The sequence below is a fragment of the Thiomonas delicata genome, assembly GCF_900088825.1.
Taxonomy (GTDB): domain Bacteria; phylum Pseudomonadota; class Gammaproteobacteria; order Burkholderiales; family Burkholderiaceae_C; genus Thiomonas_A; species Thiomonas_A delicata.
Genome location: NZ_LT592171.1, coordinates 1,702,497 through 1,759,883, shown reverse-complemented (window position 1 = coordinate 1,759,883; position 57,387 = coordinate 1,702,497). Strand labels below are relative to the sequence as shown.

Annotated in this window: 47 protein-coding genes, 1 tRNA gene, 1 pseudogene and 2 other annotated features (2 of these 51 running past the window's edge); of the genes and pseudogenes, 32 read left to right on the top strand and 17 right to left on the bottom strand. The window is 65.5% G+C overall.

The annotated features are described in order from the left end of the window. From tkt to THIARS_RS17765, 6 genes are all read left to right on the top strand, one after another. A protein-coding gene (tkt, locus tag THIARS_RS17790; protein ID WP_094162041.1) for a transketolase crosses the window boundary here: on the top strand, positions 1-1,686 show its 3' portion. The gene continues 483 nt to the left of window position 1, outside the view; 1,686 of the gene's 2,169 nt are visible here — the last part of the coding sequence; its start codon lies beyond the left edge, outside the window; its stop codon occupies positions 1,684-1,686. After that, a complete protein-coding gene (gene pgm, locus THIARS_RS17785; RefSeq protein WP_094162040.1) occupies positions 1,683-3,374 on the top strand; it encodes a phosphoglucomutase (alpha-D-glucose-1,6-bisphosphate-dependent) in 1,692 nt (563 codons plus the stop codon). Before tkt ends, pgm begins: the two co-directional genes overlap by 4 nt. Then, positions 3,371-4,756 (top strand): glucoamylase family protein, encoded by a 1,386-nt coding sequence (locus THIARS_RS17780; protein WP_245845976.1) that lies wholly within the window; start codon positions 3,371-3,373, stop codon positions 4,754-4,756. Before pgm ends, THIARS_RS17780 begins: the two co-directional genes overlap by 4 nt. Before the next feature lie 19 nt (positions 4,757-4,775). After that, positions 4,776-6,311 carry a mercuric reductase gene (locus THIARS_RS17775; protein ID WP_094162039.1) on the top strand — a complete coding sequence of 512 codons (1,536 nt, stop codon included), beginning with the start codon at positions 4,776-4,778 and terminating at the stop codon, positions 6,309-6,311. 659 nt (positions 6,312-6,970) lie between these two features. After that, a complete protein-coding gene (locus THIARS_RS17770) occupies positions 6,971-8,266 on the top strand; it encodes an NRAMP family divalent metal transporter (RefSeq protein ID WP_094162038.1) in 1,296 nt (431 codons plus the stop codon). Between the two features lie 186 nt (positions 8,267-8,452). Further along, entirely contained in the window at positions 8,453-9,148 is a 696-nt protein-coding gene (locus THIARS_RS17765; RefSeq protein ID WP_094162037.1) for a VIT1/CCC1 transporter family protein, read from the top strand. A gap of 152 nt (positions 9,149-9,300) precedes the next feature. Here the strand turns inward: THIARS_RS17765 and THIARS_RS17760 are convergent, their stop codons facing one another. Next, on the bottom strand, positions 9,301-10,260 hold the full coding sequence (locus THIARS_RS17760; protein ID WP_094162036.1) for a cation diffusion facilitator family transporter: 960 nt from the start codon (positions 10,258-10,260) through the stop codon (positions 9,301-9,303). A gap of 293 nt (positions 10,261-10,553) precedes the next feature. On the opposite strand from THIARS_RS17760, the gene THIARS_RS17755 reads away from it, so the two are divergent. Continuing rightward, a protein-coding gene (locus THIARS_RS17755; protein WP_094159366.1) for an IS3 family transposase occupies positions 10,554-11,779 on the top strand; the annotation gives its coding sequence in 2 pieces (ribosomal slippage) (positions 10,554-10,833 and positions 10,833-11,779; 1,227 coding nt in all). Then, positions 10,832-10,948 (top strand) — a sequence feature (AL1L pseudoknot). It overlaps the preceding gene by 117 nt. Positions 11,780-11,903: 124 nt before the next feature. Here THIARS_RS17755 and THIARS_RS18465 read toward each other — a convergent pair. Further along, on the bottom strand, positions 11,904-12,143 hold the full coding sequence (locus THIARS_RS18465; protein ID WP_141202462.1) for a hypothetical protein: 240 nt from the start codon (positions 12,141-12,143) through the stop codon (positions 11,904-11,906). Positions 12,144-12,350: 207 nt separating this feature from the next. Here THIARS_RS18465 and THIARS_RS17750 point away from each other — a divergent pair, with 207 nt between their 5' ends. From THIARS_RS17750 to THIARS_RS17740, 3 genes and pseudogenes are all read left to right on the top strand, one after another. Continuing rightward, the gene (locus THIARS_RS17750; RefSeq protein ID WP_094162035.1) at positions 12,351-13,712 is read left to right on the top strand and encodes a dihydrolipoyl dehydrogenase family protein; all 1,362 of its coding nucleotides are present in this window, start codon (positions 12,351-12,353) and stop codon (positions 13,710-13,712) included. Positions 13,713-13,739: 27 nt separating this feature from the next. After that, positions 13,740-13,901, top strand: a pseudogene (locus tag THIARS_RS19045) (IS3 family transposase); the annotation flags it as partial. Between the two features lie 806 nt (positions 13,902-14,707). Next, positions 14,708-15,121 carry a BON domain-containing protein gene (locus THIARS_RS17740; protein WP_186436739.1) on the top strand — a complete coding sequence of 138 codons (414 nt, stop codon included), beginning with the start codon at positions 14,708-14,710 and terminating at the stop codon, positions 15,119-15,121. Positions 15,122-15,298: 177 nt separating this feature from the next. On the opposite strand, the gene THIARS_RS17735 is transcribed toward THIARS_RS17740, so the two are convergent. Then, positions 15,299-16,390: an IS5 family transposase gene (locus THIARS_RS17735; protein WP_094162032.1), complete on the bottom strand. Its 1,092-nt coding sequence runs from the start codon at positions 16,388-16,390 to the stop codon at positions 15,299-15,301. 319 nt (positions 16,391-16,709) lie between these two features. Here THIARS_RS17735 and THIARS_RS17730 point away from each other — a divergent pair. From THIARS_RS17730 to THIARS_RS17710, 5 genes are all read left to right on the top strand, one after another. Next, a protein-coding gene (locus THIARS_RS17730) for an IS3 family transposase (protein WP_094159366.1) occupies positions 16,710-17,935 on the top strand; the annotation gives its coding sequence in 2 pieces (ribosomal slippage) (positions 16,710-16,989 and positions 16,989-17,935; 1,227 coding nt in all). Beyond that, positions 16,988-17,104, top strand: a sequence feature (AL1L pseudoknot). It overlaps the preceding gene by 117 nt. A 115-nt stretch (positions 17,936-18,050) precedes the next feature. Continuing rightward, positions 18,051-18,416 (top strand): DUF302 domain-containing protein, encoded by a 366-nt coding sequence (locus THIARS_RS17725; RefSeq protein WP_094162031.1) that lies wholly within the window; start codon positions 18,051-18,053, stop codon positions 18,414-18,416. Between the two features lie 370 nt (positions 18,417-18,786). After that, the gene (locus tag THIARS_RS17720; protein WP_094162030.1) at positions 18,787-19,197 is read left to right on the top strand and encodes a heavy metal-responsive transcriptional regulator; all 411 of its coding nucleotides are present in this window, start codon (positions 18,787-18,789) and stop codon (positions 19,195-19,197) included. 20 nt (positions 19,198-19,217) lie between these two features. Beyond that, positions 19,218-22,040: a CopZ family metallochaperone gene (locus THIARS_RS17715; RefSeq protein ID WP_141202461.1), complete on the top strand. Its 2,823-nt coding sequence runs from the start codon at positions 19,218-19,220 to the stop codon at positions 22,038-22,040. Positions 22,041-22,125: 85 nt separating this feature from the next. Then, positions 22,126-22,202: transfer RNA gene (locus tag THIARS_RS17710), tRNA-Arg, on the top strand. A gap of 86 nt (positions 22,203-22,288) precedes the next feature. Here the strand turns inward: THIARS_RS17710 and THIARS_RS17705 are convergent. Further along, positions 22,289-22,858 carry a hypothetical protein gene (locus tag THIARS_RS17705; RefSeq protein WP_342747772.1) on the bottom strand — a complete coding sequence of 190 codons (570 nt, stop codon included), beginning with the start codon at positions 22,856-22,858 and terminating at the stop codon, positions 22,289-22,291. 180 nt (positions 22,859-23,038) lie between these two features. Between THIARS_RS17705 and THIARS_RS17700 the strand changes: the two genes are divergently transcribed. The 3 genes from THIARS_RS17700 to THIARS_RS17690 all read left to right on the top strand — a co-directional run bounded on the left by THIARS_RS17700 (position 23,039) and on the right by THIARS_RS17690 (position 25,587). After that, positions 23,039-24,073 carry a patatin-like phospholipase family protein gene (locus THIARS_RS17700; protein ID WP_094162028.1) on the top strand — a complete coding sequence of 345 codons (1,035 nt, stop codon included), beginning with the start codon at positions 23,039-23,041 and terminating at the stop codon, positions 24,071-24,073. Between the two features lie 215 nt (positions 24,074-24,288). Further along, the gene (locus THIARS_RS17695; RefSeq protein ID WP_094162027.1) at positions 24,289-25,260 is read left to right on the top strand and encodes a DnaJ C-terminal domain-containing protein; all 972 of its coding nucleotides are present in this window, start codon (positions 24,289-24,291) and stop codon (positions 25,258-25,260) included. Positions 25,261-25,263: 3 nt separating this feature from the next. Beyond that, on the top strand, positions 25,264-25,587 hold the full coding sequence (locus tag THIARS_RS17690) for a chaperone modulator CbpM (protein WP_094162026.1): 324 nt from the start codon (positions 25,264-25,266) through the stop codon (positions 25,585-25,587). A gap of 101 nt (positions 25,588-25,688) precedes the next feature. Here the strand turns inward: THIARS_RS17690 and THIARS_RS17685 are convergent, their stop codons facing one another. After that, on the bottom strand, positions 25,689-28,286 hold the full coding sequence (locus THIARS_RS17685; RefSeq protein WP_094162238.1) for a [protein-PII] uridylyltransferase: 2,598 nt from the start codon (positions 28,284-28,286) through the stop codon (positions 25,689-25,691). Positions 28,287-28,350: 64 nt separating this feature from the next. Then, positions 28,351-29,169, bottom strand: a complete 819-nt coding sequence (gene map / locus THIARS_RS17680; RefSeq protein WP_094162025.1) for a type I methionyl aminopeptidase — start codon at positions 29,167-29,169, stop codon at positions 28,351-28,353. Positions 29,170-29,379: 210 nt separating this feature from the next. On the opposite strand from map, the gene purL reads away from it, so the two are divergent. Both purL and THIARS_RS17670 read left to right on the top strand, forming a co-directional pair. Next, positions 29,380-33,363, top strand: coding sequence for a phosphoribosylformylglycinamidine synthase (gene purL / locus THIARS_RS17675; protein WP_094162024.1), 3,984 nt, complete (start codon positions 29,380-29,382; stop codon positions 33,361-33,363). 2 nt (positions 33,364-33,365) lie between these two features. Beyond that, entirely contained in the window at positions 33,366-34,100 is a 735-nt protein-coding gene (locus tag THIARS_RS17670) for an acetyltransferase domain-containing protein (protein WP_094162023.1), read from the top strand. Positions 34,101-34,160: 60 nt separating this feature from the next. Here the strand turns inward: THIARS_RS17670 and THIARS_RS17665 are convergent, their stop codons facing one another. The 3 genes from THIARS_RS17665 to THIARS_RS17655 all read right to left on the bottom strand — a co-directional run bounded on the left by THIARS_RS17665 (position 34,161) and on the right by THIARS_RS17655 (position 37,339). Then, positions 34,161-34,658: a hypothetical protein gene (locus THIARS_RS17665; RefSeq protein WP_141202460.1), complete on the bottom strand. Its 498-nt coding sequence runs from the start codon at positions 34,656-34,658 to the stop codon at positions 34,161-34,163. 156 nt (positions 34,659-34,814) lie between these two features. Further along, positions 34,815-36,206: an L-serine ammonia-lyase gene (locus THIARS_RS17660; protein ID WP_094162021.1), complete on the bottom strand. Its 1,392-nt coding sequence runs from the start codon at positions 36,204-36,206 to the stop codon at positions 34,815-34,817. 59 nt (positions 36,207-36,265) lie between these two features. Continuing rightward, positions 36,266-37,339: a threonine aldolase family protein gene (locus THIARS_RS17655; RefSeq protein WP_094162020.1), complete on the bottom strand. Its 1,074-nt coding sequence runs from the start codon at positions 37,337-37,339 to the stop codon at positions 36,266-36,268. 111 nt (positions 37,340-37,450) lie between these two features. Here THIARS_RS17655 and THIARS_RS17650 point away from each other — a divergent pair, with 111 nt between their 5' ends. From THIARS_RS17650 to ftsH, 11 genes are all read left to right on the top strand, one after another. Next, the gene (locus THIARS_RS17650; RefSeq protein WP_094162019.1) at positions 37,451-37,930 is read left to right on the top strand and encodes an RrF2 family transcriptional regulator; all 480 of its coding nucleotides are present in this window, start codon (positions 37,451-37,453) and stop codon (positions 37,928-37,930) included. Between the two features lie 113 nt (positions 37,931-38,043). Then, positions 38,044-38,463, top strand: a complete 420-nt coding sequence (locus THIARS_RS17645; protein ID WP_094162018.1) for a group III truncated hemoglobin — start codon at positions 38,044-38,046, stop codon at positions 38,461-38,463. Further along, positions 38,453-39,691: an NnrS family protein gene (locus THIARS_RS17640; protein WP_094162017.1), complete on the top strand. Its 1,239-nt coding sequence runs from the start codon at positions 38,453-38,455 to the stop codon at positions 39,689-39,691. Before THIARS_RS17645 ends, THIARS_RS17640 begins: the two co-directional genes overlap by 11 nt. Before the next feature lies 1 nt (position 39,692). Further along, a complete protein-coding gene (gene fdxA / locus THIARS_RS17635; RefSeq protein WP_094162016.1) occupies positions 39,693-40,028 on the top strand; it encodes a ferredoxin FdxA in 336 nt (111 codons plus the stop codon). An 89-nt stretch (positions 40,029-40,117) separates the two neighbouring features. After that, entirely contained in the window at positions 40,118-40,570 is a 453-nt protein-coding gene (locus THIARS_RS17630) for a DUF2214 family protein (protein ID WP_094162015.1), read from the top strand. Positions 40,571-40,727: 157 nt separating this feature from the next. Continuing rightward, positions 40,728-40,922 (top strand): hypothetical protein, encoded by a 195-nt coding sequence (locus THIARS_RS17625; RefSeq protein ID WP_094162014.1) that lies wholly within the window; start codon positions 40,728-40,730, stop codon positions 40,920-40,922. A gap of 9 nt (positions 40,923-40,931) precedes the next feature. Next, positions 40,932-41,468: a cytochrome c oxidase subunit II gene (locus tag THIARS_RS17620; protein ID WP_094162013.1), complete on the top strand. Its 537-nt coding sequence runs from the start codon at positions 40,932-40,934 to the stop codon at positions 41,466-41,468. After that, complete coding sequence (locus tag THIARS_RS17615; RefSeq protein WP_094162012.1) at positions 41,465-43,159, top strand: cbb3-type cytochrome c oxidase subunit I; 1,695 nt, start codon at positions 41,465-41,467, stop codon at positions 43,157-43,159. Before THIARS_RS17620 ends, THIARS_RS17615 begins: the two co-directional genes overlap by 4 nt. Then, positions 43,156-43,821, top strand: a complete 666-nt coding sequence (locus THIARS_RS17610) for an SCO family protein (protein WP_245845975.1) — start codon at positions 43,156-43,158, stop codon at positions 43,819-43,821. The genes THIARS_RS17615 and THIARS_RS17610 overlap by 4 nt, the downstream gene beginning before the upstream one ends. Then, a complete protein-coding gene (locus tag THIARS_RS17605) occupies positions 43,818-44,558 on the top strand; it encodes a cytochrome c oxidase assembly protein (RefSeq protein ID WP_094162011.1) in 741 nt (246 codons plus the stop codon). Before THIARS_RS17610 ends, THIARS_RS17605 begins: the two co-directional genes overlap by 4 nt. A gap of 96 nt (positions 44,559-44,654) precedes the next feature. Beyond that, a complete protein-coding gene (gene ftsH, locus THIARS_RS17600; protein WP_094162010.1) occupies positions 44,655-46,562 on the top strand; it encodes an ATP-dependent zinc metalloprotease FtsH in 1,908 nt (635 codons plus the stop codon). A 17-nt stretch (positions 46,563-46,579) separates the two neighbouring features. Here the strand turns inward: ftsH and THIARS_RS17595 are convergent, their stop codons facing one another. From THIARS_RS17595 to THIARS_RS17580, 4 genes are all read right to left on the bottom strand, one after another. Then, positions 46,580-48,802 (bottom strand): sensor domain-containing diguanylate cyclase, encoded by a 2,223-nt coding sequence (locus THIARS_RS17595; RefSeq protein ID WP_094162009.1) that lies wholly within the window; start codon positions 48,800-48,802, stop codon positions 46,580-46,582. A 239-nt stretch (positions 48,803-49,041) separates the two neighbouring features. Beyond that, positions 49,042-49,899, bottom strand: coding sequence for a glutamate racemase (gene murI, locus THIARS_RS17590; RefSeq protein WP_245845974.1), 858 nt, complete (start codon positions 49,897-49,899; stop codon positions 49,042-49,044). Further along, on the bottom strand, positions 49,899-51,422 hold the full coding sequence (locus THIARS_RS17585; protein ID WP_094162235.1) for a fumarate hydratase: 1,524 nt from the start codon (positions 51,420-51,422) through the stop codon (positions 49,899-49,901). Before THIARS_RS17585 ends, murI begins: the two co-directional genes overlap by 1 nt. Positions 51,423-51,503: 81 nt before the next feature. Next, the gene (locus tag THIARS_RS17580; RefSeq protein WP_094162008.1) at positions 51,504-52,172 is read right to left on the bottom strand and encodes a YqhA family protein; all 669 of its coding nucleotides are present in this window, start codon (positions 52,170-52,172) and stop codon (positions 51,504-51,506) included. Between the two features lie 208 nt (positions 52,173-52,380). Between THIARS_RS17580 and acs the strand changes: the two genes are divergently transcribed. Continuing rightward, on the top strand, positions 52,381-54,363 hold the full coding sequence (acs, locus tag THIARS_RS17575; RefSeq protein WP_094162007.1) for an acetate--CoA ligase: 1,983 nt from the start codon (positions 52,381-52,383) through the stop codon (positions 54,361-54,363). 35 nt (positions 54,364-54,398) lie between these two features. Here the strand turns inward: acs and THIARS_RS17570 are convergent, their stop codons facing one another. The 4 genes from THIARS_RS17570 to THIARS_RS17555 all read right to left on the bottom strand — a co-directional run. Further along, positions 54,399-54,917, bottom strand: a complete 519-nt coding sequence (locus THIARS_RS17570) for a CBS domain-containing protein (protein ID WP_245845973.1) — start codon at positions 54,915-54,917, stop codon at positions 54,399-54,401. Between the two features lie 88 nt (positions 54,918-55,005). After that, positions 55,006-55,686, bottom strand: a complete 681-nt coding sequence (locus tag THIARS_RS17565; protein ID WP_094162234.1) for a dienelactone hydrolase family protein — start codon at positions 55,684-55,686, stop codon at positions 55,006-55,008. 17 nt (positions 55,687-55,703) lie between these two features. Next, a complete protein-coding gene (locus THIARS_RS17560) occupies positions 55,704-57,023 on the bottom strand; it encodes an erythromycin esterase family protein (protein WP_094162006.1) in 1,320 nt (439 codons plus the stop codon). Then, positions 57,020-57,387, bottom strand: partial view of a phosphoribosyltransferase gene (locus THIARS_RS17555; RefSeq protein ID WP_094162005.1) — the 3' portion only. 286 nt of this gene lie beyond the right edge of the window; only the last 368 of its 654 coding nucleotides appear in the window; its start codon lies off the right edge, out of view; it ends in the stop codon at positions 57,020-57,022. Before THIARS_RS17555 ends, THIARS_RS17560 begins: the two co-directional genes overlap by 4 nt.

The window sequence follows — 57,387 nt, the reverse complement described above, 5'->3', positions numbered from 1 at the left end:
ATGGCAATTGCCTCGGCTTGGCTCGCAGCGACCTACAACCGCCCCGGCTTTGCGCTGTTCGACCACAACGTGTACGCCTTGTGCGGCGACGGCGACATGATGGAAGGCGTCAGCAGCGAAGCGGCATCACTCGCCGGTCATTTGAAGCTCGCCAATTTGTGCTGGATCTACGACGACAACCACATCAGCATCGAGGGCTCGACCGCCATCACCTTCACAGAGGACGTTGGCGCGCGATTCGAGGCCTACGGCTGGCAGGTCATACACGTGGCCGACGCCAACGACCTTGAGGCCTTGACGCATAGTTTGCAGCGTTTCATCGACACCGAAGACCGGCCGACGATGATCATCGTGCAAAGCCATATTGGTTATGGATCGCCACACAAGCAAGACACCAAGGAAGCCCACGGCGAGGCGCTTGGCGCCGCAGAGGTGCGGCTTGTCAAAGAGTTTTTCGGCTTCGACCCAGACGTGCAATTTGCGGTTCCCAATGGCGTGACCGAGCACTTCAGCGCAAAATTCGGCGCGCGCGGCGCCAGTATCCATGCCGATTGGGCGACGTTATTCAACGCGTATCGAAGTCAGTATCCAGATCTTGCGTTGCAAATCGAGCGCATGCAGCAGCGTGCCTTACCCGACGGGTTGGACAGCTCGCTGCCGAGTTTCGCGGCTGATCCCAAGGGCATCGCCACGCGAGACGCTTCAGCCAAAGTGCTCAATGCCCTTGCCGCGCACATCCCCTGGCTGCTTGGTGGCGCAGCTGATTTGTCACCATCGACCAAAACCCATCTGAGCTTTGACTTTGCCGGCGACTTTGAGCCACCCGCCGAACCTGAAGACAGGGCGCATTCCTATGCCGGGCGCAACCTCCATTTCGGCGTTCGCGAACATGCCATGTGCGCTGTGGCCAACGGTCTGTCCTTGTCGAAACTGCGCGCCTTCGCCGCCAGCTTCTTTGTCTTTACCGACTACTGCCGGGGCGCCATTCGGCTGAGCGCGATGATGGGGCTTCCGGTGATCTACATCTGGACGCACGACTCCATCAGCATGGGCGAAGATGGGCCGACGCACCAGCCCGTCGAGCAGTTGGCCTCGTTTCGGGCGATGCCCGGCATGGTGCTGCTACGCCCGGCCGACGCGAATGAAGTGGCGGAGGCGTGGAAGGTGATCATGCGGATGACGGACCGACCGGTCAGCCTTGTGCTGACACGCCAGGTGCTCCCCACCCTCGATCGCCGCCACTACGCCAGCGCCGCTGGCCTCGCGCGAGGTGCCTATGTGCTGGCCGACGCGGCGGATGGCGAACCGGACGTCCTGCTTCTGGCGACGGGCAGCGAAGTCGCGTTGTGCGTTGCCGCGCGTGAACAACTGATGCGTGACGGCATCCAGACACGCGTCGTCAGCATGCCATCGTGGGAGCTGTTCGAGGCTGAATCCGAGGCCTACCGCGACAGCGTGCTGCCGCCAGCGGTGACGGCGCGCGTCTCGGTCGAGGCCGCGTCGCCGCTGGGCTGGGAGCGCTATGTCGGGCAACGTGGCGCCGTTCTCGGTATGCGCACGTTTGGCTTGTCAGCGCCGGGCAAGGTCACCGAAGGGCATTTTGGTTTTGACGTCACGCACGTCGTGGAAGCTGCCAGGCGGCAACTGGTGCGCCAACCATCAACCTCGTCTGGAGCACGGGCATGAGTGCCAAGATCAGCCCGCTTGCGGGCAAGCCAGTGCCTGTCGAATCGCTGGTCGATGTGGCCAAGCTCGTGACGGCCTATTACGTCGACATCCCCGACCCGACCGTCGCAGCACAGCGCGTTGCCTTCGGCACTTCGGGGCACCGTGGTTCGGCTTTCGACGCTTCGTTCAACGAAGCGCATGTGCTCTCCATTACGCAGGCCATCTGCCAATACCGCAAGGCGCAGGGTATCAACGGACTTCTGTTCATGGGCATCGATACGCATGCGTTGTCCGAACCAGCGTGCGCAAGCGCGCTGGAGGTTCTGGCGGCCAATGGCGTCGAGGTGATGCTGGCCTTGAACGATGAATACACGCCGACACCGGCCATTTCGTATGCCATCCTGACCCACAACCGTGGCCGCAGCACAGGTCTGGCCGACGGCATTGTGGTGACGCCGTCGCACAATCCGCCGCGCGATGGCGGCTTCAAATACAACCCGCCCAATGGCGGCCCTGCCGACCAGGACATCACCGACTGGATAGGCGCCACGGCCAACAGCTTTCTCGAAAATAATCTCGATGGCGTGAAGCGCATGGCGCACGCCAGGGCCCTCCGTGCAGCGACCACACACCGGCATGATTTTCTCTCCGCCTATATCGGTGATCTTGGCAGCGTGGTGGATATGGACGTGATTCGCAGCGCCAAGGTCGGCATGGGCGTCGACCCGCTGGGCGGCGCAGGTGTGCACTACTGGGCCCGCATTGCGGAGCACTACAAGGTCGATTTGCAAGTGGTCAGCGAAATCGTCGACCCGACCTTTCGCTTCATGACGCTGGACTGGGACGGGCAGATTCGCATGGACCCGTCGTCGAAATACGCGATGCAGCGCTTACTTGCGATGAAGGACCGTTTCGACATCGCCTTTGCCTGCGACACCGACCACGACCGCCACGGCATCGTCACGCCCGCTGCGGGCTTGCTCATGCCGAATCACTATCTTTCGGTCGCGATCGATTACCTGTTTCGCCATCGGCCGCAATGGAGCGCGCGTGCTGCCGTTGGCAAGACCGTTGTCAGCACGCGCCTGATCGACCAGATCACGGCCCGACTGGGTCGAACTCTGGACGAAGTGCCGGTCGGGTTCAAATGGTTCTCCAAAGGCTTGCTGGACGGTACGCTGGGTTTCGGTGGCGAAGAAAGTGCGGGCGCTGCATTTTTGCGTCGCGACGGCACGGTCTGGACCACGGACAAAGACGGCCTGACGGCGGCGCTGCTTTCAGCCGAAATCACCGCGCGTACTGGCCATGATCCTGGCGCCCTCTACGAGGAATTGGCCAAGATTTTCGGCGCTCCTCCGCTGGCTGACCGCGTGGAAGCGCCAGCCACAGCGCTGCAGAAAAAGCAGTTGGGCGCATTGACCCCGCAACAGATTGCCTCAACCGAACTGGCCGGAGAAAAAATCGAGGGGGTCCTCAACATGGCGCCTGGCAACGGCGCACCCATTGGCGGCATCAAGGTTGTGGCCAGCAGCGGCTGGTTTGCAGCGCGACCATCCGGCACGGAAGACATTTACAAAATCTATGCCGAGAGCACCCAGGGCCCAGAGCACTTGCAGCGCATTCTGGCGGAGGCGCAAAAAATTGTGGATGCCGCCATTGCGCCAGCTGCATCTGGGGCCACAGCAGTAACCAGCCAAACCGGATGATTGACGCCAATATCCGGTCAGATGTCGACTCCAACAAATCTGCTGGCAAGGCGATGAAGCAAACGTCAATCCAACTTGATGCGACGATCACGCCTGAGGCTATGAAACTCGCCGATGCGGCCATGCTCAATAGCCTGCAGCAGGCCGCCTTCAACTATTTTCCGAAGGCAAGCAACCCGCGAAACGGTTTGGTCGCCGACACTACGCGGCAGGGTTCGCCCGCCAGCATCGCGGTGGTTGGCTTTGCGCTTTCGTCGTATCCGGTCGCTGTCGAACATGGCTGGATCGAACGCGACGCTGCCGTGCAAGCCTGCCTGAGAAGCATGCGTTTTTTCTGGCATAGCGACCAGTCGGGAAGCCCAGAAGCCACCGGCTATCAAGGCTTTTACTTTCATTTTCTCGACATGGAAACCGGCGCCCGTGTCTGGCAGTCCGAACTGTCGCTGATTGACACCGCCTTGTTGATCGCCGGAATGCTCACCGCCGCCACTTACTTTGACGCCAGCACCCCCGCCGAGGTGGAACTGCGCGAACTGGCCGAGCGTTTGTACCTCAGGGTGGATTGGCGCTGGGCGCAATACCAGGGCGCAACCGTGGCCCAAGGCTGGAAGCCTGAATGCGGTTTCTTGCACTATGGTTGGGAGGGCTATAGCGAAGCCATCCTGCTGTATGTCTTGGGCCTGGGTTCGCCGACGCATCCGTTCACAGCGGCAAGCTTTGAGACGTGGACCGTGACCTATCAATGGGAGAATCTTTATGGCTACGATTTTCTCTATGCGGGGCCGCTGTTCATTCACCAGTTCTCCCATGCGTGGATTGACTTTCGCGGCATTCGCGACCGCTTCATGCGCGAGAAGCGATGCGACTATTTCGAGAACAGCCGTCGCGCCACCTATGTGCAGCGTGAATATGCCATTCGCAATCCGCACACTTTCATGGGCTATGCAGACAACTGCTGGGGCCTTTCTGCGGGTGAAGGGCCCAGCGCGGGGCCGCGACTCATAGGCGGTCAGCAACAACGGTTTTTCGGCTATGCCGCGCGCGGTGTCCCGTACGGACCTGACGATGGCACCATCGCTGGCACATCAATCACGGCATCGCTGGTTTTTGCGCCAGAAATTGCGCTGCCCGCCATGCGCAATCTCCATGACGCAGGCACGCCTCAGCAGGTCGATGCCTTGCGTTTCAGCGGCATCAACGCCAGTTTCAACGCCCCAGGTGATGCATGCTGGATCTCCGAAGGCGAGTTTGGCCTGGACCAGGGCATGACCGTGTTGATGATTGAAAACTACCGCAGCGGTCTTTTATGGCAATTGGGCCGTCAATCCAGCATCCTCCAGACTGGCTTGCGGCGTGCCGGATTTAAGAGCGGGTGGCTGTGATCGCCGTGCCGATGCAGCCATGCAAGTGACCTCGTCACCCCCTGCGAGCGCGGGCACAGACCTGGTTGCAGATCCTCACGAGCAAGAGCTTCTGGCTAACGTCAGCCCAGCCGACTGGGTCAACCCGACGCCGCCCAGCGTTTATCACCTGCTCATCATCGGCGCCGGCCCGGGCGGCATGGCCGCCGCACGCACCGCAGCAGCGCTTGGCGTGAAAGTCGCGTTGGTCGAACGCCACCGGCTTGGCGGCGGCTCGCTGAGTTACGGTTGCGCACCTTCAAAGGCGATGATTCGCACCGCGCGCGCCTATGCCGACATGCGCGACGCCCCAAACTATGGCGCTGTCCCGCCACGGACAGTCGAGGTTGATTTCCAGATGGCCATGGAGCGGTTGCGACGCATCCGCGCCCGCATCAGCCGCGTGGACTCGGCCGCCAGGCTGATCGCCGAAGGCATCGATCTGTATTTCGGCGCTGCACACTTCGTCGGCGCTGATGCGGTCGAAGTCGACGGCGTGCGTCTGCGCTTCAAGAAGGCGCTGATCGCCACGGGATCGCGGTCCATCGTGCCCGAAATCCAGGGTCTGACCGAGGTGGGTTACCTGACCAACGAATCGGTGTTCAACCTGACGGCGCCGCCGCGCAGTCTGCTGGTCATCGGTGGCGGCCCCCTTGGCTGCGAATTGGCGCAGGCGTTCAGTCGCTTGGGTGTGAGAACCATCATCGCCCACGACGCCCCCTTGTTTTTACCGAAGGAAGAGCGTGACGCGGCGCAGATGATGTCTGACGCGCTGGCACGCGATGGCGTCGAGATCCACCTGAATAGCGACGCCGTCAGCGCCCGCATGGAACAAGGCTGCAAGCGCGTTGAACTGGTCAATGACGGTCAGGTCACCACCGTCGATGTCGATGAAATTCTGACGGGAATCGGTCACATGCCGGCAGTGCGGGCACTCAGGCTGGAAGCGGCCGGCGTGGCTTACGACCCGGAAACAGGGGTCCATGTCGATGACTTTCTGCGCACCAGCAATCCACGCATTTACGCCGCTGGGGATGTTTGCCTGGAGCACAAATACAGCAATATGGCCGAGGCATCGGCACGCCTCGCGGTTCAAAACGCCTTGTTCTTTGGACGCAAGCGCATGAGCAGCTTGACGATTCCATGGTGCACCTATACCGACCCTGAAATCGCCCAAGTTGGCATGTCTGTGCGGCAGGCGCGCGAACGCAATATTCCAGTGAAAACCTTCACGGTCCCGATGCATGATGACGACCGCGCCATCACCGATGGTGAAGAAAACGGCTTTGTGAAAATCCACGTCCGAGAAGGGACAGACACCATTCTTGGAGCCGCCATCGTCGCCCGGCATGCCGGCGAAATGATCAACGGCATTTCGCTGGCGATGGTGGCTGGAATCGGCTTGGGCACACTGGCCACGGTGGTTCATGCGCACCCCACGCAAGGCGAGGCGATCAAGATGGCGGGGGAGGCCTATCTGCGCACACGGCCCCCACATTGGGGCGCACGGTTGCTGCGCGCATGGGTGAACCGATGAGCTGATGCACCGATTCATTATTGATTGGGCCCTTAAACAGTCTCAGGCGGCGTATTTGACGTTTGGGTCGCGGAAGTAGGCTGTGTACGGTATCGCACTGTTCTAACAATTTTTCTACCGTATTCTTTTTTCATCTTCCCTGCAGAATCCCTGCAACCCGTATGAATGCCCGCTTTGCGGGTCATGATCGGGACGGCGCGATTGGCTTGCTCATGCGTACGAACCGTGCAAAACCGCGAGAAATGGCGGTACAGCGGGCCTGGACATGGCCCGAGACTGCTTTGGCTTGCTCCTGCCCATCACCCGGGGGACAAGCCGGCTTGCGAATGAGTACGGCGCAGTTCTTCAAGTGAGAGGCTTTGTCCCAACACCTTGCGAATTCAATCGAAGCTGTTGAGCTCATTGACCACAATCTCCTGGCGTCTCGTGAAGTGAAATCTCCAGGGCAGGTGTAAAGGGTACCCGCCCGAACGGCCTCTGCAGCTCCGGCTGTTCGGCCTCCGTCGAGTTCGCGGGCGGCTGGAAATTGCGGCGCAGATTATGGGCTCAAGCAGGTGACGATCGACATCCGCTTGGTGGAGTTCGCCGTCACGTGAGAGCCGCCTGGCAGCGCGTTGTCGCTGGATATTCACTCTGGGCACGCACAGTCGCGCAGGACAATGAAAGCCCCATTGAAAGGCATTCCTAAGCTGGCCAAAACGAATCCTCCAATCGTGCGGCGACTGAGTGCTGGACTGATTACTGGAGCCGCCGACGACGATCCCAGTGGCATTGCGACATACTCCCAGGTCGGCGCAGCCTACGGCTATGCAACCTTATGGACGGTCGTGCTGGCGCTGCCCCTGATGATTGCGATCCAGACGATCAGCGCGCGGATTGGTCGCGTGACCGGGGTAGGGATCGGTGCCAATCTTCGCAAGCACTATCCGCACGGGTTGGCGTATAGCCTGGTATTCGCGCTGTTGATTGCGAACGTGATCAATCTCGCGGCTGACATCGGCGCCATGGGGAGTGCCCTCAAACTGCTGATCGGGGGTCCGGCGCTGTTGTATACCGCCGGGTTCGCGCTACTTTCGCTGGCGCTGCAGGTGTTCGTCCCTTTTTCGTACTACTCGCCCATCCTCAAGGTGCTGACGCTCAGCCTCCTGGCCTACGTGGCAACCGTTTTCGCGATCCAGGTCCCGTGGGGCGTCGTGGCGAAGGGGGTTTTCTTTCCGCAGATCGCGTTCGATGCCAAATATGCGGTCGCCATTGTGGCTGTGTTGGGTACCACGATCAGTCCCTATCTCTTCTTTTGGCAAGCCGCGCAGGAAGTGGAGGAACTACGCGACACGAGCAACGAGCGCAAGCCGCTCAAGAACAAACCACGGCAAGGTCCGGACGCGCTACAGCGCATCGGTATCGATACGGCCGTGGGGATGGTTTTCTCGCAAATTGTGGCGTTTTTCATCATCGTCACGACCGCCGTGGTCCTCCACACGCACGGCATCACCGACATTAATTCTTCCGCCCAGGCAGCAGCCGCGCTGCGCCCGCTGGCCGGTCCGTTTGCTTCCGCGGTGTTCGCCGCAGGAATCATCGGCACCGGACTTCTCGCTGTGCCCGTATTGGCTGGGGCCGCGGCGTATGGCGTCGCTGACGCACTCGGAAGTCCCAGCGGATTGGAATGCAAGCCGCATCAGGCCAAGGTGTTCTACACGGTCTTGATCGTCGCCAGCGTGGTCGGAATGGCCCTCAACTTCGCCGCCATCGACCCGATCAAGGCGCTCTACTGGAGTGCGGTGATCAACGGGGTTGCAGCGGTACCAATCATGGTCGTGATCATGCTGCTCGGCACGAACCCGCGCATCATGGGCAAGTTCGTGCTTCCGCTTTGGCTGAAAATTCTGGGCTGGATCGCGACGTTGGCGATGGCTGTGGCTGCCATCATCATGTTCGCGACATGGGGGAAGTAGCGACTCGCTGCTGCAAGCGCATTCATTCGATTCCAGACATGGCCGTCGGCTCGTCAGTTCGGATCAGAGCAAAGTGGCCTGCGTGGTATCGGGCTGGCAACGCTGGGAACGAGAGATGCGCGATCGCGTACAGAAAACAGGCTTTGTCAGCTCGTTTCGTCTTTCCACATCAATGAGGCATCAAGCATGGCCATACGCCACAGAGAAAAACACCGTACCGAAAACAGCGGATGGCTGCGCGCAGCGGTATTGGGCGCGAACGACGGTATCGTGTCCACGGCGAGTCTGATGCTCGGCGTGGCCGCTGCTCACGGGACTCATGGCAACGTCTTGGTCGCGGGGGTCTCCGGCCTGGTCGCGGGCGCCATGTCGATGGCAGCGGGCGAATATGTTTCCGTGCACTCGCAGGCTGACACCGAACAGGCCGATCTCAAGCAGGAACGGGCAGAACTCCAAGCGGACGATAAGGGCGAGCACAAGGAACTGTCGGCGATCTACGTGGGCCGCGGCCTCGATCACGCGCTCGCGAAGCAGGTCGCCGACCAACTCATGGCCCACGATGCCCTGGGCGCGCATGCCCGCGACGAACTCGGTATCTCCGAAACGCTCAGAGCCCGTCCGATCCAGGCCGCGTTCGCGTCGGCCGGCAGCTTCACCGTGGGAGCCGCCCTGCCGCTCAGCGTGGCCGCCGTGGCTCCGATGGCGAGCCTCATCGTCCTCGTCTCCGGGGCTTCACTGCTCTCTCTCGCGCTCTTGGGTGCACTGGCGGCCCGCGTAGGCGGCGCAGGGGTGATGCGGGGCGCCATGCGCGTGACCTTCTGGGGCGCGCTGGCCATGGCCGTGACTGCGGGCGTCGGGGCCATGGTCGGGGCATTCCTGTGAGCGGCGCTGAATGAGGCAGGCGAGACGGCGTAACCTGCGCGATCGACCTGTCGTAGAGCCGGCCCTCAATCGGAATTTGCAGCGGCGACACTCGCTGGTTTCCGGCTGACCGACAAGCCCGTTTCAGCTGTGGCGCATGTGCCTCACAGCGTTCAGAGCCTGTCGATATCGCGCTCCCTGATCTTGCGCCGCTCTCGCCAAGCCTCGGCAGTTTGCGGCTTGACGAACAGCGCGATGATTTCGGCGTGCGCGTCCCGTACGGCGTTCTCGATGCGATTGATGCAGGCCTCGACCTGGGGAATGGTCAGCGCATCCTCGAATTCCGCACTCAATGCGGCGACCACCTGGTTAGGTCCCATCTGCATGGTGAGCACACCGTTGGCCTTGCGTACGCCTGCATCCCCTTGCGCGATCGCAAGAATGGACTCGTGAACTCTTGGGTGTGCCAGTTCGCCGATCAGCAGCCCCTTGCTTTCCCGCGCCAGCAGCATGGCCGAGACGGCGAGAACCGCAGCAATACCGATCGAAGCGGCGCCGTCCAGCCACGGTGCGTCAAATACTTGCGCACCCAAAATACCGGCGAAGGCAATCAGCAGGCCGATGAGCGCGGCGCTGTCTTCGAGCAGCACGCTAAACATGCTTGGATCCTTGCTCTGCCGGAACGCCTCGAAATAGCCCAGGCGCCCCTTGCGAGCGCGGAATTCGCGTAGCGCAATCGACCACGAGACGCCTTCGAAAACGACCGATATCCCCAACACGGCATAGCTGATCCAGTAGTGCTCGATCGGTGTCGCGGTGCGCAGATGCATCACCCCTTCGAACAAAGACACGCCCGCACCGACCGCCAACACCAGCAAGGCGACAACGAAACTCCAGAAATACAGCTCGCGCCCGTATCCGAATGGGTGGGTCTGATCCGGGGGCGCCTTCGCGCGATGCATGCCGTACAGCAGGAGCAGTTCGTTGACGCTGTCGACCAGCGAATGCACGCCCTCGCTCCACATCGCCGAACTGCCGGAAACCACGGCTGCGGCGAACTTGCTCATCACAATCAGCAGGTTCCCTGCAAGGGCCGTATACACCACGGCGCGGGAACCAGTCCATTCAGGCATCGGCGGTAACCCTATTCTGTGCCCGTCAAGCTTTCACAGGCTTTCAGTGAGGCTCCCCCACCAGGTTGTCCAGAATCAGCAAGATTGTCTTGCCCGTGTCTTTGACGGGGGACGCGAAACACTCAATCAGTCTCTCGTGGGTGAAGGCGAAGCTTCACCCTCACCCTGAGTGGCGTTCGGGATACCCCGTGGCGCCTAGCGGGCGTCCTTACAGGACATGAGCCGTGTCGGCGCCGAGCATTTTGAACCGCCCCGGGTTTTGAGGAGGCTCCAACCTTTGAGAAGATGGAGCCATGAACAAGACGAACAAGTTTTCCCCCGAAGTGCGCGAGCGCGCGGTACGCATGGTGCAGGAGCACCGAGGCGAGTACCCCTCGCTGTGGGCCGCAGTCGAATCCATGGCCCCCAAGATTGGCTGCGTGCCACAGACGCTGCTGGAGTGGGTCAAGCGCGAGGAAGTCGATACAGGCCAGCGCGACGGCCTGACGAGCAGCGAGCGTGAACGCCTCAAACAACTCGAGCGCGAGAACAAGGAATTGCGCCGGGCCAATGACATCCTCAAAGCGGCGAGTGCTTTTTTCGCCCAGGCGGAGCTCGACCGCCGTTTGAAGAGTTGAAGCGATTCATCGACCAGCACCGCCCCATGCACGGGGTCGAGCCCATCTGCAAAGTGCTGCAGATGGCCCCGTCGTGTTACTGGCGCCATGCCGCGCGTCATCGCAACCCCGAGTTGCGCAGCGCCCGTGCTCAGCGCGACGATGCGCTGGCTGCCGACATCCAGCGTGTGTGGCACGCCAACTGGCAGGTGTATGGAGCTGACAAGGTTTGGTTGCAGATGAACCGCGAGGGCAACCGGGTGGCGCGCTGCACGGTCGAGCGGCTGATGAAACGCCTGGGGCTGCAGGGTGCGCGGCGGAGCAAGAAGGTGCGAACCACGGTCCCCGACACTTGCACGCCGTGTCCGCAGGACCACGTCAACCGGGTGTTCAAAGCCGAGCGACCCAACCAGCTCTGGGTGTCGGACTTCACCTATGTGAGCACCTGGCAGGGCTGGCTGTACGTGGCGTTCGTCATCGACGTGTTTGCCCGACGCATCGTGGGCTGGCGCGTGAGCACATCCATGCAGACCGATTTCGTGATGGACGCGCTGGAGCAGGCTTTGTACGCGCGTCGGCCCGCTGCCCATGCCTTGGTCCACCATTCGGACAGAGGCGTGCAATACGTCAGCGTCAAGTACACCGAACGCTTGGCGCAGGCAGGCATCCAGCCCTCCGTGGGCAGCAAAGGAGACTCCTATGACAACGCCCTGGCCGAGACCATCAACGGGCTGTATAAGGCCGAATTGATTCACCGCCGCGGACCCTGGAAAACCAGGGAAGCCGTCGAACTGGCCACCCTGCAATGGGTGCACTGGTTCAACCACACCCGACTGCTCAAACCGATTGGGGGTATCCCTCCGGCAGAAGCTGAGGCAAACTACTGGCGCCAACAAGCCAGTCAACACGCCATTCCGGCATGACTTAAACCAACTAGCCTCCACGAAACCCGGGGCGGTTCATTTTGAAATCAAAAATCTAAAGATGATTGATTGGAGACACGAGATCACGCACGCATCTTGTCTCGCCGTGTGTTGGGGAGCTCGCTCACCGAGCCCTAGGTTTGTTGGCGGCCGTGTTCATGCCTGACTTTGCATGAAGTTGTGAGGACTGGTCCTTGGCGTCCCCTTTGGTCGTTGCTTGATGGGCAGTTTTTTCTTCTGGCTTGGCCTGTGCCATGGGTGTAAATTTGGCGGAACCCGCGCTTGTCGATATTGACTTCTCAGGCTGCACGGTCGTGGGTTTTGCGGAACCGCCATTGGCGGTTGTTTCGAGGGGCTTGTTCATGATGACCTTTGATCAACCCGTGCCCGCGATATTGCGAGGTGCCGGGGGACGAACCATCACAGGAAACCACCTCAGCGTCTGTATGGTGGCATACACAGAGCAACGGCATATTCCTGGCCGAGGCCATCACCAGCTTTCATTGCAAAACCGCATGGCGGAATTCGATTCCGTTTCTGAACTGTTTTTGCCGTGCAACAAGGAATCGCCATGAACCAAGCACAACACACCCATGATCTCATCGTGATCGGCACCGGCACAGCGGCAAACATCGTTGCGCGTGGTTGCCGCAGGGCTGGCTGGTCGGTCGTGGTGATGGACCACAGGCCTTTTGGTGGGACTTGCGTCTTGCGCGGTTGCGACCCCAAAAAAATGCTGATCGCCGCTGCCGAGGCGATGGACGGTGTACAGCGCATGGCGGCCATTGACGTGATTGGCGGTGAGGTTCATGTCAATTGGGCCGCGCTGCAGCACTTCAAGCGCGGTTTCACTGACCCGGTGCCCGCGCAGCGCGAAAAGGCGTTCGCCGAGTTGGGCATTGAGGCCTTGCATGGCCGGGCGCGCTTTATCGGCCGCAACAACGTCGACGTGGAAGGGCGTTTTCTCAGCGCTCGTCATATCGTTATTGCCAGCGGAGCAGAGCCCGTGCGCCTGCCGATTGAGGGTTTCGACAATCTGCTGCTCAGCGATGATTTTCTCAGTCTGGCCGCACTGCCCAGGCGGCTGATTCTGGTGGGCGGTGGCTACATCGCGTTCGAGTTCGCTCACCTAGCCAGCCGCGCTGGAGCGCAGGTCACCATCGTCGAACGTGATTCGCGTCTGTTGCCGGGCTTCGACCCCGATCTGGTCGACATGCTGATCGAGCGCACGCGTGCGCTGGGCGTACAGATCCATCTCGGGCATACCGTCAAGGCGGTACGCAAGCAGGGACATGATGTGGTGGTGGAGGCCGAAACGGCGCAGGGCTCTGTCAGTTTCACGGCGGACGCCGCAGTCCACAGCGGTGGGCGCGCCCCAGCTCTTGATGACCTGGGGCTGAACGCCGCCGGGGTCACGCACGCGCGAGGGCGGCTCATGCTGGACGCGCAATTCCGCAGCGTTTCCAACCCGGCAGTGTTTGCCGCTGGCGATGCGGCTGGGGGGCCTTTGCCGTTAACCCCAGTAGCCGCGCTGGAAGCACATGTGGTGCTCGACACCTTGCTTGGCAAGGCGGGCGCCACGGCGGACTACACCGGGATTCCCAGCGTGGTGTTCACCCTGCCGCCTCTGGCGCGCGTCGGCCTGCTCGAAGCGCAGGCGCGCGCGCAAGGGCTGGCGTTTCGCGTCAAGCACGAGCAAGTACCGAGCTGGTATACCGCGCAGCGCGTGAACGAGCGCTGCTATGGCTATAAGGTTCTGGTGGAGGAAGGCAGCGGGCGCTTGCTGGGCGCGCACATCATCGGTCCGCAGGCGGACGAGGTGATCAACCTGTTCGGCTTTGGAATGCGCAGCGGCCTGCCTGCCGATGCCATTCGTCATGCCATCTTTGCCTATCCAACGGCGGCGTCGGATATTGGATACATGCTGCCTTAGCGCTAGCGCAATGTTCTGTTCTTGCGTTACCGACCTTGCCCAGTCGGCGAATGTGACTTGGCACTGATGCGCAGCATCGACGAACTGCATCTGGAACAACCCATTGCCGTGGCGCGCATGCTGCGGCGCGAAGGCCATGGGATCGGCCGCCCGCATATCGGCACGCTGATGGCGCGCATAGGGGCCGAAATCACCTGGAACGACGCACTTGCGAGTGTTACCCAGTGGTCAAGAAGGAGTGCGATCGATCGTTGCTGATAACGATGGCATATGAGCGCTCCACATCGCAGGGGCTGGAAATATGCCTTGCTCTATGTGCTGTAGCGCACAGATTCGCATGGAGATGGCCGACATCATTCCAACATAGATGCTGACAAGTCTCCTCCCCGTTCTTTAATGGAGTCAGCATCTCTTCGGGCTCAATGCGTCCCCCACGCGGCGAGCCTTTCTTTTGCGCATAAGCGTGGAATAGCCGAGGAATGCGTAGAGTGAATTCACAACGCGCACAACCCCCAAGGTCGCTCGCTTCTTCAAGGCTGGTCGGCCTCGTGGCGCTGCTGTTGATGCTGATACTGCTGCTGTCGGGGTGTTCTGCTGGCGCGACACCGTGCACACCCAGGGTTCAACGATGAGCCCAATCCTTGGACCTTTGGACTCTAGATCCAATTGCTACGACAACATGGGGCGGCGCAGCACTGCCACGAATCACTGTCGGCAATAGCGATCTCTTGCATTTTTAATATGTAAATAATTGCATCTTATGTTCGGTAGTGCACGGAAAATAAAATTTTCGGATTTTATTCTGCATTCAGTGATGCGCTGATTGATTCGGGAAGCACGTCACATGATCAGGATTGGGTCATTGCAAATCAATGGCTTGTGGCATGTGAGATATCCTGGCATTGAATGCGTCAGCGCCTCGCAATTGAATACTTGGCAATAAAAATTCCGATCAGAAATATGGATTTCTCAATCTCATAACCTAGGATTATATGATGAATACCAATACCGCAAATAATAAATGGCTGCTAGCCGCGTGTTGCATGTCATTGATGGCCGTGGCGTCTAATGCCAATGCCCAGATGTCCGATCATGGCACCTCGATGGGACAGTCATCCTCCATGGGAAATAATTCCGCCACGGGACAGACCCATGCTAGGCAGGCACCAAACGAGAGTTCTGGTGGCTATATGGACAACTCGGCAATCACCATGAAAGTTAAAGCCATGCTGATGAAGGACGAATCGCTGAAGAGCTTGGATATTCATGTCACTACCAAGAATGAGGTTGTCACGTTGGCGGGTACGGTCAAGAATATGCATGAATCCGAGCGTGCCGTGCGTATTGCAAAATCTGTTGACGGTGTCAAGGCGGTTAAAAACAACATGAAACAAGAAGTCAAAAAATGAGCAATGTGTGATCGCTAGCAGGCCGTTGAAATACTTGTCTGACGCACGAGTTCCAGCCTCTGCAATCGCGTCATGGCGATCATCAGGTGCTCAATTTCTGAGCAAGCGAGGCGATTTCGTCCCGCACAGGTCGGCAGACGAGGCTGTGGGCGATCATTTCCAGGGTTTTTCCACGCATCACGCGAACTGCGGACGCAATGCGGCCAGGGAACGCAGCCGCGTGAGGTTGTAGGCCGCCATCGTCAAGGTCAACAGCTGGTCGACCTTCTCCAGCCCCTGCACCATGACCTGGCGGATCGGGCCGATCGTCTTGCCCCAGCCGAAGCACTGTTCGATTCGCTTGCGCTTGCGCTGGCTGACCGCGTAGCCGGCGTGTCGCGTCGTGCGGCCGTCGATTGCGCTGCCTCCGGTGCGCTTGGTGTTCTGCGCAACGTGCGGGGTGACGTTCATCGTGCGGCACGCCTTGACGAAGCCGCGCGTGTCGTAGCCCTTGTCGGCACCGACCGTGATCCGAACGTCGGGCTTGGCCACGTCCGACAGCATGCGCTGGGCGACATCGCGCTCAGCGTACCCATCGGCTGCGCTGGCCTGCACATTGACCACCAGGCCATGGCGGTTGTCCGTCAGCACATGCCCCAGGTCGCTCGGCAGCGCAGGCGCCGCGCTGCTCTTGCGATACAGCCTGCTCTCGGGATCGCTCGTCGAGGCGTGCGTGTCGTTGCTGCGCTTCTCGCCGTGCCAGTCCTCGGGCGGCCGGTTGTCGTCGCTGCCGTCCTTGCGCCGCACGCTCTTGTGGCTGGCCCAGGCCTGGATCAGCGTGCCCTCGACACTGAAGTGCTCACCCGACAGCAACCCCTTGCTGCCAGCCATCTCGACTGTCGCGTTGAACAACTCGGTGACCGCATCGAACTCGATCAACCGGTCGCGGTTCTTGCTGAACACTGCAGTAGCCCACACCGTGTCCTCGATCGACAGGCCCACGAACCAGCGAAACAACAAGTTGTAGGAGATCTGCTCGACGAGCTGGCGCTCGCTGCGCACGCTGTACAGCACCTGCAGCAGCATCGCGCGCATGAGCTTCTCGGGCGCAATGCTCGGGCGTCCGCCCTTGACGTCGGCCTCGACCATCGCCGAGAACTTGGCGTCCATCTGCGCCAGCGCCTCGTTGAGCCACTTGCGGATCGGGCGCAACGGGTGCGTCTGAGGAACAAACTCCTCCAGCTTCACCGTGCTGAACAACGCCTCGTTGTACGCGTCCGCTCCTCGCATCTCTCGCCTCTCACCGTTGGTCGTCGCTGCCACACATCCTCGTCGATCACGGCGCGGCGCGCCTTATCGGCAGTAGCGCGCTGATACATCTTTATGCCCATCGCGGTGTCAGGAACTTTAGCCTGTTCCGACCAATCCACTGGCAAGCATGCAAGGCAATTTGCCCGAGGTTCCGGTGTCGGTTGATTAGCGCTTGCTCGGGGCGACTCGTGCAATGCAGTTGTTTCCCCCTTCCACTCAGCCCAAAGGAACTTTACCCAGTGAAACATTGAACCGCCCCGGGTTTTGAGGAGGCTCCAACCTTTGAGAAGATGGAGCCATGAACAAGACGAACAAGTTTTCCCCCGAAGTGCGCGAGCGCGCGGTACGCATGGTGCAGGAGCACCGAGGCGAGTACCCCTCGCTGTGGGCCGCAGTCGAATCCATGGCCCCCAAGATTGGCTGCGTGCCACAGACGCTGCTGGAGTGGGTCAAGCGCGAGGAAGTCGATACAGGCCAGCGCGACGGCCTGACGAGCAGCGAGCGTGAACGCCTCAAACAACTCGAGCGCGAGAACAAGGAATTGCGCCGGGCCAATGACATCCTCAAAGCGGCGAGTGCTTTTTTCGCCCAGGCGGAGCTCGACCGCCGTTTGAAGAGTTGAAGCGATTCATCGACCAGCACCGCCCCATGCACGGGGTCGAGCCCATCTGCAAAGTGCTGCAGATGGCCCCGTCGTGTTACTGGCGCCATGCCGCGCGTCATCGCAACCCCGAGTTGCGCAGCGCCCGTGCTCAGCGCGACGATGCGCTGGCTGCCGACATCCAGCGTGTGTGGCACGCCAACTGGCAGGTGTATGGAGCTGACAAGGTTTGGTTGCAGATGAACCGCGAGGGCAACCGGGTGGCGCGCTGCACGGTCGAGCGGCTGATGAAACGCCTGGGGCTGCAGGGTGCGCGGCGGAGCAAGAAGGTGCGAACCACGGTCCCCGACACTTGCACGCCGTGTCCGCAGGACCACGTCAACCGGGTGTTCAAAGCCGAGCGACCCAACCAGCTCTGGGTGTCGGACTTCACCTATGTGAGCACCTGGCAGGGCTGGCTGTACGTGGCGTTCGTCATCGACGTGTTTGCCCGACGCATCGTGGGCTGGCGCGTGAGCACATCCATGCAGACCGATTTCGTGATGGACGCGCTGGAGCAGGCTTTGTACGCGCGTCGGCCCGCTGCCCATGCCTTGGTCCACCATTCGGACAGAGGCGTGCAATACGTCAGCGTCAAGTACACCGAACGCTTGGCGCAGGCAGGCATCCAGCCCTCCGTGGGCAGCAAAGGAGACTCCTATGACAACGCCCTGGCCGAGACCATCAACGGGCTGTATAAGGCCGAATTGATTCACCGCCGCGGACCCTGGAAAACCAGGGAAGCCGTCGAACTGGCCACCCTGCAATGGGTGCACTGGTTCAACCACACCCGACTGCTCAAACCGATTGGGGGTATCCCTCCGGCAGAAGCTGAGGCAAACTACTGGCGCCAACAAGCCAGTCAACACGCCATTCCGGCATGACTTAAACCAACTAGCCTCCACGAAACCCGGGGCGGTTCAGTTTGCCTTTGTCGCTGCATTTATCCTGCTCCAAAGTTCATGGGCACAAGCCCCGCGAGTGATTGAAGTGCGTAGCATGCATACGGTTGCGCAGACGCTGCAGCATCTGGAACGCGCGATCCTGCAACGTCATTTGCATATCGTGGCGGTCGTGGATCACAGCGGTTCGGCGCACGAGGCGGGGCTCAAACTCCGGCCTACCAAGCTGGTGATCTTCGGCAATCCCGCCTTGGGTACGAAGTTGATGCAGATGAACCAACAAGCAGGACTTGGTTTACCTTTGAAAATGCTGGTCTGGGAAGACGCTGAGCATCGCGTCTGGTTGGGCTACACCGACCCTGCTGTGTTCGCCCAGCGCTACGACATTAGTCCCTCGGCTCAGCCCATTCTGCTCATGACCAAGGCCCTGCATGCGATCGCTGCTCAAGCCGCTGGGGGCTAGGGCGCGAGGCGGCGGACCGCACCGCCGCGGCTCGTACCCAAGAATCAGCATCGGGTTGTTCTCGCTGGGGGCTCCACTCCACTGGCAACTCCAGCGTTCTACTAGCGTCACTAGAGCCAGAACCGCGAATGCGCAAGCGTGCGTTCGGCAGTGCGCGTAGGGCGAGAGCGGGCAACATTCTCGCCCTACTCGAATTCAAAGTTGTCGGCGGCTTTCCATGAGCGAACCGAACCGTTCAGCGGCCAGTCCGCTGCGTGTTCGGTAGGGCTTCCTTGCGTGGTGCGTTCCTTCCGGTGCCCGTGCAGGCAATATCTAAACATTACAGTTGGCTGTAAGATATCGCCTGCAACGAAAAGATATGGGAACAGGCATGAAGGCTCTCACCATTGGCAAGCTGGCTCGCAGCATGGGCTTGGCGACGGAAACCCTCAGGCATTACGAGCGGCTGGGGCTCATCTATCCCAGCCAGCGCAGTGCGGCCAACTACCGGCTGTATGGAGATGAGGCGGGCCAGCGCTTGCGTTTCATCAGGCGCGCGCAGGCGCTTGGGTTTTCCTTGCCCGAGATCCGGGAACTGCTCAGCTTGCATGCGGATGCCGATGCCGACATGGGCCGTGTGAAGGCCATCGTGCAGCAGCGCATGGCGCAAATCGACGCGCGCATGGCCGATCTGCAGCAACTCAAAGCGGGCTTGATGGCGCTGGCGTCGTCGTGTCCCGGCCATGGCGCCACGCAGGATTGCCCCATCCTGGCCGCACTCACGCGCGAACCGCAGGCTTGATCGGTCTACAGGAGCACGTCATGAGCGCGAATTCTTCCAAGATTGCGGGCGCCGGACCCGACACCCCGGCGCAGACGGACGCGGCGCCGGCTTGCGAGTTGCAGTTGGATATCGACGGCATGACCTGTGCCTCATGCAGCAGCCGCGTGGAGCGGGCGCTCAATGCCATGCCGGGTGTCCAGGCCACGGTGAATCTGGCCAGCGAGCGGGCGCAGTTGCGCTTCGACCCGGCGCGGGTGCAGCCCGCGCAACTGGTGGACAAGGTGCGCGAAACGGGCTACGGCGCACGCACGGCCGAGGCCGTGCTGCGCGTGGACGGCATGACCTGCGCGTCTTGCGTGGGGCGGGTCGAACGCGCGCTCAAGGCCGTGCCCGGCGTGCTCGATGCCAGCGTGAACCTGGCCACCGAGCGCGCCAGCGTGCGCTACATCCCGGCCAGCGTGCAGCCGCAGGCGCTGATCCAGGCCGTGGCGGATGCGGGCTATGGCGCCACCTTGCCGCAGGGCGATGCCGCCGCGCTGGAGGCCGACCAGGCCGAGCACAAGCGTCGCCAATTGCAGGCCATGCGCCGCGACGTGCTGCTGGCCGTGGGCCTGGCCGTGCCGGTGATGGTGCTGTCGATGGGCGGCATGGTGTGGCCAGCTTTTGGGCATTGGCTGGACGCCGCGGCACCCGCTGCCGTGCCGCGCTTCTGGGACTGGGTCCAGGCGTTGTGTACCAGCGTCGTGCTGTTCGGCCCGGGCCGGCGCTTCTTCCGCCCGGGCTGGGCCGCGTACCGGCATGGGTCGCCCGACATGAATTCACTCGTGGCCACCGGCGCGGGCGCGGCCTGGCTGTTCGGCATGGTGGTGCTGCTCGTGCCGGGCATGCTGCCGCCGGATGCACGACATGTGTATTTCGATTCCGCGGCCGTGGTGGTCGCCGCCGTGCTGTTCGGCAAATATCTGGAGGAGTTGGCCAAAGGTCGCACGGCGGGCGCCATCCGCGCCTTGGTGAAGCTGCAGGCCAAGGATGCACGGGTGCAGCGCGACGGCGCCGAGATCACCGTGCCCATCGTGGACGTGCGCCTGGGGGATCGGGTCGTGGTGCGGCCCGGCGAGCGCCTGCCGGTGGACGGCAGCGTGGTCGAGGGAAGCTCCTATGTGGACGAAGCCATGCTCAGCGGCGAGCCGGTGCCGGTGGCCAAGCGCAGCGGCGACAAGGTGCGCGCGGGCACGGTGAACCAGCAGGGCCTGCTGGTGGTGGAGGCCACCTCGGTGGGGCAGGGCACCATGCTGGCGCAGATCATCCGGCTCGTGGAGCAGGCGCAGGGCGGCAAACTGCCGATCCAGGGTTTGGCCGACCGCGTGGTGCGCGTCTTCACGCCGGCGGTGCTGGCGATCGCCGCGCTCAGTTTCATGGTCTGGCTATGGATCGGCCCACCGCCCGCCATCAGCCACGCCTTGCTCGCCGCTGTGGCCGTGCTGGTGGTGGCCTGCCCTTGCGCGATGGGCCTGGCCACCCCGGCCGCCATCATGGTCGGCACCGGACGCGCGGCCGAACTCGGCGTGCTGTTCCGCAAGGGGGAGGCGCTGGAGGCGCTGTCGCATGTGGACACCGTGCTGCTCGACAAGACCGGCACCGTGACGCGCGGCCGCCCCGCGCTGACCACGATCTGGCCCGCGCCCGGTTTCACCGCGCACGATGTGCTGCGCTGGGCCGCCGCCGTGGAAGCGGGCTCTGAACATCCGCTGGCCCATGCCGTGCTGCAGGCGGTACGCGAACGTGGGCTGGGCCAACCGGCCGCAAGCCAGTTCGCTTCCGCGACCGGCTACGGTGCGCAGGCGGTGGTGGACGGGAGTGTCGTGCATGTCGGCGCCTTGCGCTATGTCGTGCAGCAGGGCATCGACCCCGGGCAGGCCGCAGCGCAGGCCGAGCGCATGCAAGGCGAAGGCCAGACCGCGGTGTATGTCATGCGCGATGCGCAAGTCGCCGGTGTACTGGGTATTTCCGACCCCATCAAACCGGATGCCGCGGCCATGATCGCGGCGCTCCAGGGCCTGGGTTTGGGCGTGGAACTCGTGACCGGCGACGCCGCGCGCACCGCCCAGGCCGTGGCGCGGCAGCTCGGCATCGGCACCGTGCACGCCGAGGTTCTGCCCCAGGGCAAGGCGGAGGTTGTGAAGACGCTGCAGGCCCAGGGCCGGCGCGTGCTGTTCGCGGGCGACGGCATCAACGACGCTCCGGCGCTGGCGCAGGCCGACGTCGGCATGGCCCTGGCCAGCGGCACCGACATCGCCATCGAGGCCGCCGACGTCACGCTCACGCGCGGCGAACTGCCCGGCGTGCTCACCGCACTGCGCGCCGCGCGGCGCACCATGTCCACCATCCGCGGCAACCTGTTCTGGGCTTTTGCCTACAACGTTCTGCTGATTCCCGTTGCCGCCGGGCTCGGCGCGCCGTGGGGCGTGCATCTCAATCCCATGCTGGCCGGCGTGGCCATGGGGCTGTCATCGATTTTCGTGCTGGGCAACAGCATGCGCCTGAAACGTCTGCAGCCGTGGCAAAGTCCCGATGCGGCGGCGTCCCCTCGCCACGACGGCGCCAAGGGCGGCCCGGCTTTTCTCCCTCAATCCGTCTCGGAAAGGAACCCCACCATGCAAACCACCACGCTCAGCGTCACCGGTATGACCTGTCAGCACTGCGTTGCCGCAGTTTCCAAGGCATTGCAAGCCGTACCCGGCGTGCAAAATGCCCAGGTCGACCTCGCGCAGGGCAAGGCCGTGGTCGACGGGAACGCACCGGCGCAAGCCCTGATCGACGCCGTGACCCAGGCCGGCTACACCGCAAAAGCGCTGGCCTGAGGCCACGTTTCCAGGCGCGCGGGGCAATCCGAGCGCCTGCGGCCACTACACTTCACCGCGCCGGAAACCCGGCGAAAGCCGCTGGCTGCCCGTAGCTCAGTTGGATAGAGCAACAGCCTTCTAAGCTGTGGGTCGGGGGTTCGATTCCCTCCGGGCAGGCCAAAAAATGAATCAAAACAAAAAGCGGTGGATTTTTCGGGCAACGCGCATTCCTGAGCGTTCTTGGGCGGTCCTTTTCCCTTGCGGCCTTACTTGGCTTTCTTCGGGCGGCCGGTCTTGATCGACGGAACGGCGGCCAGCGCGGCGAGCAGTGCCGCATCGGTCTGTGCCGACAACAATTTGATGGCGGCTCGCAACACTTCGCTTTTCTTGGCCGGCTTGGCGAGTCGCACCGAGCGTTCTTTCAAGGCGCCGAGCACGGCGTACTCCGCACGCGGAATCGTGAAACTGTCGCGGACCAGTTTTTGTTTGGCTGGCTTGGCCGCTGCGTCCGCGGCGGTCTGGGCTTGTCCGGCAGTTTGGGGCGGGGGCGTCTTGGCCGGATGCGCGGAGACCTTGTCTTTGGCGGCCAGAGCCTTCTTGGCCGGCGAGGATTTGACGGCGGGGGTTGATGGTCCGGCAGCGCGCTTGCGCGCAGCTGCCGCGCGAACGGGCGTTGCGGCCTTGGCCGCAAGGGTGGCGGGTTTCTTGGTCATCGCACGGGTGGGTGTCATGGAAATCTCCTGAAACGGAATAAACCGTATAAACAGTATAGACGCCGTGGCATGAACAGTCGCGCCGCCACGGCGAGCGTCGATGAATGGGGCGTTCGGGGGCATGCTTCACGGTGGAATGTCATACTCCACCCCTCAATGAGCCGGGCAGCCCCGGCCACGTCCGCAAAGACGGCGAGCGGGCAGGGCGGCTTCGAAGCTCAGTTTCGGCGTTCTGCGTCTGGCACGATGACTGGCCTGGCGGCGCTCGCACGACTTTTCTCTGACCCGGATTCCTTTGACCACATGTTGTTCGCAACGCGAACTCGGCGCACCGTCATCAACCTTGCCTTGCAGGGCGGGGGCGCGCATGGCGCTTTCACCTGGGGGGTGCTGGATCGGCTGCTGGAGGACGGCCGCCTTGACTTCGAGGGCCTGAGCGGGTCGAGCGCCGGGGCCATGAATGCAGTGATGCTTGCCGAGGGGTTGCGGCGCGGCGGGCGCGACGGCGCGCGCGAGCTGCTTTCGACGTTCTGGACCCGCATCGCCGCCAGTGTGCCCATCGGCTTCGCCGTGCCCATGGACGATGGCTCGGGAGTCGCCTTGGCGCCAACGGCCCGCCTCATGCTGCACTGGGCGCAGTTCGTCTCGCCCTATCAGTTCAACCCCCTCAATCTCAACCCGTTGCGGGACCTCCTGGCCGATCTGGTGGACTTCGAATGCCTGCGAAGGACCAAAACGCCGCGCCTGTTCGTCGCCGCCACGCGCGCCGAGACGGGCGGGCTGCGATTGTTCCGCAACCACGAACTCGACGTGCCGCCGCTGTTGGCGTCGGCCTGCCTGCCCAATCTGCAGCATGCGGTGGAGATCGACGGCGATGCCTATTGGGACGGCGCCTTTGCCGCCAATCCTGCCATCTTTCCCCTGTTCTACGAATGCGCCAGCCGCGACACCTTGCTGGTGCTGCTCAGTCCGTCGAAGCTGGGGCCGGCGCCGCGTACCGTGCAGGGCATCCGGGAGCGCACCATGGAACTGGCCTTCACCGCGCCGCTGATGCGCGAGTTGCACATGTTCAGCCGGGCACGAGCCTTCGCCGCCGCGTCGCTGTGGCGTTTCGGCCGCCTGGACAGGCGCATCATGCAGTCGCGCTTCCACCTGATCGACGCGCATGCGTCGATGGGCGAGTTCGCCGCGGAAACCAAGCTGGCGCCGCACATGTCCTTCCTCGTGCGCTTGTATGAGCTGGGCGTCGAACAGGCGCAGACGTGGCTTGCGCTGCATGGCGACAAGATCGGCAAGCAGTCCAGCCTCGACCTGTCGGCCTTGCTCGAGCGAAGCTAGGGCCGCCTGTTTCGGCGCTGAATGCGCTCTGCGCCCGGCCCAGCCGCCCTGTGTGCTGACACGCCAAGCCGGCCCGCGGGCGATGCGTGGAGAATACGCACCAGGGAGGGCGGGGCAGCGAAGTTGACCCAGATCGCAGCGGGGTGGCCTTGTCAATCCGGACACAGCACGCAAATAGAAGAACGCAGCATCCTCCACGAAGGGCGAAACGAGAGATGAGGTACAAGGACTACTACCAGGTGCTCGGCGTCGAGCGCGGCGCCAGCGTCGACGAGATCAAGCGCGCCTACCGCAAGCTGGCGCGCAAGTACCACCCGGACGTGAGCAAGGAGTCGGGGGCCGAAGAGCGTTTCAAGGAACTCGGCGAGGCCTACGAGGTGCTCAAGGATCCTGAAAAGCGCGCCGCCTACGATCGGTTGGGGTCGCGTTACCAGGCCGGGCAGGAATTCCAGCCCCCGCCGGACTGGGGCAGCGGCTTCGAGTTCTCCGGTGCGAGGCCGGCGGGCGGCCGGCGCATGGACGCCGAGGAGGCCGCGGCGTTCAGCGACTTTTTCGAGTCGCTGTTCGGCGGCGCGGCGCGGGGCAACGGCTTCGAGGCGGGCGCGGGGAGGCAGTCCCGCGCCGCGCCCGCGGCCGACCACCACGCGCGCATCCTCATCGACATCGAGGACGCCTACACCGGCGCCGAGCGCAACATCACGCTGCAAAGCCCGACGCAAGATGCCTCGGGTCGCGTGGTCATGCGCGAGCGCAGCCTACGGGTGCAGATTCCGCGCGGCGTGCGCGAGGGCCAGCGCCTGCGCCTGGCGGGCCAAGGTGCGCCGGGGGCGGATGGCCGCAGCGGCGACCTCTACCTGGAAATCCAGTTCAAGCCCCATGCCTGGTATCGGATGGTCGACAAGGATCTGTACCTCACGCTGCCCGTGGCGCCCTGGGAGGCGGCGCTCGGCGCGCAGCTGACCGCGCCCACGCCGGCGGGCAAGGTGGAGGTGAGCATTCCGGCCGGCTCGCAGACCGGGCGCAAGCTGCGCCTGCGCGGCCGTGGTCTGCCGGCTGCGGAACCGGGCGATCTGTACATCGAACTGAAGGTGGTGCTGCCGCCGGCCGAGGACCCGAAGGCCGCGGAGCTGTATCGCAAGATGGCTGCCGAATTGCGTTTCAATCCACGCCTGCATCTGGGGGTTTGAACCATGATTGCCACCGTCCTGAAAAGCTTTCCCATGGACGACAGCGTTCTGCTCAGCCTGCAGGACATCACGCGGGGCTGCGCCCAGCCCGAGACCTGGGTGATCGAACTGGTGCAGGCGGGCATTCTGGAACCGCTGCCGGCGCAGACCGCGTCTCCGTCGGAATGGAGATTCGCGTCGCAGGCGCTGTTCACGGCGCGCGCCGCGTGGCGCCTGCAGCATGACCTGGGGGTGAATCTGGAGGGCGCTGCCTTGGCGCTTGATCTCATCGGCCAGTTGGACGAACTTCGTGCCAAGCTGGTGCGCGCCGGTGTCGAGAACGACTGAGCGTCCCCAGGGCCGGGCTGCGCCCAGCCCGCCCCCGTGGGGGTCAACGAAACTTGGGACGGCCCGGCCTTTCCTTGAGAGGCCGGCGCTGTGGACGCGCCCTAGGTTCCGAGCGCTTCGAGCAGCTCGTTTTCCACGGCGATGACCGTGCGTTCGTTGCTCAGGGCCGGGGACTGGAGCACGAAGGTGTCCTCGACGCGTTCGCCCAGGGTCATGATCTTGGCCAGCTGGACGCTGATGCCGCGCGCGGTCAGCACGCGGGCGATGGCGTAGAGCAGGCCGGTGCGGTCGCTGGCGCGCACGCTCAGGATCCAGCGTTGGCCGCGCTCGTCGGGACGCAGTTCCACGCGCGGCTGCACCGGGAAATGGCGCACCCGGCGCGACACCCGGCCGTGCACCGGCTCGGGCAAGGGCCCGCGCGCGGCCAGGGTGCGGGCCAGTTCCACTTCCAGCATCGAGATGAGGTCGCGGTAATGCTGGGCCAGATTGGGTTCCACCACGACGAAGCTGTCCAGCGCCCAGCCGTTGCGGGTGGTGTGGACCTTGGCGTCGAGAATGCTGAAATTGTGGGTGTCGAAGAAGCCGCAGATACGCGCGAACAAATCGGGCTGGTCGGGGCAGTACACCAGCACCTGCAGGCCCTCGCCATAGGGTGCCAGGCGGCCGCTGACCACGGGCACGCTGCTGCCCGTGTGGCGCATGAGCTGGCGCGTATGCCAGGCCACGTCGGCAGGGTCGTGGCGCAGGAAATAGCTGGAATCCAGCGTGTCCCACAGCGGCTTGGAACCTTGTTCGTCGATGCCGTAGAGGTGGAGCAGGCGATGAGCCTCCATCTGGCGCTGGCGCAGTTCGGCCTGCGGGTTCGGCGCCTGGCCGCCGAGCACGCGCAGCGTGGCACGGTACAGGTCCTCCAGCAGTTTGGCTTTCCAGCCGTTCCAGACCTTGGGGCTGGTGCCCCGGATGTCGGCCACGGTCAGCAGGTACAGCGCCGTGAGGTGGGGTTCATCGCCCATGAGGCGCGCGAAGCGCAGCACGACCTCGGGGTCGCTGAGGTCTTCCTTCTGCGCCACGCGGGACATGGTGAGGTGCTGTTCGACCAGGAAGGCGACGAAGGCGGTGTCTTCCGGGCTCAGGCCGGTGGCCTTGCCGAAGCGCCGCACCTCGGTGGTGCCGAGCACGGAGTGATCGCCTCCGCGACCTTTGGCGATGTCGTGGAACAGCGCGGCCAGCACCAGGCGCCAGGGCTTCTCGATGCCGGCAGCCAGCTGGGCGCAAAACGGATATTCGTGGGCGTGTTCGAGGACGAAGAAGCGCCGCACGTTGCGCACCACCATCAGGATGTGCTGGTCCACCGTATAGACATGGAACAGGTCGTGCTGCATCTGCCCGACGATGCGGCGGAACGGGCGCAGATAGCGCCCAAGCACGCTGGTGCGGTTCATCAGCCGCAAGGCGTGGGTCGCCCCCTGCGGCGACTGGATGATGCGCAGGAAGGCGGCGTGGCTGCGCGGGTCGCGGCAGAACGCCGTATTCATGCGTTCGCGGGCGTGGTAGAGCGCGCGCAGCGTGGGTGCGGTCAGGCCGCGAATGGCGGGCGCGTGCGTGAACACGACGAAGGTTTCCAGGATGGCCGGAGGATCGCGCTCGTAGAGTCCGAGGTCGGCGGGCTCGAGGCGCCCGTCCTTGTCGAGAAAGCGGCCGTCCTCGACGCCTTCGATGCCCGTGATCGGGGTTCCCGGCTGCGCCGCGAGTTCAGGCCAAAGCCGGCCCTCGATGGTCAGGAGCACGATCTGGTTGAGCTGCTCCACGGCCTTGGCGGCCCAGTAGTAGTGCTGCATCAGCGCCTCGCCGGCGCGTTTGTTCGGTTCGGGCCTGAGGCCCAGCGTGGACGACACGGTGTTCTGCAGATCGAACACCAGCCTGTCTTCGCGCCGGCCGGCCGCGATATGCAGATGCGCGCGGATGCGTTTGAGCGTGCGCTCGTTGGTCTGGATCTTGCGCGCCTCGTAGGCGCTCAGCACGCCGCTGCGGCGCAGTTGCTGCCAGTTGCCGCCCAAGCCGGCGGCGCGCGCCACCCACAGCAGCATTTGCAGATCGCGCAGGCCGCCGGGACTTTCCTTGCAATTGGGTTCCAGCGCGTAGGGCGTGTTCTCGAACTTGGCATGGCGCTGGCGCATTTCGAGCATCTTGGCGCGGAAGAAGGCGCGCGCTTCCAGGTGGTTCTTGAAGGCCTTGCGGAAGCGCCGGATCAGCACGGCATCTCCGCACAGCGCGCGGGATTCGAGCAGGGTGGTCTGCACCGTGACGTCCTGCGCCGACTCCTCGATGCAGGCCAGCACGGTGCGCACGCTGGGCCCGATCTCCAGCCCGGCATCCCAGCATGCGGCGACGAAACGCTCGACGGCCTGCTGGGTGCTCGCGTCGGCGGCGTCCGGCAGCAGGATGAGCACGTCGACGTCGGAATAGGGGAACAGCTCGCCGCGCCCGAAGCCCCCGACCGCCATGAGCGCCGCGTCGGCCGGCATGCCGGCCAGAGTCCACAGCTCGCGCAGGGCCAGATCCACCGCACGGCTCAGGCCGCGTAGAAGCTGGCTGATGCGCTGGGGACGGGTCTTGAAGTCGCCGAGCAGTCGTTGTCGGGCTTCATGCCAGAAACTCCGCACCCCGGCGATGTCGCGCGCCGGCAATTCGGGCCGTATTCGGCCTGCTTCGGTCGGCAGCGGCGGAGCCGCTTGGGCGGAACTGGAGGATGCCAAGGACTGCTTAGGCCGTGGTGGCGAGTTCGCGCACGAATTCCGGCGGGGCAGGCGTGCCGGCGGACACGGTGAGCACCTCGTAGCCGGTTTCGGTGACGAGCACGGTGTGTTCCCACTGCGCCGACAGCGAGCGATCCTTGGTGACGATGGTCCAGCCGTCGGGCATTTCGCGAATCTCGCGCCGTCCGGCGTTGATCATCGGCTCGATGGTGAAGGTCATGCCGGGCCGCAGCTCTTCCAGGGTGCCGGGGCGGCCGTAATGCAGGACCTGGGGATCTTCGTGGAATTTGCGGCCGATGCCGTGGCCGCAGAATTCGCGCACCACGCTGTAGCCGGCAGCTTCGGCAAAGGTCTGGATGGCGTGGCCGATGTCGCCGAGGCGCACCCCGGGGCGCACGCGCGCGATGCCCTGCCACATGGCTTCGTAGGTGATCTGGCACAGGCGCTGCACGTGGGTGGGCACCTTGCCGACGATGAACATGCGGCTGGTGTCGCCGTGGTAGCCGTCCTTGATGACGGTGACGTCGATGTTGACCACGTCGCCGTCCTTCAGCGCGCGGTCGTTCGGGATGCCGTGGCACACCACGTGGTTGACCGAGGTGCAGATGGACGCGGGATAGGGGGTGTAGCCCGGCGGGGCGTAGTTCAGCGGCGCGGGAATGGCCTTTTGCACACCGACGATGTAGTCGTGCGCCAGGCGGTCGAGCTGCTGCGTGGTGACACCGGCCTTCACGTGGGGCGTGAGATAGTCCAGAACTTCGGAGCCGAGCCGGCCGGCCACGCGCATCTTGGCGATGTCTTCCTGGTTTTTGATGGAGATGCTCATAGTGCGGGCGATTATCTCACCGGCCACGCCGGACGGCATGCCCGGCGGCGGTGGCCGCGTTCGCGTCAGGGTGTCGCCATCTAAAATGCGCGCTTCGCAAGCCGCCACGGGTGGTCAATCTGCCGCCGGTGGCATGGCCCAGGCGTTCCCGGCCTGGCGCTTGCGCGGTGTCCACGTCTTTCCCGCATCCCATTCCCGCCTGCGCCTTCCATGCACATTTCCACTTTCGACGGCGCACAAGCGCTGTCGCCATTTCGTCGTCAGGCCCTGATGCTGCGCCTGCGGCAGGCGCAGCCCGCGCTGGCCGCGTCCATCGTCGACATCCATGCGCGCTTCGTGCACTTCGTCGCGACCGATGCCGAGCCCGCCCCCGAGCTGCACAACCGCCTGGGCGGCCTGCTGCGCTACGGACCCTCGTACGACGGCCCGCTGCAGGGGCCGGCGCTGCTGGTGATCCCGCGCCTGGGCACCATCTCGCCCTGGGCCAGCAAGGCCACCGACATCGCGCACAACTGCGGGGCCGAGGTGCGGCGCATCGAGCGCGGGGTGGAATACCGTTTCGTGCTCAAGCCGGGCGGGCTGTTCGCCAAGCTTGCGGCCCTGAGCGAAACCGAACTGCTGGCGGTGGCTCCGCTGCTGCACGACCGCATGACCGAGACCGTGGTGCTGCAGCGCCAGGAGGCCCACCGTCTGTTCGCCGACCTGCCCCCGCAACACCTGCGCACGGTGGACGTGCTGGGGCAGGGGCGCGCGGCGCTGGAGCAGGCCAATGTGGAGCAGGGCCTGGCCTTGTCGGCGGACGAGATCGCCTATCTGGTCGACGCCTTCGCCGGGCAGTTGCGCCGCAACCCCACCGATGTCGAGCTGATGATGTTCGCCCAGGCCAACAGCGAGCACTGCCGGCACAAGATTTTCAACGCCCAGTTCGTCATCGACGGCCAGCCGCAGCCGCTGTCCATGTTCGGCATGATCCGCCACACCCACGCCACCAGTCCGCAGGGCACGGTGGTGGCGTATTCGGACAATTCCGCCGTGATGCAGGGCGGCGAAATCCAGCGCTGGCAGCCGCAGGGCCCGCAGCATCGCTACGCCGCCGAACCCGCGCTGGCGCACACGCTGATGAAGGTGGAGACCCACAACCACCCCACCGCCATTTCGCCGTTTCCGGGTGCGGCCACCGGGGCGGGCGGGGAAATCCGCGACGAAGGCGCCACCGGGCGCGGCGGCCGGCCCAAGGCCGGATTGAGCGGCTTCCACGTGTCGAACCTGCGGCTCGACGCGGCGCAGCCCGAGCCGTGGGAACGAACGGAAATCGGCCGCCCGGCCCACATCGCCAGCCCGTTGCAAATCATGGTGGACGGGCCGATCGGCGCCGCCGCCTTCAACAACGAATTCGGCCGCCCCAATCTGGCCGGCGTGTTCCGCGTGTTCGAACAGCCCGCCGCCGGGCGCACCTGGGGTTACCACAAGCCCATCATGCTGGCGGGCGGCCTGGGCGAGGTGGCCGACGCGCATACGCACAAGCTGGAATTCGCGCCGGGAACCCTGCTGATCCAGCTCGGCGGCCCCGGCATGCGCATCGGCGTGGGCGGGGGCGCGGCGTCGAGTCTGGCCACCGGCGCCAACGCCGAGCACCTGGACTTCGACTCCGTGCAGCGCGGCAACCCGGAGATGCAGCGCCGCGCGCAGGAGGTCATCGACGCCTGCCGCGCGCTCGGCGCAGCCAACCCCATCCTGGCCATCCACGACGTCGGCGCAGGGGGGCTGTCCAATGCCTTTCCCGAACTGGTGGACGGCGCTGGGCGCGGCGCGCGCTTCGAATTGCGCGACGTGCCGGTGGAGGAAAGCGGCATGAGCCCGCGCGAGATCTGGTGCAACGAGAGCCAGGAGCGCTACGTGCTGGCCATCGCCCCCGAAGCGCTCGACGATTTCGCCGCCATCTGCGCGCGCGAGCGCTGCCCCTATGCCGTGGTCGGCCGGGCACAGGCCGAACCGCAGCTGCAGGTGGGCGACGCGCTGCTGCCCGAGCAGCCGGTGGACATGCCGCTGTCCGTGCTGCTGGGCAAGCCGCCGCGCATGGTGCGCGACGTGCAGCGCGTGCCGGTGCAACTGCCCGACGTGGACCTCACCGGCGTGGCGCTGGACTGGGCCGCCACCACGGTGCTGCGCCATCCCAGCGTGGCGTCCAAGCGCTTTCTCATCACCATCGGCGACCGCACCGTCGGCGGGCTGTCGCACCGCGATCCCATGGTCGGCCCGTGGCAGGTTCCGGTGGCCGACTGCGCCATCACCCTGGCCGACTATGCCGGCGTGCGCGGCGAAGCCATGGCCATGGGCGAGCGCACGCCGCTGGCCGTGAGCGACGCCCCCGCCTCGGGCCGCATGGCGGTGGCCGAAGCCATCACCAATCTGCTCGCCGCACCGCTGGCCAGCCTGGCTCAGGTGAAACTTTCCTGCAACTGGATGGCCGCCTGCGGCCAGCCGGGCCAGGACGCCGCGCTGTACGACACCGTGCATGCCGTGGCCATGGAGTTGTGCCCGGCGCTGGGCATCGGCGTGCCGGTGGGCAAGGATTCGCTGTCCATGCATACCCGCTGGCAGCACGGCGGCGAGGATCGCAGCGTGACCTCGCCGGTGTCGCTGGCGGTGTCCGCCTTCGCCGTGCTGCCCGACGTGCGCGGCGCCTGGACACCGCAACTGCGCCGCGACGCCGGCCCCAGCGTGCTCATCCTGGTCGATCTCGGCCACGGCCGCCAGCGCATGGGCGGCAGCATCCTGGCGCAGGCCCTGCAGCAGGTCGCTTCGCCCGTGCCGGACCTGGACGACGCGCAGGACCTCCTGAGCCTGACCGCCGCGCTGGCCGCGCTGCGCGAGCACGGCCGCGTGCTGGCCTACCACGACCGCAGCGACGGCGGCCTGTGGGCGGCCGTCTGCGAAATGGCCTTCGCCGGGCGCGCCGGCGTGGCGCTGAACCTGGACCTGCTGATCGCCGCCGCCGAGGCGCTGCCCGACGCGGGCGATGCCAAGAACTGGGCGGCGCAGGTCGCCGAGCGGCGCAACGACCTCGCCCTGCGCGCGCTGTTCAACGAGGAACTCGGCGTGGTGTTGCAGGTGGCCGCCGCCGAGCGCGACCGCGTCTTGCAGACGCTGCGCGCGCACGGACTGTCGGCCTGCAGCCATGTCGTCGGCCAGGTCACCGACGGCGACGCCATCGAGATCTGGCGCGACACGCAGAAGGTGTTTGCCGCCTCGCGCGCCGACTTGCTGGCGCATTGGGACCATGTTTCGCACGCCATCAGCCGCCTGCGCGACAACCCCGCCTGCGCCGAGGCCGAGCACGAGGCGGTGCGCGGCGCCGACGCCGGACTGCACGCGCACCTCACCTTCGACCTGCACGACGACGTGGCCGCGCCTTTCATCGCCACCGGCGCGCGGCCCAAGGTCGCCATCCTGCGCGAGCAGGGCGTCAACTCGCAGCGCGAAATGGCCTGGGCGATGGACCAGGCCGGCTTCGACGTGTTCGACGTGCACATGAGCGACCTCATCGCCGGCCGGGTCGACCTCAAGGACTTCCGTGGTTTCACCGCCTGCGGCGGCTTCAGCTATGGCGACGTGCTCGGCGCCGGCGAGGGCTGGGCGCGCAGCATCCTGTTCAACCCCAAGCTGGCCGACGACTTCGCCCGCTTCTTCGGCCGCGGCGACACCTTCGCGCTCGGCGCCTGCAACGGCTGCCAGATGCTGGCCGCCCTCGCGCCGATGATTCCCGGCGCACACGCCTGGCCGCGCTTCACGCGCAACCAGTCCGAGCAGTACGAGGCGCGCCTGAGCATGGTCGAGGTGCTGCCGTCGCCGTCCATCTTCTTCAGCGGCATGGCGGGCAGCCGCTTGCCGGTGGTGGTGGCGCACGGCGAGGGTCGCGCCGACTTCTCCCAGCAGGGTGACGCGGCCCAGGTGCATGCCGCGCTGCGCTTCGTCGACGGCAGCGGCCGGGCCACCGAGGCCTACCCGTTCAATCCCAACGGCAGCGCCGGCGGCCTGACCAGCGTGACCACGCCCGACGGCCGTTTCACCGCGCTGATGCCCCACGCCGAGCGCGTGTTCCGCGGCCTGCAGTTCAGCTGGTGCCCGCCCGAGTGGGGCGATGCATCGCCCTGGATGCGCATGTTCCGCAACGCCCGTGCCTGGTGCGCCTGAGCATGCGCCAGAACCGATCCGCCGCGTTGCCGCGCCCCCGCCTCGGCGGGCTCGACACCCTGCGCGGCCTGGCCATCGTGTGGATGATGAGCTTCCACTTCAGCTTCGACCTGAACTGGTTCGGTTTCATCCATACCGACTTCTACACCAGCCCCTGGTGGCTGTGGCAGCGCGTGTGCATCGTCAGCCTGTTCCTGTTCACCGCCGGGCTGGCGCAAAGCCATGGCGACGCGCGCGGGCGCCGCGAAGCCGCATTCTGGAGACGCTGGGGGCAGATCTTCGGCTGCGGGCTGCTGGTGGTGGCCGGGAGCTATCTGGCGTTCCCGCGGAGCTTCATCTACTTCGGCATCCTGCAGGGCGTGGCGGCGATGCTGCTCGTGCATCACCTCGTCAGCCGCCGCCTCGGCGCCTGGGTGCTGCTGCTGGCGCCGGTGGCGATCGCCGCACCCGAACTCTGGGGCCATCCGATGTTCAATCCACCGCTGTGGAACTGGACCGGGCTCATCACGCAAAAGCCCATCACCGAGGACTACGTGCCGCTGCTGCCGTGGATCGGGGTGTTCTGGGCGGGCGCGGGTCTGGGCGCTTTGCTGGCGCGGGTGGACTTCAAGCCACTCGCCGCGCTGCCCGCCGTGCGCCCGCTGACTTTTCTCGGGCGCTGGCCATTGACCATCTACATGCTGCACCAGCCGGTGTTTGTGGGTCTGGTGTGGCTGGCGGCGCATGTTCGCGCTTGAGCCACGGCGGACCAATCGACGATCAAGCGGCCCGCCGTGGCGGGCTGACCGCGCGCGAATTCAGACTTTCACCGCTGGCTTGCGTGGCAACGGCGGGGCCGCCCGGTGCGCCGTTGTCGCGGGCTGGGTCGGGGCGATCTGTTGTGGCGCGACGATCACCATGGCCGGCAACAGCGGAGGCATGGCCCATGGCGGTTGAATCGCCAGAGTCTGCAGGGTTTGCAGCGGCAGCAAGGCCTGTTCGCTCATCCGCGCCATGACCTGCTGCAGGTGCTGCATCCCTTGCATCTGCAATTGCAGGTCTCGCATCTGCCGTATCGCCCAGGCGGGTGGTGCGCCGCCTTCGCTGCGCTGGATCACGATGCGTTCATGACCCTGTGGGCTTTGCCATTGCCAGGTGCTGACCTTCATGGCGCCGTTCGGTCCCTGGACGACCTTCACGGTTTCGTGCATGGGAACGGCATGGCCGCCAACTTGGATCAGAAGGGGTTGCGCCGCCAGCGCCAGCGCGGGCATGAAGGCGGCTGCGGCGGCGACAAGGGCTGAAGCTTTTCGCATGATGAACCTCCAATGTCGAGTGGAACGTAACGCAATGCGCCGGCCGGCATGGCGCTCGTCATGGGCATGCCGGCCCGACGTTCCTTGGTTCCGCCTGCGCCGCGGCGGGTTCCTGAAGCCAGACTTAAGGTCGGCGTGCCGGCGACGCGGCGGTTCTCAGCATTCGATGATGTTCACCGCCAGCCCGCCACGCGCGGTTTCCTTGTATTTGGCCTGCATGTCGGCGCCGGTTTCGCGCATGGTCTTGATGACCTTGTCCAGCGAAACGGCGTGATGGCCGTTGCCGCGCAAAGCCATGCGCGCGGCATTGATGGCCTGCACCGCGCCCATCGCGTTGCGTTCGATGCAGGGGATCTGCACCAGTCCGCCGACCGGATCGCAGGTCAGGCCGAGGTGATGTTCCATGCCGATCTCGGCGGCGTTCTCGACCTGGGCCGGGCTGCCGCCGAGCACGGCGCACAGCGCGCCGGCGGCCATGCTGCAGGCCACGCCGACCTCGCCCTGACAGCCCACTTCGGCGCCGGAGATGGAGGCGTTTTCCTTGTACAGCAGGCCGATCGCGCCCGCCGTGAGCAGGAAGTCCATCACGCCCTGGTCGTCGGCCTCGGGCGTGAGGCGCGTGTAGTAATGCAAGACAGCGGGCACGATGCCGGCGGCGCCGTTGGTCGGTGCGGTGACCACGCGCCCGCCCGCGGCGTTTTCCTCGTTTACGGCCAGCGCCCAGAGGTTGACCCAGTCGAGCGCGCGCAGCGGGTCGAGCGGGCTGGCGGCAGGCTTGCCGTACAGGGCGCGGAACAGTTCTGGAGCGCGGCGCTGGACGCGAAAACCGCCGGGAAGCTGGCCCTCGGTGCGGCAGCCGCGCGAGGCGCAGGACTGCATGGCGTGCCAGATGCGCAGCAGGCCGGCGTCGATCTCCGCATCGCGGCGCCAATGCCGCTCGTTGATGCGCATGACGTCGGCGATGCTGCATCGATGCTGCTCGGCCACCGCAAGCAGTTCGGCGCCGCTGTGGAAGGGCAGCGGCAGGATGGTGGTGTCCGGTGCGATGGTGGCGTGGCGCGAGCCGTCGGCCGCGAGTTGCTCGCTGACGATGAAACCGCCGCCGACCGAGTAGTAGCTGCGCTCGGCGAGGGTTGCGCCCTGGGCGTCGAACGCGGTGAAGCGCATGCCGTTGGGGTGCAGCGGCAGGGGGTTGCCGCGCATGAACAGCAGATCGGCGCCCGGGTCGAAGTCCAGCTTGTGGCTGCCCAGCAGGGTCAGGCACCGGTCGCACCTGACCGCGTCGATGCGGGCGGGGATGGTGTCCACGTCCACATGGTCGGGCTCTTCGCCGAGCAGGCCGAGGATCACGGCCTTGTCGCTGCCATGGCCCTTGCCGGTTGCCGCCAGCGAGCCGTACAGCCGGCATTGCACGCGGGAGGTCGCATCGAGCAGGCCCTGCTGCTGCAGTCCGAGCGCGAACAGGCGCGCGGCCCGCATCGGTCCCACGGTGTGGGAGCTCGACGGGCCGATGCCGATCTTGAACAGGTCGAAGACGGAAACGGCCATGGATTTTGCTTCGGGTTGGATGTGTCGGTGGGCCGCGGTTGCGCGGCGATGCCGGGGGCTCAGGCGGCCTGAGCGCACACCCCGGCGAGATCGGCGGCGAAAGCGTCCACGGTTTCCGGCTGGGTGTCCCAGGCGCACATCAGCCTGCAACCGCCGCCGGCGATGAACTCGTAGAACAGCCAGCCCGCCGCGTGCAGCCGGGCGATGGCCGCGGCGGGCAACTGCACGAACACCGAATTGGCCTGCGGCGGGTGCAGCACGCGCACGCCGGGCAGGGCGTGGATGGCCTGGTGCAGGCGCTGCGCCATGGCGTTGGCGTGGCGGGCGTTGCGCAGCCAGGTGTCGCCATCGAGCATGCCGACCCAGGGCGCGGAGATGAAGCGCATCTTGGAGGCCAGCTGACCGGCTTGCTTCACGCGCCAGGCGAAGTCGGCGGAGAGTTCGCGGTCGAAGAACACCACCGCCTCGCCCATCGGCAGGCCGTTCTTGGTGCCGCCGAAGCACAGCACGTCGACCCCGGCGCGCCAGGTGACCTCGGACGGATGCACGTCGAGCGCGGCCACCGCGTTGGCGAAGCGCGCGCCGTCCATATGCACCTTGAGATGGCGCCGCTTGGCGATGGCGGCGATGGCGCGCACCTCCTCCACGGTGTAGACCGTGCCCAGCTCGGTGGCCTGGGTGATCGACACCACCTTGGGCTTGGGATAGTGGATGTCGCGCCGCTTGGTGACGAGGTGCTCCACGGCGTCGGGCGTGAGTTTGCCCAGGCGCGCCGCCGGGCTTTCGTCTTCCCCCACCAGCAGCTTGGAGCCGTTGGAGAAGAACTCGGGTCCGCCGCACTCGTCGGTCTCGATATGCGCCACCGGCGAGCAGATCACGCTGTGGTAGCTCTGGCACATGGACGCCAGCGCCAGCGAATTCGCGGCGGTGCCGTTGAACACGTAGTACACGTCGCAATCGGTCTGGAACAGCTCGCGGATCATGTCCGTCGATTTCTGCGTCCAGACATCGTCGCCATAGGCGGGCTGGTGGCCGCTGGCGTTGGCGTCGAGCAGGGATTGCAGGGCCTCGGGGCAGATGCCGGCGAGGTTGTCGCTGGCGAATTGCTGGCGGTCGTTTTGCACGGGGGTCATGGGTCGATGTGGCCAGGCCATCCCGGGCTGCGGTCGCGGCGCGGCATGGCGTGTGGGTTTGGATGGACAATGCCGCATTCGACGCTCATTTGCGTTTGTGTTCAAGCCACCATGCGCCTGACCCAGTTTTCCGACTACGCCTTGCGCGTGCTGATGTACGCCGCCGAGCATGCCGATCGGCTCGTCACCATCACCGAGTTGGCCACTTTTCACGGCATTTCGCGCAGTCACCTCACCAAGGTCGTGTTTCATCTCGCCTCGGTGGGGTTTTTGCAGTCGGTGCGCGGTCGCGCCGGCGGCATCCGCCTCGCCAGTCCGCCGCGGCAGATCAGCATCGGCGCCGTGCTGCGCAGCACGGAGGAGGATTTCAGCCTGGTGGAATGCTTCGACCGCTCGCGCGACGCCTGCGTGCTCACCCCGAATTGCCGCCTGGCGCGGGGCCTGCATGCCGCGCTGGATGCATTTTTCCAGACGCTCGACGGCATGACACTGGCTGATCTGGTGTCGGATCGCTCGGCAGCCGGCGGCATGCAGACGATCGCCTTTGTCAAGCCGAAAGGCAAGACGAACCGCATGGCCGGCACGCCGTAGTTGCAGTGCCCGTTGCGGCCGCGTGGGTTTGCCGGCATGCGTGGCGGGATATATGATTCATAACAAATGAATCATTAAAGCCGCACGACAGGCGGCAGAAGGAACAGCAAGCCATGAGACTCGACCCCGCACAGTGCAGCGAAGACGACATCGCCCGCATGGTGCACGCGTTCTACGGTCGCGTGCGGCAAGACGAAAGACTCGGTCCGGTGTTCGACGCGCACATCGCGGATTGGTCCGCGCATCTGGCGAAGATGGTGGACTTCTGGTCCTCGGTCCTGCTGGGGGCCGGGCGCTACAGCGGCACGCCGATGCCGGCGCACCAAGCCTTGCCAGAACTCGAGCCCGAGTTGTTCGAGCGCTGGCTGGCCTTGTTTCAGGCGACGACGCAGGCGGTGTGCCAACCGGCGATGAAGGCGCGCGCCGACCAACTCGCGGGGCGCATCGCGCAAAGCTTGTGGCTGGGCTGGCAAATGGCCAACCGCCCGCAGGTCCTGGCGCACGATTTGCAGGGGGCGCAACATGCCGGTTGAACTCCTGCGCATCGAGGAGCCTGCGGGCGCTGCGCTTCCCGCGCCGTCCTTTGCCGCCACCTTCGAACTGGGTTTTCGCCCGTTGTACGCGCTGGGCATGGCCTGGGCCGGCGTGGTCGTGATGATCTGGGTGTTCGCCCCCGGCCTGGCGCACGCTCCGCTTGCCGGCGTGCTCTGGCACGCGCACGAGATGCTGTGGGGCTTCGTGGCGACCATCGCGGTCGGCTTCCTGCTCACCGCCGTTCCGAACTGGACGGGTCTGCCGACGCTGCGCGGCGGGCCGCTCGCCGCCCTGTGCTTGGTCTGGCTGCTGGCGCGCGCAGGGCTGCTTGCCGGCGGCCCGTGGTTCGAACCCGCGGCGGTGCTCGACGTGGCGTTTTTCGCTGTCGCCGCCGTGGCCTGCGCCTGGCCCATCCTGAAGACACGCAACCGGCGCAACCTCGGCGTGCCCTTGCTGTTGCTGGGTCTGGGCGCGTCCGACGCGGCCTTCCTGTGGGCTGCGCGGAGCGCGGCGTTTCCCGAGCTCTGGCGGGCTCTGCATGCCGGCCTGCTGCTGATGGCCGTGGTGGCCGCGCTGATCGGCCGTCGCGTGATTCCGTTCTTCGCCATGCGCGCCGTGCCGGGGCTGCAATTGAACGTGGCCGCGGCCAGCGGTGTGGTCAACCTCGCGCTGCTGGTGCTGGCCGCGGGCCTGCAAATGCTGGGCCGCTGGCCCGCGCTCGAGGGGCTGGCGCTGCTGGGCTCGGCCGGCATCATGCTGACCCATCTGTGGCGCTGGAAACCCTGGCGCGTGCTGCACCAGCCGCTGCTGTGGATTTTGGATCTCGGCTATGCCGGGCTGGCCGGCGGCCTGGCGGCGCGCGGGGCGCAGGCGCTCGGCGCACCCGTTCCCGACTCGCTCTGGATCCACCTCCTCGCCGTTTGCGGCTTCGCGGTGCTGATCATCGGCATGGTCACCCGCACGTCCCTGGGCCACCTGGGGCGGGCGTTGCGCCTGGACCGCTGGTCCCTGCTGAGCTACGGGCTGCTGCTGGCCGCCGCGCTGCTACGCCTCTTGGCTTTCGTGCCATGGCCGGCGCAGGTCGCGGCCTTGCAGGCGTCCGCCGTGCTGTGGACGCTGGCTTGCTGGGTGTTCGTGCTGCGCTACCTCCCCTGGCTGGTGCGCCCCCGCGCCGACCGCGCGCCGGCAGCCGGCATCGCGGGCAAGCGGGGTCCAGCGCGAGGTTGACATGACATTCGTGGTCACCGAAGCTTGCATCCAGTGCAAGTACACCGACTGCGTGGCCGTTTGCCCCGTGGATGCGTTCCGCGAGGGCGCGAACATGCTGGTGATCGATCCGCGCGAGTGCATCGACTGCAATCTGTGCGTGCCGGAGTGCCCCGTGGAGGCCATCTATCCCGAGCACGAGGTCCCGGCCGAGCAGCAGGCGTTCATCGCGCACAACGCCGACCTGGCGCGCAGTTGGCCGGCGATCACGCGGGTCAAGGCCGCGCCGGCGGATGCCGCGGCATGGGCCGAGGTGCGGCACAAGCGGCATCTGCTGGAGCGCGACCCGCCGCGCTGACCGCGCAACTTGGCACAGTCTTGGCGCTGCCCCGTCCTCGCCTTCGAATCCGGGGCGGTTGGCGGTTTTCATCCTGATCCGGAGTTTCCATGCTGCTCGAATCCCTGCTCGCCTACGCCCATATCTCCGCCATCCTGCTGCTGGCGGTCTTTCTCACCGCCAAGACCGCGCTGATGCGCGTCGACGTGATCGCCGGGCGCAAGAGCGTGCTGGACCGGCTCATGACCCTGGACCTGTGGCTGTGGGCGAGTTTTGCCGCCGTGCTGGCCACGGGCGTGGCGCGCATGGCGTGGGGTGTCAAGGGTTGGGCCTGGTATGCCGGCAATCCCTTGCTTTGGGGCAAGGTGGTGCTGTTCGCCGTGATGGTGGCCATGGCCTTGCCTCAGACCCGGACCTTGCGCCGCTGGAACCTCCGGCGGGTGCAGGACGATTTTTTCCCGGACGCCGAGGACATCCGCGCCCAGCGTGTGTGGCTGATGTGGCAGGCCCATGTGATGGTGGTCGTGCCGCTGCTCGGCGCGCTGCTGGCCTATGGCTATTGAAGCGCCATACGGAAACAAACGGATACACCGTTCACATATCGAGCCACTGGCATGTGACCTTGCGCAAGGCGCTGTATCCGTGGCTGCTTATATTCATGGAGCGCGCTTGATGCCGCGAAGCGCAGCGCGAACCCGACACACCCCAAGGAGAAAACCCATGCAAGAAGAAGTTCCCTATGTGCCCTTGCCCATGATCGGCGCGGATGGGCGGCCGGTGGAGCAAGTGGACTTGCCGATGCCCGACCTGCAGTTCGCCCGTCCCCGCGGCGCCTGGGTCATCGTCGGGGCCTTGTTCGTCGTCGTCATCGGCCTTTGGGCGATGGTGGCATCGTATTTTTCGCTGCGGTCCTGAGGAGTCGACATGGCAACGACGACACATGACGCATTCGAGGACAAGTTTCATCATCTCGCCCTGCGGCACGAGCGCGCCTGGGTGTTCATTTCGGTGGCGATGATTGCGGTGCTGTTCATCGTCACGGTTTATTTCGTGGTGCACGACTACGGCCTGGTGGCGAAGACGGTGCAGTTCTACAGCAACCCCGACACACCGGCGACCCTGGCCGATTTCCAAGGCTCGGGCATCAAGCAGACCGGCCCGAACAGCTACAACATTTACGAAATGGGCCGGGCATGGAGCTGGACCCCCGGCACCGCCACGCCCATCACCTTGCCGGCGGGGTCGCATGTCAAGTTTTACGTGACCAGCGGCGACGTGCTGCACGGCTTCGAGGTGCAGGGAACCAGCATCAACATCACGGCCATCCCAGGCGTGGTCGGACACGTGTCCTACACCTTCGACAAGCCCGGCACCTACTACATCATTTGCAATGAGTATTGCGGGGCCGGCCACCAGGCCATGATCGGCAAAATCGTCATCACCGGGAGCAAGCAGTCATGAGCGCAGTCCTGTCTCCAACGGCCTTGTCCGTGCCGACCACCCAGGAAATCGCGGGCGAAAAGAAAATGCTGCTGGCCTTCTGGGTCACCGGTTTCCTGGCGCTCATGGTCGGCATCGCCATCGGCGTGCTGCAGAGCACGAACTACGCCGGCATCGATCTCTATCCCTATCTGCAACCCTTTCTCAAGTCCTACTACCAGGGGCTGACCCTGCATGGCGTGCTCAACGCCTTCGTGTTCACCTTCTTCACCATCTCGGGCTGGCTGATGTACTTGCCAGCGCGCGAACTCAAGCTCAAGCCCATGATGGGCCTGGCCTGGTTCACCTACGGGCTGATGCTGCTGGGCACGCTGATGGCCGCCTATGCCATGTTCGACAATTCCTCGAGCGTGCTCTACACGTTCTACCCGCCGCTCGAGGGCAGCCCGTGGTTCTACCTCGGCATCACTCTCGTGGTGGTGGCCAGCCTGCTGCCGCTGGCCGTGGTGCTGGAGATGCGCGCGCGCTGGAAAAAGGCTCATCCCGGCGAGCCGACGCCGCTCGTCACCTTCATGAGCGCCACCACCCTGCTCATGTGGCTGCTGGCCGCGCTGGGCGCGGCGATGGAGGCGGTGTTCCTGCTCGATCCCTGGTCGCTGGGGCTGACCCACACCATCGATCCGTTGCTGGCGCGCACGCTGTTCTGGTGGACGGGCCACCCGATCGTGTATTACTGGCTGATGCCGGGCTACATCACCATCTACGCCATGCTGCCGCGGCAAGCCGGCGGCAAGCTGGTGTCCGACCCGCTCACACGGCTGGCCTTCCTGCTGTTGCTGGTGTTCTCGGTGCCGGTGGGGACGCACCACCAGTACACGGACCCCGGCATTGCCCCGGTCATCAAGGGAGTGGTCACTGCGCTGACCTTGTCGGTCGCCATTCCCAGCCTGATCACGGCCTTCACCGTGGCCTTGAGCTTGGAGTACGCCGGGCGCCGCCGCGGTGGCAAGGGGCTGATGGGTTGGTGGACGGCGCTGCCGTGGAAGGATGCCTCGGTGGCGGCGCAGGTGCTGGCGCTGGTCTCTTTCATCTTCGGCGGTGCTGGCGGCATCGTCAACGCCAGCTGGCAGCTCGACAACGTGGTGCACAACACCTTGTGGATACCGGCCCATTTCCATTTGACCGTGGGGACGATGACGACCCTGGTGTTCATGGGCGTGAGCTTCTGGCTCTTGCCCCACCTCACCGGGCGCAGACTCTACAGCCCGAAGCTGGCGCTCGCGTCCGTCTGGCTGTGGTTCATCGGCATGATGACCTGGGGACTGGGTGGCCACTGGGCCGGGATGGACGGCGTGCCGCGCCGTTCGTGGGTCTCCGGACTGCCGCATGACCAGTACATGCGGCTGTATGGCGCCGTGCATCCGGCGTTGATCCTGGTGGGGATCGGCGGGGTCATTGCCATGCTGGGCGCCGTGGCGTTCTACATCGTGTTTTTCGGCACGCTGTTCGGCCGCAAGGACGCCAAGGCCATGGTGGCGATCCCATTCGCCGAGGTCATCGCCGGCCCGCAGGGTTCGATCATCGTGCGCATCGCCGACCGGCTCGGATTCTGGACCCTCGTCACGCTGATCATCACCCTGGCGGTCTACATCCCGGTCCTGTGGCCGATGATCACCCATCCCATCCATGCGCCTGGCTTTGTGCTGTGGTGATCCGGGCTGACGCCTCGTCGCGTCAGCCCCTTGGCGGTGGCGCGGCGTCGGGCTGGCGCGGCTCGGCGCGGCGCGCCGCGATCGTCTCGCTGCTGCTCATCGCCGCGCTCGACGGCTGGTCGCGCCTGCAGCAGCCGCGGGCGTCGCTGCACGGCACGCCGCTGCCGTCCCGGCCCGCCCCGGCCTTCAAAGGCCTCAGCGATACCCAGGGCCGGCCTTTCGACTGGAAGGCCGAGCGGGGGCGGGCGGTGCTGGTGTTCTTCGGCTACACGCACTGCCCCGATGTCTGCCCGCTGACCCTGTCGGCGCTGGCCCGCGCCCTCGACCGCCTCGGTCCGCTGCGCAGCGAGGTGCGTGTCGTGTTCGTCAGCCTGGACCCGGCGCGCGACACGCCCGGCGTGCTGCGGGCCTATCTGGACGCCTTTATGCCCGGTGTCATCGGGCTGCGAGGCCCGCTGCCGGAGGTGGCGCGCGCCGCACGGCAATGGGGCGTCACATGGCGGCGCGTCGACACGTCCGACGGCGGCTATTGGATCGACCACACCGCCGCGGTCACCCTGGTCGGACCCAGGGGCCGATTGCGCGCACGCTACGGTTACGGCCAGCTCACCGATCCGGCCTGGCTGCCCGCGGACCTGCGCGCCGTGCTGGCTCATCCATGACAGGGCAAACCTGGCCGCTTGCCGCCTGGGGCGGCTGGTTCGCCGCGGTCGCCGTGGCCGCCGCCGCCTACGCGCTGTCGGCCTGGCGCCGGCGCTGGGCGCCTTGGCGCTGGGCCGTGTTCGCCTCCGGTTGTGTGTTCACGCTGCTGGCCGCCTGGGGACTGAACAACCCGCTGGCTTCGATGACGGGCTACACCGTGGCCCTGATGGCCCTGGGCCAGGTGGTGTCGCCGCTGTTGTTGCTGGGATTTCCGCTTTCGGCGCGAACCGCCTGGCATCAGGGGCGCAACCGCGTCTGGGCGGCTTGGCTGCTCGATCCCTGGGTGACCTTCGCCGTCTTCGTGCTGCTCACGCTGGGCGCGAACCTGCCCGGGGTGTTCAACACCGCGCTGGCCGACGCGCTGTTCAGCGCGCCCATCGGCCTGCTGGTCATGCTGGCCGGGCTGATGGCCTGGGCGCAGTTGCTGGACGGCAGCCGCGCCATCACCCGGCGCTGGGTGGCCGGCATCTACGGCTGGGCGCTCGGCTTGCCGATGATGGTGATCGCCGCGGTGTGGGTGTGGAGCGGCCATGTGCTCTACACGCCCTACCTGGATGTGCTGTGCATCTGGAACCTGAGTCCGCTGGACGACCAGCACTACGCCGGCCTGGTGATGCTGGTCGCCGGCCTGCCGCTGCAACTTCGCAGCGCCTGGCTCCTCATCATGCCGGGCGGCGAAGGCCAGGACGAATCTTGACGCCGTCCGGGTCTGCGCTCGCCAGGCGCGTACCCTCTTGAAGATTCATCGCCGGCGCTTATTCTCCGGAGCCTGGAGTTCATCGGGAGCAAGACCATGCCGAACGGCAAGCCACAGGGGCCGACGCCCCCATCCAACGCCACCGGCCGCGGTGCCGGCAAGTTTCCCGTGCTCGACCCCAAGTCGCGCGTCCATCTGGGCTACTGGCTCATCGCCCTCGTCACCCTGTTCTGGCTGCAAAGCCTGTGGTCGTCCTACCAGAACGTGCAGACCGTGCCTTACAGCCAGTTCGAAACGTACTTGCAACAGGGCAAGATCCAGGACGTGGTGGTGGGCGAACAGACCATCACCGGCACGCTCAAGAGCCCCGCGGCGAACGGCAAGAAGCTCGTGGTCGCGGTGCGCGTCGATCCGCAGCTGGCCGGCCAGCTGCAGCGTTACGGCGTGACGTATTCGCAGGCCTACCAGAACACCTGGCTGGGCAACATCCTGTCCTGGGTGCTGCCGGCGCTGGTGTTTTTCGGCGTGTGGTTCTTCATGGTGCGCAGGTTCGCCGACAAACAGGGCGGCATGGGCATGGGCGGGTTCATGTCCATCGGCAAGAGCCGCGCCAAGGTGTACATGGAAAGCAGCACCGGCGTGAGCTACGACGACGTGGCGGGCGTGGACGAGGCCAAGGCCGAACTCAAGGAGGTGGTCGATTTCCTGAAAAATCCGGTCGACCACAGCCGCCTGGGCGCGCGCCTGCCGAAGGGCATCCTGCTGGTGGGGCCGCCCGGCACTGGCAAGACCCTGCTGGCGCGGGCCGTGGCCGGAGAGGCCGGCGTGCCGTTCTTCTCCATCAGCGGCTCGGAATTCGTCGAAATGTTCGTCGGCGTCGGCGCCGCGCGGGTGCGCGACTTGTTCGAGCAGGCGCGGGACAAGGCCCCGGCCATCATCTTCATCGACGAGCTCGACGCCCTGGGCCGCGCCCGCGGGGCCTCGCCCTTCGGCGGCGGCCACGACGAGAAGGAGCAGACCCTCAACCAGTTGCTGGTCGAGCTCGACGGCTTCGATTCAGCCTCGGGCCTGGTCATTCTCGCCGCCACCAACCGCCCTGAAATTCTCGACCCGGCTCTGCTGCGCGCCGGCCGCTTCGACCGTCAGGTGCTGGTCGACCGGCCCGACAAGCTCGGCCGCGTGCAGATCCTGCGCGTGCACGTGCGCAAGATCCGGCTCGACGCCTCGGTGGACCTGGAGCAGATCGCCGCGCTCACGCCGGGCTTTTCGGGCGCCGACCTGGCCAACCTGGTCAACGAAGCCGCCTTGCTGGCCACGCGCGAAAGCGCCCAGGCCGTGACGCCCGCGCACTTCACGCGCGCGGTGGAACGCATCGTCGCCGGGCTGGAGAAGAAGAACCGCCTGCTCAACCCGAAGGAGCGCGACATCATCGCCCACCACGAAATGGGCCACGCCCTGGTGGCCATGAGCCTGCCCGGCACCGACGTGGTGCACAAGGTGTCCATCATTCCGCGCGGCGTGGGTGCGCTGGGCTACACCATCCAGCGGCCCACCGAAGACCGCTATCTCATGACCCGCGCGGAACTGGAGAACAAGATGGCCGTGCTGATGGGCGGGCGTGCCGCCGAGCATCTCGTCTACGGCCACTGGTCCACCGGCGCCGCCGACGATCTGGTCAAGGTCACCGACATCGCCCGCAGCATGGTCACGCGCTACGCCATGGTCGAGAAGCTGGGGCAGATGGCGCTGGAATCCGCACCGCAATCCATGCTGGGCGGGCCGGTGATGCCGCAGCCGCGCGAATACAGCGAGCAGACCGCGCGCGAGATCGATTGCGCCGTGCGCGAACTGGTGAATGCCGCCTTCGCCCGCGCCGAGGCCATCCTGCAGGAAAAACGCGCGGTCCTGGAGCAGGGCGCGCGGCAGTTGCTGCAGAACGAAACCCTGAACGACACCGAACTCAAGGCGCTGCTGGATGGCACGGGACAGGCGGCAGCGACTTAGGAAACGATCGCCGCAGATCAGGATGCGCCGGGCTGCGTCGCCTGAGCGCCCGGATCGTGTCCGTCCCCGGGTGCTGGCGGGGGTGCGCTGGGGGTGCGCAATTGCCACCATGTGGGCCGATCAAGCTTGTGGAGCTTGGCCTCATACATGGCCGCGTCGGCTTGACGGATGAGGGCCTCGGAGTCTTCGGCATCGCGCGGATACAAGGCCAGACCCATGGTCATGTTGATTTCCACCTTCGTCCCCGGAGCGATCTCGATGGGCGATTCCACCGCTTGGTGCAGACGATGGAATATCTCGCCAAGTTGATGCAGTGCCCGTAACTCGTCGATCTGCTCGATCACCACGACGAATTCGTCGCCGCCCAGCCGCGCCAGAAAATCCGTCTCGCGGACGCGGGCGTGAAGACGCCTGGCTAACTCCTGCAGCAGCCGGTCACCGGCGTCATGGCCCCAGGTGTCGTTGACGGGTTTGAAATTGTCCAGGTCGATCATGCCAACCGCCAGGACCCACCGCTGGTCTCGTGCCCTCGCCATGGCGGTCGGCAGGTATTGTTCGAGCGCGTAGCGATTGGGAAGATGGGTCAGCGGGTCATGCCGGGCGCGGTGCGATTCTTCGCGTTGCAGCTTGCGCAGGCGCTCCTTCACATCGAGCTCGTCGAGCCCGTGGCCCAGCAGTTCCGCGATGCGCTGGCAAAGCGCGATTGTCTGGTCATCGAACGCATCGCGCTGTGGGGAGACAAACACCAGAACGGCCCAGATCGCGCCCCCGCGCCGCACGGCTGTGGCCAGCGCGGCATGCCATGCGTATCTGGCCATGGAGGAAAACCAGGGCTGGAGATTCGGGTCCCCAAGCAGATCGTTGCGGTACACCGTACCCTCGCCGGACAAGACGCGAATCACCAGCGGGGACTTGTTCTCATCGTGGATGTTGATGTCCAGATTGTCCAACTGTTCGGCCCCGCTGCCGGCGCGCGCAATCACTTCGATGTGGCCCTGTGCATCGGGGCGTGCGACCCACGCCGCATGGAACTGGGTATCTTCAGTCAGCCGCTCGCAGGTTTTCAGGAGCATCTCGGCTGCACTGCGCGCCCGAAGCACCACATCGCCTTCGCTCATCAAGGCCTGGTAGAGTTTTTGCAGGCTGGCGATCCGGTGGCGCTGCCAGATGGCCTGCAGGCCGCGCTCGATGCTCGCCACCAGATTCATCAACATTTCGCGTGTGCCGGCGTCCAGTGCCTCGTCCTCGTCGAAGTACACGGACAACACCGCGACGACCTGGTCCTGCGCGTGGACGGGCAAGGCGGCGAATGGCCCGAGTGCGTAGCGACGGCCCGGTTCAGACGATGCGTGCGTGGGCTCGCCGGACGGGGATTCCGCCACAAAAATGGCCTGGTCGTCGCGCCAGGCCCTTCCGGTCGGATCCGTGCCCGCCGGGTCGTCCGCCCGGCAGGAGATTCGCGCACCGTCCCAATCCCCGGCGGCTCCCGCCAGGGCCAGAATGTCGAACCTCCCTGTGGTGGGATCCGGCCGTCCAATCCATGCGCGCTTCAGCGCACCGCTCGTGACGGCGGCGTGACAGACGGCCTCATACAAAGCGTTGGGCTGATTCACCGTGGAGCCCATTTGGTTGGCCTGCGCAAGCAAGGCGTTGAAGCGCGCCAGACGCTCCAGGCCTCGGGCCTGCTGGGCCAACTGGTCGATCCCTTGAAAGGCCTGATTGCGCCAGCTTAGCCATTGAGCAAACTGACGTTGCCCTCTCTGGGCTGCTGCGCTGAGGTACAGCAGATCGATGCCCGCCATCACACTCATGTCGTGCGCCATCGCGCTGCCCTGCAGCCACAGGCGGACCATCAGGGGCACAAGGGCCGGCCAGACGAAAAACAATGCGGCCCGACGATCAAACGCCAGCCCGACCACGGCGGCACCGCTCACTCCCGCGATGAAAAAGGCCAGAATGGCTTGTTGCAGCAAATCGGCCGGAAAGAAGAAGACGCAAAGCGCACCCCACACCGATCCTGACAGGAAGACGCCGCCCCGCAGCCAAGCGGCACGCCTGGCCGCGTGGTGCGAATCGCGGCTCCATGCCCAAAGTCCGAGGCGCGTCCCATGCACGAGCACCAACCACAGGGCCCAGATCGACAAACCCACAGGGGGGACAGCTTCCCGCAGCACCCATATCGCGATGCCCCCGGTGCCCAGGTTGGTGAGCGCCGAAACGGGGGTGGCCGCGTGCAACATGCGGCACTGTTCTTCCTCCAGTGTGGAGCGGCCCTGTTTAGCGAGTTGGTTGGGAAGCACGGCGGTGTTCCAACGACAGTTGATTTTTGTTTTTCACGATGGGGCGAATTTCACCGGCCTTGGGCGGCCGGGTAGGTCGGCCTCCCGGGTTTCGGCAAGCGGCATCCGCCGCAACACGGGACGTCCATCGACGCGAATTGTCCATCAGCTTCGGGCGCAAGGGGCGGGTGTTCGGGCGCCTATTCAAGCATTGCGGGGAGCGTGCGCACCGGCATGCCGTCCAGGCCACAGGCCGCGGCGACGCGCCGCAGCGCGGCCGGCTGGCCGTTGGTCCAGGCGATCAGTTCGGGACCCTGCTGCGCGTCGCGCCGGGCCGCCGGCGTTTGCAGGCTCGCAACGATTCTTCCGGTTTGCGCCGCGACGGCATCCGCAGGGTCAAGCAAACAGGCCCCGGCACCGGCTGCTCCGAGCGCTTCGCGTATGGCCTCGGCGACGAGGGGGTAGTGGGTGCAGCCGAGCACGACGGTGGAACACCCGGCTTCGCGCAGGGGAGCGCAAAAGCGCGCGATCAGGCCTCGCGTCCCGGGCGCGTCAGGGCCCAGGGTTTCGATGGCTTCGGCCAAGCCTGGGCAGGGCTGCAGGAGCAGATCGCCTTGCGGGTTCAGCGACAGAACCAGGGCTTGGAACTTGGCGCTGGACAAGGTGGCCGGGGTGGCCAGCACGCCGACGGGCCTGCCTGCCGATGCCGCCAGCGCGGGCTTGATGGCGGGTTCGATGCCGACGAAGGGGATCAGCGGCCATTGCCGCCTCAACTCGGCGATGGCCAGCGCCGTTGCCGTGTTGCAGGCCACGACGATGGCTTGCGCGCCCTGCGACAGCAGGAATTGCGCGAGGCGTCGGCTGCGGTCGATCACATAGGATGCGTCGCGCTCGCCATAGGGGGCGTAGGCCGAGTCGGCGGCGTAGAGCAGGCGCGTGTGCGGCAGGCGCCGCCGTAGGGCGGTCAGTACGGTGAGGCCGCCCACGCCCGAATCGAACACGCCGACGCAGCAGGCCGGCGGCGGCATCATGTCCGGCGCCGATGCGCGTTGGTGCATCAGGCCGTGACCACCGGGAACTTGCCGATGCGCGCGCGCCATTCGGCCGGTCCGGTGTTGTGGACCGAAGTGCCCTGCGCATCGACCGCGACGGTGACCGGCATGTCCTTGACTTCGAATTCGTAGATGGCCTCCATGCCGAGGTCCTCGAACGCCAGCACGCGCGCGGCCTTGATGGCCTTGGCCACGAGATAGGCGGCGCCGCCCACGGCCATGAGATAGGCGCTCTTGTGCCTGCGGATGGCCTCGATGGCGGCGGGTCCGCGTTCGGCCTTGCCGATCATCGCGATGAGGCCGGTCTTGCCCAGCATGGTTTCGGTGAACTTGTCCATGCGGGTGGCGGTGGTCGGGCCGGCGGGGCCGACCACTTCGTCACGCACCGGATCGACCGGGCCGACGTAGTAGATGACGCGGTTGGTGAAGTCCACCGGCAGCTGTTCGCCGCGCGCCAGGATGTCGGCGATGCGCTTGTGCGCGGCGTCGCGCCCGGTCAGCAGCTTGCCCGACAGCAGCAGGGTTTCGCCCGGTTTCCAGGACGCCACGTCGGCGGGCGTCAGTGCGTCGAGATCGACGCGGCGGCTCTTGTGTTCATCCGGCGCCCAATGCACGTCGGGCCACAGATCCAGGCTGGGCGGATCCAGGTAGACCGGGCCCTGGCCGTCCATCACGAAATGGGCATGGCGGGTGGCGGCGCAGTTGGGAATCATCGCGACCGGCAGATTGGCGGCGTGGCAAGGCCAGGACTTGATTTTCACGTCCAGCACCGTGGTCAGCCCGCCCAGGCCTTGCGCGCCGATGCCCAGAGCGTTGACCTTCTCGTACAGCTCGATGCGCAACTCCTCGTATTTGTCGCGCGGGCCGCGGGTGAGCAGTGCGCTCATGTCGATGTCGTCCATCAGGGCCTGCTTGGCCAGCAGCATGGCCTTCTCGGCCGTGCCGCCGATGCCGATGCCCAGCATGCCTGGCGGGCACCAGCCGGCGCCCATGGTCGGCACGGTCTGCAGCACCCAGTCCACCAGGTTGTCGGACGGGTTGAGCATGGCGAACTTGGACTTGGCCTCCGAGCCGCCGCCCTTGGCGGCCACCGTGACGTCGAGCCGGTTGCCGGGAACCAGTTCCACGTGCAGCACGCTGGGGGTGTTGTCGCGCGTGTTCTTGCGCTCGAACAGCGGGTCGGCGAGAACGGAGGCGCGCAGCTTGTTGTCGTGGTTGAGGTAGCCCTGGCGCACGCCCTCGTCCACGGCGTCTTGCAGGGTTCCGGTCAGGTCCTCGAAGCGCACGCCCATGCCGACCTGCAGAAACACATTGACGATGCCGGTGTCCTGGCAGATGGGCCGTTTGCCTTCGGCGCACATGCGGCTGTTGGTGAGGATCTGCGCAATCGCGTCCTTGGCGGCGGCGCTTTGTTCGCGTGTGTAGGCTTGGGCGAGGTGGGCGATGTAGTCGGCCGGGTGGTAGTAGCTGATGAACTGCAGCGCCGCGGCGATGCTTTCCACCAGGTCGGCCTGGCGTATCACGGTCATGGTCATGGGGCGGTCTCCGGGAGGATTCTGGGATGGTTCTGGTCTGCCCCGAATCTTAGAGCCGACCATCCCGCCCCGCCCCTAGTGCCCCGCGCTATCGGGCTCCTGGGCCGACTGGTTGTCGTGGATGGTGCGGCTCATCAGACGGTCGGTGTAGGCGATGGCCAGCGCCGACAACAGGAAGGTGAGGTGGATGGCGGTTTGCGCCACCAGCGCCTTGGTGCTGTAGGCGTCGGCGTTGATGAAGGTGCGCAGCAAGTGGATCGACGAGATGCCGATGATGGCCATCGCCAGCTTCACCTTGAGTACCGAGGCATTCACGTGCGACAGCCATTCCGGATGGTCCGGATGGCCTTCCAGATACATGCGCGACACGAAGGTTTCGTAGCCGCCGACAATCACCATGATCAGCAGGTTCGAGATCATCACCACGTCGATGAGCCCGAGCACGACCAGCATGATGGTGGTTTCGGTCAGCTTGGGCATGCCGCCATGCGCGGCCGCTGCCGCGGTGGCGGCGGCATCGGATGGAACGGGGTTGCGCACCGCCACCGCGTCGAGCAGGTGCTGGAGCGCGGCCTGGTGGCCGAACGCGGCGCCGACGAGATCGGCCAATTCGACCCAGAAGTGATAGACGTAGACGCCCTGGGCGAGAATGAGGCCGACATACAGCGGCAGCTGCAGCCACCGGCTCATGAAAAGGATGCGGGGAATCAGCGGAAGTTGGGCGTCGGGGTTGGGTTTGGGCATGGGGTTGTCAGGGCACGAAAAATGAGTGTCCGATTGTAAGAATTCCATGGGGCTGCGGCATTTTGGATGGCCGTGCAGCGTCAGGGGGATGTAAGAGCACGCGGTCCAGAATATAAAGCGGACACAATACAGTTGAAACCATGCGGCGAAGCCTGGCACGGCCGCCAACGCTGGGCGCGATGGATCGACTGAAAACCTGGAGACAACCATGACCGAGCAACTTGTACCCGAGCATCACGAGCTGAAGACCTACTACCCCTCATCCGAGGCGGTGCAGCGTGCGCGCATTTCCGGCATGGACGCCTACCGCAAGCTGGTGGCCGAGGCCGAAGGCGATTTCGAAGGGTTTTGGGCCCGCCTGGCGCGCGAGCACCTGGCCTGGAACAAGCCGTTCACGCAAACCCTCGACGCCAGCGGTGCGCCGTTCTACAAATGGTTCGCCGACGGCAAGCTCAACGTGTCGTACAACTGCCTGGACCGGCACGTCGAAGCCGGCAAGGGCGGCAAGACCGCCATCGTGTTCGAGGCCGACGACGGCACCGTCACGCGCGTGAGCTACGGCGAACTGCTCGAGCGCACGGCCAAGTTCGCCAATGCCTTGAAATCCCTGGGCGTGAAGAAAGGCGACCGCGTGGTCATCTACATGCCCATGTCGGTGGAAGGCGTGACGGCCATGCAGGCCTGCGCCCGGATCGGGGCCACGCATTCGGTGGTGTTCGGCGGCTTTTCCGCGCAATCCTTGCGCGACCGCATCCAGGATGCCGGCGCAGTGCTTGTGATCACCGCCGACGAGCAGCGCCGCGGCGGCAAGGCCTTGCCGTTGAAGGCCATCGTCGACGAGGCGCTCGGCCTGGGCGGCTGCGACACCGTGCGCAACGTGGTGGTGTACCGCCGCACCGGCGGCGACGTCGCCTTCCACGCGCCGCGCGACTTGTGGCTGCACGAACTGGTGGCCGGCCAGAGCGCCACGTGCGCGCCCGAATGGGTCGAGGCCGAGCATCCGTTGTTTCTGCTCTACACCTCGGGCTCGACCGGCAAGCCCAAGGGCGTGCAGCATTCCACCGCGGGCTATCTGCTGTGGGCGCAGCTCACCATGCTGTGGACCTTCGACATCCAGCCCGACGACCTGTTCTGGTGCACCGCCGATATCGGCTGGGTCACCGGCCACACCTATATCGCTTACGGCCCGCTGGCCTGCGGCGCCACCGAAGTGGTGTTCGAGGGGGTGCCCACCTTCCCCGATGCGGGCCGGTTCTGGAAAATGATCCAGGACCACAAGGTGAATGTGTTCTACACCGCGCCCACGGCCATCCGTTCGCTGATCAAGGCCGCCGAAACCAACGCCGCGGTGCACCCGCGCAACTACAAGCTCGACTCGCTGCGCATTCTCGGCACCGTGGGCGAGCCGATCAACCCCGCCGCCTGGGAGTGGTACTACGAGCACATCGGCGGCGGACGCTGTCCCATCGTCGACACCTGGTGGCAGACCGAGACCGGCGGCCACATGCTGACCCCGCTGCCCGGCGCCACGCCGATGGTGCCGGGTTCCTGCACCTTGCCGCTGCCGGGCATCTTCGCCGAGGTGGTGGACGAGGCCGGGCACGACCTGCCCTGGGGCACGGGCGGCATCCTGGTCATCAAGAAACCCTGGCCGGCGATGATCCGCACCATCTACGGCGACCCCGGGCGCTTCAAGAAAAGCTACTACCCGGAGGAGTTGCACGGCTATTACCTGGCCGGCGACGGCGCCATCCGCGACCCGCACACCGGCTACTTCACCATCACCGGGCGTATCGACGACGTGCTCAACGTTTCGGGCCACCGCATGGGCACGATGGAAATCGAGTCGGCCCTGGTGTCGCACCCGATCGTGGCCGAAGCCGCGGTGGTGGGCCGCCCGGATGATCTCACCGGCGAGGCGGTCTGCGCCTTCGTCGTGCTCAAGCGCCCGGTGCCGACCGGCGAAGAGGCGCTGCAGATCGCCCAGGAGTTGCGCAACCACGTCGGCAAGGAAATCGGCGCCATCGCCAAGCCCAGGGACATCCGCTTCGGCGACAACCTGCCGAAGACGCGCTCGGGCAAGATCATGCGCCGCCTCTTGCGCACCCTGGCCAAGGGCGAAGCCATCACCCAGGATACGTCGACGCTGGAGAACCCGGCGATCCTCGAGCAGCTGGCGCGTACCCACTAAGCGCAAGCCGGCTCATGGCGTCGCCATGAGCCGGCTCAAGCGCGAAGCGCGGGTCGCGGCGCGGCCGGAATCGGCGCCAGCCCGGCCTTCTCAGGGATGCAGGAGCGATTGCACGCTCCCGGTTCGGTCCCGCTGCTGCTCGCTGCGCACGATGCTGGCGAGTTGCGACGCTCGCGGCTCATGGCCTGGATCACATCGTCCAGGGACAGCACGCCGACCACCCCGCCGTCGTCATCGGTCACCGCGAGCCTGCGTATGCCATGGCTGAACATGGTCTGCATCGCATCGCTGACATCGGTGGTTTGAGGGACGGACATCACGCCCTCGGTCATCACGTCGCCAACCGTCGTGGCGACCGGGTTTGCGCCTTTGGCGAGCGCCCTGACCACCATGTCCCGGTCGGTGACGACCCCGGCGACGTGATCGTTCGCCGCGCCATCCGTGACGACGAGAGCCCCGATATGCTGTTCACGCATCTGGATGGCGGCTTCCTGCAACGTGCGTGATCGCGGGATGTGCACCGTGCCCCGGGTGTAAAGGTCCTTGACTTTCATGCTGTGCTCCTGACGTCGATATGGGCCATGTCGGGCTGTCCTTCCGTCTGGAAAGACCCCCGGCGGACGGCTTCCCGACCGGGAAGCCCTAGCGCGCCCCTCGGCTGTCCGTCGCCGCGAGGTACGTTGCAAACCAGGCGGCGGCCAGCCTGGAGACTTGTTCCAATTTGCCCGGCTCCTCGAAGAGATGGGTCGCGTCGGGGACGATGGCGGTGCGGTGCGCGCAGGTGAGTTGGCGCGCCGCCTGCGCATTCAGGGCGATGACCTCAGGGTCCCAGCCGCCGACGATGAGCAGCGTGGGGGCCCGCACCCTGCCGAGCGCATCGCCGGCCAGGTCGGGGCGCCCGCCGCGCGAGACGACCGCATCCACGCGTTGCAGGCGCTCGGCGGCGGTGATCAGGGCCGCCGCCGCCCCGGTGCTGGCGCCGAACAGGCCGATGCGCAGGGCGCGGGTCGCCGCCTCCTGGCCCAGCCAGTCGACCGTATCGGTCAGGCGCCGCGCAAGCAGCGCAATGTCGAAGCGATGCTCGGCCGTCACCCTGTCGCGCGTGTTCTCCTCGGCGCTGAGCAGATCGAACAGCAAGGTGCCCAGCCCGGCCGCCTGCATGGCTTCGGCGACATCCCGGTTGCGCCGGCTGAACCGGCTGCTGCCGCTGCCGTGGGCAAACACGACGAGGCCGGATGGCGTGTCCGGCAGCGCGAGCATGCCTTCCAACACCACGTCGCGCGTGCGGATCTCGACGTCGATGACGGCAGGCAGCGGACGCATGCTTTCGCGGCCCATGTTCAGGCGACCGGCAATGCGGGTTCCGGCCGGTGCCAGTGGTGCGGCGCATCCAGCGGTTCCAGCGCGGCAGTTTCGTCCAGGTGGAACACGGCGTCGAACTGGCGCGCCAGCGCGGCGTCGAAATAATGGCTCGCGCGTTCGGTCTGCGGCACATAAAGCACGCCGATGGCGCGCTCCAGCATGGGCTCGCGCAGGGGCTCGGCCGCGGCGTCGGTCAAGGGCAGGAAGAACCGATCCAGCCCCGTGCTGTGGAACAGATGCTCGTAGCTGCCGCGCAGCGCCGGCCTGACCCACTTGTGCTCGACGTCGCCGTCCCACTGCGAAGCCGCCGAGACGCGGCCCGTATAGGTTGTGAAGCCCACCAGCAGGGCCTGGTCGCCCACGTCCTGCCGGACCAACTGGCCGAGATTCCATTCGCCCCGCGCATGCGATTCGGTGGCGCGCGCGTCGCCGAGGTGCGAGTTGTGAGCCCAGACCACCACCCGTCCCGTGCCGCCCCGCCGGACGCGGTAGTCGGCCAGTGCGAGCAGGGTGTCGCGCATATGGGCGTCGCGCAGGTTCCAGGTGCTGACGCGCCGTCCGAACATGGCGCGGTAATAGGCTTCGGCGTGAACGACCACCGTGGCGTTGCGCTCGGCAAAGAAATGCGCATCCAACGCCGCGAGGCCATTGCGCTCGATGTAGGCCTGCGCATCGGCGCGCAATTGCAGCAATTGCGCAATGACGCCTTCGCGAGCGTCGGGGCGCTGGCCGAAGGCCGCCTGGTAGCCGTAGACCTGGGGCTCGCGCACGTGGTCGAGGGCCGCGTAGCGCTTGCGGCCGAGTTCCGCCTGTTCCGGGTCGATGCGGTCGAGATAGTGGATCACCGCGTCGGCCGAACGGTAGAGGCTGTAGAGGTCGAGGCCATAAAACCCCACGCGCTGCGCCCGGGGTTTGGTGGCGTTGTGCGCGCGCAGCCAGCCGACGAAGTCGAGGACTTCCCGGTTGCGCCACATCCAGGCGGGAAAACGCTCGAAGTCGTCCAGCGCGGAGGCGTCGTCGTCGTCGCCTTCGCCCTGCACGTAGCGGTTGACGCGCCAGGCGTCGGGCCAGTCGCCTTCGATCGCGACGGCGTCGAAACCCTGTTCCGCGATCAACCGGCGGGTGATTTCGGCGCGCATGCGGTAGAAATCCTGCGTGCCGTGAGTCGCTTCGCCGAGAAGGACGAAACGCCGCCCTTCGGCCATCGCCAGCAGCGCGTCATGATCGGCGGGCGTGCCGGCCAGCCTTTGCGCGAGGTCGCGCACGGCAAGAAACGGGGTCAGCGCGGGATGCGTCACGGTGTCTCCTCGCGCGACCTGGCCAGAAGACGGCGGACTTCCTCGTCGCTGGTCTGGTCGAAGGTGTCGTAGAACTGGCCGACGGCATAGAAGGGGTCGGGGCTGAGGACGCAGATGAAGTCGTCGGCGATGTCGCCCAGGCGCTGCTTTGCGTCGGGCGGAGCGACCGGCACGGCCACCACGATGCGGTCGGGATGCTGCGAGCGCAGCGCCATGACGGCCGCCCGCATCGAGGCGCCGGTGGCGATGCCGTCGTCGACGACGATGACCACGCGGCCGTCGATACGCACCGGTGGGCGCGCTCCTCGGTACTGGGTTTCCCGGCGTTGCAACTCGATGCGTTCGTCCGCAAGAACCGCTTCGA

What these genes read in the sequence shown, in the direction of transcription:
- pgm (WP_094162040.1), top strand. Translation starts at nt 1,683, where the DNA reads ATGAGTGCCAAGATCAGCCCGCTTGCGGGCAAGCCAGTGCCTGTCGAA.
- THIARS_RS17780 (WP_245845976.1), top strand. Translation starts at nt 3,371, where the DNA reads ATGATTGACGCCAATATCCGGTCAGATGTCGACTCCAACAAATCTGCT.
- THIARS_RS17775 (WP_094162039.1), top strand. Translation starts at nt 4,776, where the DNA reads ATGCAAGTGACCTCGTCACCCCCTGCGAGCGCGGGCACAGACCTGGTT.
- THIARS_RS17770 (WP_094162038.1), top strand. Translation starts at nt 6,971, where the DNA reads ATGAAAGCCCCATTGAAAGGCATTCCTAAGCTGGCCAAAACGAATCCT.
- THIARS_RS17765 (WP_094162037.1), top strand. Translation starts at nt 8,453, where the DNA reads ATGGCCATACGCCACAGAGAAAAACACCGTACCGAAAACAGCGGATGG.
- THIARS_RS17760 (WP_094162036.1), bottom strand. Translation starts at nt 10,260, where the DNA reads ATGCCTGAATGGACTGGTTCCCGCGCCGTGGTGTATACGGCCCTTGCA.
- THIARS_RS18465 (WP_141202462.1), bottom strand. Translation starts at nt 12,143, where the DNA reads ATGAACAAGCCCCTCGAAACAACCGCCAATGGCGGTTCCGCAAAACCC.
- THIARS_RS17750 (WP_094162035.1), top strand. Translation starts at nt 12,351, where the DNA reads ATGAACCAAGCACAACACACCCATGATCTCATCGTGATCGGCACCGGC.
- THIARS_RS17740 (WP_186436739.1), top strand. Translation starts at nt 14,708, where the DNA reads ATGAATACCAATACCGCAAATAATAAATGGCTGCTAGCCGCGTGTTGC.
- THIARS_RS17735 (WP_094162032.1), bottom strand. Translation starts at nt 16,390, where the DNA reads ATGCGAGGAGCGGACGCGTACAACGAGGCGTTGTTCAGCACGGTGAAG.
- THIARS_RS17725 (WP_094162031.1), top strand. Translation starts at nt 18,051, where the DNA reads ATGCATACGGTTGCGCAGACGCTGCAGCATCTGGAACGCGCGATCCTG.
- THIARS_RS17720 (WP_094162030.1), top strand. Translation starts at nt 18,787, where the DNA reads ATGAAGGCTCTCACCATTGGCAAGCTGGCTCGCAGCATGGGCTTGGCG.
- THIARS_RS17715 (WP_141202461.1), top strand. Translation starts at nt 19,218, where the DNA reads ATGAGCGCGAATTCTTCCAAGATTGCGGGCGCCGGACCCGACACCCCG.
- THIARS_RS17705 (WP_342747772.1), bottom strand. Translation starts at nt 22,858, where the DNA reads ATGCCCCCGAACGCCCCATTCATCGACGCTCGCCGTGGCGGCGCGACT.
- THIARS_RS17700 (WP_094162028.1), top strand. Translation starts at nt 23,039, where the DNA reads ATGTTGTTCGCAACGCGAACTCGGCGCACCGTCATCAACCTTGCCTTG.
- THIARS_RS17695 (WP_094162027.1), top strand. Translation starts at nt 24,289, where the DNA reads ATGAGGTACAAGGACTACTACCAGGTGCTCGGCGTCGAGCGCGGCGCC.
- THIARS_RS17690 (WP_094162026.1), top strand. Translation starts at nt 25,264, where the DNA reads ATGATTGCCACCGTCCTGAAAAGCTTTCCCATGGACGACAGCGTTCTG.
- map (WP_094162025.1), bottom strand. Translation starts at nt 29,169, where the DNA reads ATGAGCATCTCCATCAAAAACCAGGAAGACATCGCCAAGATGCGCGTG.
- purL (WP_094162024.1), top strand. Translation starts at nt 29,380, where the DNA reads ATGCACATTTCCACTTTCGACGGCGCACAAGCGCTGTCGCCATTTCGT.
- THIARS_RS17670 (WP_094162023.1), top strand. Translation starts at nt 33,366, where the DNA reads ATGCGCCAGAACCGATCCGCCGCGTTGCCGCGCCCCCGCCTCGGCGGG.
- THIARS_RS17665 (WP_141202460.1), bottom strand. Translation starts at nt 34,658, where the DNA reads ATGCGAAAAGCTTCAGCCCTTGTCGCCGCCGCAGCCGCCTTCATGCCC.
- THIARS_RS17660 (WP_094162021.1), bottom strand. Translation starts at nt 36,206, where the DNA reads ATGGCCGTTTCCGTCTTCGACCTGTTCAAGATCGGCATCGGCCCGTCG.
- THIARS_RS17655 (WP_094162020.1), bottom strand. Translation starts at nt 37,339, where the DNA reads ATGACCCCCGTGCAAAACGACCGCCAGCAATTCGCCAGCGACAACCTC.
- THIARS_RS17650 (WP_094162019.1), top strand. Translation starts at nt 37,451, where the DNA reads ATGCGCCTGACCCAGTTTTCCGACTACGCCTTGCGCGTGCTGATGTAC.
- THIARS_RS17645 (WP_094162018.1), top strand. Translation starts at nt 38,044, where the DNA reads ATGAGACTCGACCCCGCACAGTGCAGCGAAGACGACATCGCCCGCATG.
- THIARS_RS17640 (WP_094162017.1), top strand. Translation starts at nt 38,453, where the DNA reads ATGCCGGTTGAACTCCTGCGCATCGAGGAGCCTGCGGGCGCTGCGCTT.
- fdxA (WP_094162016.1), top strand. Translation starts at nt 39,693, where the DNA reads ATGACATTCGTGGTCACCGAAGCTTGCATCCAGTGCAAGTACACCGAC.
- THIARS_RS17630 (WP_094162015.1), top strand. Translation starts at nt 40,118, where the DNA reads ATGCTGCTCGAATCCCTGCTCGCCTACGCCCATATCTCCGCCATCCTG.
- THIARS_RS17625 (WP_094162014.1), top strand. Translation starts at nt 40,728, where the DNA reads ATGCAAGAAGAAGTTCCCTATGTGCCCTTGCCCATGATCGGCGCGGAT.
- THIARS_RS17620 (WP_094162013.1), top strand. Translation starts at nt 40,932, where the DNA reads ATGGCAACGACGACACATGACGCATTCGAGGACAAGTTTCATCATCTC.
- THIARS_RS17615 (WP_094162012.1), top strand. Translation starts at nt 41,465, where the DNA reads ATGAGCGCAGTCCTGTCTCCAACGGCCTTGTCCGTGCCGACCACCCAG.
- THIARS_RS17605 (WP_094162011.1), top strand. Translation starts at nt 43,818, where the DNA reads ATGACAGGGCAAACCTGGCCGCTTGCCGCCTGGGGCGGCTGGTTCGCC.
- ftsH (WP_094162010.1), top strand. Translation starts at nt 44,655, where the DNA reads ATGCCGAACGGCAAGCCACAGGGGCCGACGCCCCCATCCAACGCCACC.
- THIARS_RS17595 (WP_094162009.1), bottom strand. Translation starts at nt 48,802, where the DNA reads ATGTTGCACGCGGCCACCCCCGTTTCGGCGCTCACCAACCTGGGCACC.
- murI (WP_245845974.1), bottom strand. Translation starts at nt 49,899, where the DNA reads ATGCACCAACGCGCATCGGCGCCGGACATGATGCCGCCGCCGGCCTGC.
- THIARS_RS17585 (WP_094162235.1), bottom strand. Translation starts at nt 51,422, where the DNA reads ATGACCGTGATACGCCAGGCCGACCTGGTGGAAAGCATCGCCGCGGCG.
- THIARS_RS17580 (WP_094162008.1), bottom strand. Translation starts at nt 52,172, where the DNA reads ATGCCCAAACCCAACCCCGACGCCCAACTTCCGCTGATTCCCCGCATC.
- acs (WP_094162007.1), top strand. Translation starts at nt 52,381, where the DNA reads ATGACCGAGCAACTTGTACCCGAGCATCACGAGCTGAAGACCTACTAC.
- THIARS_RS17570 (WP_245845973.1), bottom strand. Translation starts at nt 54,917, where the DNA reads ATGAAAGTCAAGGACCTTTACACCCGGGGCACGGTGCACATCCCGCGA.
- THIARS_RS17565 (WP_094162234.1), bottom strand. Translation starts at nt 55,686, where the DNA reads ATGCGTCCGCTGCCTGCCGTCATCGACGTCGAGATCCGCACGCGCGAC.